At 70.2% G+C, this 54,933-nt stretch carries 52 protein-coding genes and 1 pseudogene (2 of these 53 running past the window's edge); 24 read left to right on the top strand and 29 right to left on the bottom strand.

Annotated features, from left to right (window positions below):
* A protein-coding gene (locus tag ACTWQF_RS02795; protein WP_443276680.1) for an ABC transporter family substrate-binding protein crosses the window boundary here: on the bottom strand, nt 1-453 show its beginning. Its footprint begins 1,920 nt before the window's first position; only the first 453 of its 2,373 coding nucleotides appear in the window; the start codon lies at nt 451-453; its stop codon lies off the left edge, out of view.
* 269 nt (nt 454-722) lie between these two features.
* Between ACTWQF_RS02795 and ACTWQF_RS02800 the strand changes: the two genes are divergently transcribed.
* The 7 genes from ACTWQF_RS02800 (at nt 723) to ACTWQF_RS02830 (ending at nt 7,915) form a co-directional block, all read left to right on the top strand.
* Entirely contained in the window at nt 723-1,316 is a 594-nt protein-coding gene (locus ACTWQF_RS02800) for a Uma2 family endonuclease (RefSeq protein ID WP_443276682.1), read from the top strand.
* 126 nt (nt 1,317-1,442) lie between these two features.
* The gene (locus ACTWQF_RS02805; RefSeq protein ID WP_443276684.1) at nt 1,443-1,730 is read left to right on the top strand and encodes a hypothetical protein; all 288 of its coding nucleotides are present in this window, start codon (nt 1,443-1,445) and stop codon (nt 1,728-1,730) included.
* An 82-nt stretch (nt 1,731-1,812) separates the two neighbouring features.
* Nucleotides 1,813-2,664, top strand: a complete 852-nt coding sequence (locus tag ACTWQF_RS02810; protein WP_443276686.1) for a hypothetical protein — start codon at nt 1,813-1,815, stop codon at nt 2,662-2,664.
* Nucleotides 2,665-2,680: 16 nt separating this feature from the next.
* Nucleotides 2,681-4,738 (top strand): fumarate reductase/succinate dehydrogenase flavoprotein subunit, encoded by a 2,058-nt coding sequence (locus ACTWQF_RS02815; RefSeq protein ID WP_443276688.1) that lies wholly within the window; start codon nt 2,681-2,683, stop codon nt 4,736-4,738.
* Between the two features lie 53 nt (nt 4,739-4,791).
* Nucleotides 4,792-5,595, top strand: coding sequence for a succinate dehydrogenase/fumarate reductase iron-sulfur subunit (locus ACTWQF_RS02820; protein WP_443277548.1), 804 nt, complete (start codon nt 4,792-4,794; stop codon nt 5,593-5,595).
* 177 nt (nt 5,596-5,772) lie between these two features.
* On the top strand, nt 5,773-7,215 hold the full coding sequence (locus ACTWQF_RS02825; RefSeq protein WP_443276690.1) for a sensor histidine kinase: 1,443 nt from the start codon (nt 5,773-5,775) through the stop codon (nt 7,213-7,215).
* Between the two features lie 13 nt (nt 7,216-7,228).
* Complete coding sequence (locus tag ACTWQF_RS02830; protein ID WP_443276692.1) at nt 7,229-7,915, top strand: response regulator; 687 nt, start codon at nt 7,229-7,231, stop codon at nt 7,913-7,915.
* Here ACTWQF_RS02830 and ACTWQF_RS02835 read toward each other — a convergent pair.
* The 9 genes from ACTWQF_RS02835 to ACTWQF_RS02875 all read right to left on the bottom strand — a co-directional run bounded on the left by ACTWQF_RS02835 (nt 7,912) and on the right by ACTWQF_RS02875 (nt 15,847).
* On the bottom strand, nt 7,912-8,748 hold the full coding sequence (locus ACTWQF_RS02835) for a phosphatase PAP2 family protein (RefSeq protein ID WP_443276694.1): 837 nt from the start codon (nt 8,746-8,748) through the stop codon (nt 7,912-7,914). The genes ACTWQF_RS02830 and ACTWQF_RS02835 overlap by 4 nt on opposite strands.
* Nucleotides 8,749-8,853: 105 nt before the next feature.
* Complete coding sequence (locus ACTWQF_RS02840) at nt 8,854-9,741, bottom strand: ABC transporter permease (RefSeq protein ID WP_443276696.1); 888 nt, start codon at nt 9,739-9,741, stop codon at nt 8,854-8,856.
* The gene (locus ACTWQF_RS02845; RefSeq protein ID WP_443276698.1) at nt 9,738-10,715 is read right to left on the bottom strand and encodes an ATP-binding cassette domain-containing protein; all 978 of its coding nucleotides are present in this window, start codon (nt 10,713-10,715) and stop codon (nt 9,738-9,740) included. The genes ACTWQF_RS02840 and ACTWQF_RS02845 overlap by 4 nt, the downstream gene beginning before the upstream one ends.
* A complete protein-coding gene (locus tag ACTWQF_RS02850) occupies nt 10,702-11,262 on the bottom strand; it encodes a lasso peptide biosynthesis B2 protein (RefSeq protein WP_443276700.1) in 561 nt (186 codons plus the stop codon). Before ACTWQF_RS02850 ends, ACTWQF_RS02845 begins: the two co-directional genes overlap by 14 nt.
* Nucleotides 11,259-11,519 (bottom strand): lasso peptide biosynthesis PqqD family chaperone, encoded by a 261-nt coding sequence (locus ACTWQF_RS02855; RefSeq protein WP_443276702.1) that lies wholly within the window; start codon nt 11,517-11,519, stop codon nt 11,259-11,261. The genes ACTWQF_RS02850 and ACTWQF_RS02855 overlap by 4 nt, the downstream gene beginning before the upstream one ends.
* Entirely contained in the window at nt 11,516-13,456 is a 1,941-nt protein-coding gene (locus ACTWQF_RS02860) for an asparagine synthase-related protein (protein ID WP_443276704.1), read from the bottom strand. Before ACTWQF_RS02860 ends, ACTWQF_RS02855 begins: the two co-directional genes overlap by 4 nt.
* Before the next feature lie 278 nt (nt 13,457-13,734).
* Nucleotides 13,735-13,860, bottom strand: a complete 126-nt coding sequence (locus ACTWQF_RS02865) for a lasso RiPP family leader peptide-containing protein (RefSeq protein ID WP_209238150.1) — start codon at nt 13,858-13,860, stop codon at nt 13,735-13,737.
* Between the two features lie 189 nt (nt 13,861-14,049).
* Nucleotides 14,050-14,916, bottom strand: a complete 867-nt coding sequence (locus ACTWQF_RS02870) for an ABC transporter permease (protein ID WP_443276706.1) — start codon at nt 14,914-14,916, stop codon at nt 14,050-14,052.
* The gene (locus ACTWQF_RS02875) at nt 14,903-15,847 is read right to left on the bottom strand and encodes an ATP-binding cassette domain-containing protein (RefSeq protein WP_443276708.1); all 945 of its coding nucleotides are present in this window, start codon (nt 15,845-15,847) and stop codon (nt 14,903-14,905) included. The genes ACTWQF_RS02870 and ACTWQF_RS02875 overlap by 14 nt, the downstream gene beginning before the upstream one ends.
* 167 nt (nt 15,848-16,014) lie before the next feature.
* Between ACTWQF_RS02875 and ACTWQF_RS02880 the strand changes: the two genes are divergently transcribed.
* Both ACTWQF_RS02880 and ACTWQF_RS02885 read left to right on the top strand, forming a co-directional pair.
* Nucleotides 16,015-17,376, top strand: coding sequence for a sensor histidine kinase (locus tag ACTWQF_RS02880; RefSeq protein ID WP_443276710.1), 1,362 nt, complete (start codon nt 16,015-16,017; stop codon nt 17,374-17,376).
* Nucleotides 17,373-18,059 (top strand): response regulator, encoded by a 687-nt coding sequence (locus tag ACTWQF_RS02885; protein WP_443276712.1) that lies wholly within the window; start codon nt 17,373-17,375, stop codon nt 18,057-18,059. The genes ACTWQF_RS02880 and ACTWQF_RS02885 overlap by 4 nt, the downstream gene beginning before the upstream one ends.
* 167 nt (nt 18,060-18,226) lie before the next feature.
* Here ACTWQF_RS02885 and ACTWQF_RS02890 read toward each other — a convergent pair whose 3' ends face one another.
* The 5 genes from ACTWQF_RS02890 to ACTWQF_RS02910 all read right to left on the bottom strand — a co-directional run bounded on the left by ACTWQF_RS02890 (nt 18,227) and on the right by ACTWQF_RS02910 (nt 25,414).
* Nucleotides 18,227-18,910, bottom strand: a complete 684-nt coding sequence (locus tag ACTWQF_RS02890; RefSeq protein WP_443276714.1) for a response regulator transcription factor — start codon at nt 18,908-18,910, stop codon at nt 18,227-18,229.
* A gap of 204 nt (nt 18,911-19,114) precedes the next feature.
* Nucleotides 19,115-21,163 (bottom strand): ATP-binding SpoIIE family protein phosphatase, encoded by a 2,049-nt coding sequence (locus ACTWQF_RS02895; protein ID WP_443276716.1) that lies wholly within the window; start codon nt 21,161-21,163, stop codon nt 19,115-19,117.
* A 304-nt stretch (nt 21,164-21,467) separates the two neighbouring features.
* Nucleotides 21,468-24,053 (bottom strand): SpoIIE family protein phosphatase, encoded by a 2,586-nt coding sequence (locus ACTWQF_RS02900; RefSeq protein ID WP_443276718.1) that lies wholly within the window; start codon nt 24,051-24,053, stop codon nt 21,468-21,470.
* A gap of 230 nt (nt 24,054-24,283) precedes the next feature.
* The gene (locus ACTWQF_RS02905; RefSeq protein WP_443276720.1) at nt 24,284-24,499 is read right to left on the bottom strand and encodes an SPOR domain-containing protein; all 216 of its coding nucleotides are present in this window, start codon (nt 24,497-24,499) and stop codon (nt 24,284-24,286) included.
* Nucleotides 24,500-24,661: 162 nt separating this feature from the next.
* Nucleotides 24,662-25,414 carry a GntR family transcriptional regulator gene (locus ACTWQF_RS02910; protein WP_443276722.1) on the bottom strand — a complete coding sequence of 251 codons (753 nt, stop codon included), beginning with the start codon at nt 25,412-25,414 and terminating at the stop codon, nt 24,662-24,664.
* Nucleotides 25,415-25,725: 311 nt separating this feature from the next.
* On the opposite strand from ACTWQF_RS02910, the gene ACTWQF_RS02915 reads away from it, so the two are divergent.
* On the top strand, nt 25,726-26,319 hold the full coding sequence (locus tag ACTWQF_RS02915) for a hypothetical protein (protein WP_443276724.1): 594 nt from the start codon (nt 25,726-25,728) through the stop codon (nt 26,317-26,319).
* A gap of 36 nt (nt 26,320-26,355) precedes the next feature.
* Here ACTWQF_RS02915 and ACTWQF_RS02920 read toward each other — a convergent pair whose 3' ends face one another.
* The 3 genes from ACTWQF_RS02920 to ACTWQF_RS02930 all read right to left on the bottom strand — a co-directional run bounded on the left by ACTWQF_RS02920 (nt 26,356) and on the right by ACTWQF_RS02930 (nt 29,143).
* Nucleotides 26,356-27,000, bottom strand: a complete 645-nt coding sequence (locus ACTWQF_RS02920; protein WP_443276726.1) for a dihydrofolate reductase family protein — start codon at nt 26,998-27,000, stop codon at nt 26,356-26,358.
* 158 nt (nt 27,001-27,158) lie between these two features.
* Nucleotides 27,159-27,794 carry a helix-turn-helix domain-containing protein gene (locus ACTWQF_RS02925; protein WP_443276728.1) on the bottom strand — a complete coding sequence of 212 codons (636 nt, stop codon included), beginning with the start codon at nt 27,792-27,794 and terminating at the stop codon, nt 27,159-27,161.
* 14 nt (nt 27,795-27,808) lie between these two features.
* Nucleotides 27,809-29,143, bottom strand: a complete 1,335-nt coding sequence (locus tag ACTWQF_RS02930; RefSeq protein ID WP_443276730.1) for an MFS transporter — start codon at nt 29,141-29,143, stop codon at nt 27,809-27,811.
* A 149-nt stretch (nt 29,144-29,292) separates the two neighbouring features.
* On the opposite strand from ACTWQF_RS02930, the gene ACTWQF_RS02935 reads away from it, so the two are divergent.
* A complete protein-coding gene (locus tag ACTWQF_RS02935; RefSeq protein ID WP_443276732.1) occupies nt 29,293-29,748 on the top strand; it encodes a VOC family protein in 456 nt (151 codons plus the stop codon).
* Between the two features lie 177 nt (nt 29,749-29,925).
* Here ACTWQF_RS02935 and tnpA read toward each other — a convergent pair whose 3' ends face one another.
* Entirely contained in the window at nt 29,926-30,342 is a 417-nt protein-coding gene (tnpA, locus tag ACTWQF_RS02940; RefSeq protein WP_443276734.1) for an IS200/IS605 family transposase, read from the bottom strand.
* A gap of 26 nt (nt 30,343-30,368) precedes the next feature.
* On the opposite strand from tnpA, the gene ACTWQF_RS02945 reads away from it, so the two are divergent.
* From ACTWQF_RS02945 to ACTWQF_RS02955, 3 genes are all read left to right on the top strand, one after another.
* Nucleotides 30,369-31,586 (top strand): RNA-guided endonuclease InsQ/TnpB family protein, encoded by a 1,218-nt coding sequence (locus ACTWQF_RS02945; RefSeq protein WP_443276736.1) that lies wholly within the window; start codon nt 30,369-30,371, stop codon nt 31,584-31,586.
* Nucleotides 31,587-31,614: 28 nt separating this feature from the next.
* Entirely contained in the window at nt 31,615-32,154 is a 540-nt protein-coding gene (locus tag ACTWQF_RS02950) for a hypothetical protein (RefSeq protein ID WP_443276737.1), read from the top strand.
* Between the two features lie 329 nt (nt 32,155-32,483).
* A complete protein-coding gene (locus tag ACTWQF_RS02955) occupies nt 32,484-33,089 on the top strand; it encodes a hypothetical protein (RefSeq protein ID WP_443276739.1) in 606 nt (201 codons plus the stop codon).
* 110 nt (nt 33,090-33,199) lie between these two features.
* Here ACTWQF_RS02955 and ACTWQF_RS02960 read toward each other — a convergent pair whose 3' ends face one another.
* The 3 genes from ACTWQF_RS02960 to ACTWQF_RS02970 all read right to left on the bottom strand — a co-directional run bounded on the left by ACTWQF_RS02960 (nt 33,200) and on the right by ACTWQF_RS02970 (nt 36,096).
* Nucleotides 33,200-34,105: an endonuclease/exonuclease/phosphatase family protein gene (locus tag ACTWQF_RS02960; protein ID WP_443276741.1), complete on the bottom strand. Its 906-nt coding sequence runs from the start codon at nt 34,103-34,105 to the stop codon at nt 33,200-33,202.
* Nucleotides 34,106-34,485: 380 nt separating this feature from the next.
* Complete coding sequence (locus ACTWQF_RS02965; protein WP_443276743.1) at nt 34,486-35,304, bottom strand: pectate lyase; 819 nt, start codon at nt 35,302-35,304, stop codon at nt 34,486-34,488.
* Between the two features lie 66 nt (nt 35,305-35,370).
* Nucleotides 35,371-36,096, bottom strand: a complete 726-nt coding sequence (locus ACTWQF_RS02970; RefSeq protein WP_443276745.1) for a GH12 family glycosyl hydrolase domain-containing protein — start codon at nt 36,094-36,096, stop codon at nt 35,371-35,373.
* Nucleotides 36,097-36,676: 580 nt separating this feature from the next.
* Here ACTWQF_RS02970 and ACTWQF_RS02975 point away from each other — a divergent pair.
* From ACTWQF_RS02975 to ACTWQF_RS02990, 4 genes are all read left to right on the top strand, one after another.
* Nucleotides 36,677-37,369 (top strand): ester cyclase, encoded by a 693-nt coding sequence (locus tag ACTWQF_RS02975; RefSeq protein ID WP_443276747.1) that lies wholly within the window; start codon nt 36,677-36,679, stop codon nt 37,367-37,369.
* Nucleotides 37,370-37,883: 514 nt separating this feature from the next.
* Nucleotides 37,884-38,435, top strand: a complete 552-nt coding sequence (locus tag ACTWQF_RS02980) for a DUF4232 domain-containing protein (RefSeq protein ID WP_443276749.1) — start codon at nt 37,884-37,886, stop codon at nt 38,433-38,435.
* Between the two features lie 184 nt (nt 38,436-38,619).
* Nucleotides 38,620-39,873, top strand: coding sequence for a glycosyltransferase family 4 protein (locus ACTWQF_RS02985; RefSeq protein WP_443276751.1), 1,254 nt, complete (start codon nt 38,620-38,622; stop codon nt 39,871-39,873).
* Nucleotides 39,870-40,883 carry a hypothetical protein gene (locus tag ACTWQF_RS02990; protein WP_443276753.1) on the top strand — a complete coding sequence of 338 codons (1,014 nt, stop codon included), beginning with the start codon at nt 39,870-39,872 and terminating at the stop codon, nt 40,881-40,883. Before ACTWQF_RS02985 ends, ACTWQF_RS02990 begins: the two co-directional genes overlap by 4 nt.
* A gap of 125 nt (nt 40,884-41,008) precedes the next feature.
* On the opposite strand, the gene srmL is transcribed toward ACTWQF_RS02990, so the two are convergent.
* Nucleotides 41,009-42,130, bottom strand: coding sequence for a PheS-related mystery ligase SrmL (gene srmL / locus ACTWQF_RS02995; protein ID WP_443276755.1), 1,122 nt, complete (start codon nt 42,128-42,130; stop codon nt 41,009-41,011).
* 441 nt (nt 42,131-42,571) lie between these two features.
* Between srmL and ACTWQF_RS03000 the strand changes: the two genes are divergently transcribed.
* Nucleotides 42,572-43,381: a hypothetical protein gene (locus ACTWQF_RS03000; RefSeq protein ID WP_443276757.1), complete on the top strand. Its 810-nt coding sequence runs from the start codon at nt 42,572-42,574 to the stop codon at nt 43,379-43,381.
* Nucleotides 43,382-43,572: 191 nt separating this feature from the next.
* On the opposite strand, the gene ACTWQF_RS03005 is transcribed toward ACTWQF_RS03000, so the two are convergent.
* Nucleotides 43,573-44,133 (bottom strand): dihydrofolate reductase family protein, encoded by a 561-nt coding sequence (locus tag ACTWQF_RS03005; RefSeq protein ID WP_443276759.1) that lies wholly within the window; start codon nt 44,131-44,133, stop codon nt 43,573-43,575.
* Between the two features lie 142 nt (nt 44,134-44,275).
* Between ACTWQF_RS03005 and ACTWQF_RS03010 the strand changes: the two genes are divergently transcribed.
* Nucleotides 44,276-44,977, top strand: coding sequence for a TetR/AcrR family transcriptional regulator (locus ACTWQF_RS03010; protein WP_443276761.1), 702 nt, complete (start codon nt 44,276-44,278; stop codon nt 44,975-44,977).
* A gap of 27 nt (nt 44,978-45,004) precedes the next feature.
* Here ACTWQF_RS03010 and ACTWQF_RS03015 read toward each other — a convergent pair whose 3' ends face one another.
* Nucleotides 45,005-45,139, bottom strand: a complete 135-nt coding sequence (locus tag ACTWQF_RS03015) for a multicopper oxidase domain-containing protein (protein WP_443276763.1) — start codon at nt 45,137-45,139, stop codon at nt 45,005-45,007.
* A gap of 393 nt (nt 45,140-45,532) precedes the next feature.
* On the opposite strand from ACTWQF_RS03015, the pseudogene ACTWQF_RS03020 reads away from it, so the two are divergent.
* A pseudogene (locus tag ACTWQF_RS03020) lies at nt 45,533-46,318 on the top strand (DNA/RNA helicase domain-containing protein); the annotation flags it as partial.
* 827 nt (nt 46,319-47,145) lie between these two features.
* On the opposite strand, the gene ACTWQF_RS03025 reads toward ACTWQF_RS03020, so the two are convergent.
* Both ACTWQF_RS03025 and ACTWQF_RS03030 read right to left on the bottom strand, forming a co-directional pair.
* Entirely contained in the window at nt 47,146-49,815 is a 2,670-nt protein-coding gene (locus ACTWQF_RS03025) for a hypothetical protein (protein ID WP_443276765.1), read from the bottom strand.
* Between the two features lie 89 nt (nt 49,816-49,904).
* Entirely contained in the window at nt 49,905-50,243 is a 339-nt protein-coding gene (locus tag ACTWQF_RS03030; RefSeq protein ID WP_443276767.1) for a trypco2 family protein, read from the bottom strand.
* A gap of 967 nt (nt 50,244-51,210) precedes the next feature.
* On the opposite strand from ACTWQF_RS03030, the gene ACTWQF_RS03035 reads away from it, so the two are divergent.
* A protein-coding gene (locus ACTWQF_RS03035) for an IS5 family transposase (RefSeq protein WP_443277550.1) occupies nt 51,211-52,010 on the top strand; the annotation gives its coding sequence in 2 pieces (ribosomal slippage) (nt 51,211-51,547 and nt 51,547-52,010; 801 coding nt in all).
* 198 nt (nt 52,011-52,208) lie between these two features.
* Here the strand turns inward: ACTWQF_RS03035 and ACTWQF_RS03040 are convergent.
* Together ACTWQF_RS03040 and ACTWQF_RS03045 are read right to left on the bottom strand one after the other, a co-directional pair.
* Nucleotides 52,209-52,727, bottom strand: coding sequence for a hypothetical protein (locus ACTWQF_RS03040; protein ID WP_443276769.1), 519 nt, complete (start codon nt 52,725-52,727; stop codon nt 52,209-52,211).
* Nucleotides 52,728-52,846: 119 nt separating this feature from the next.
* The gene (locus ACTWQF_RS03045; RefSeq protein WP_443276771.1) at nt 52,847-53,524 is read right to left on the bottom strand and encodes a response regulator transcription factor; all 678 of its coding nucleotides are present in this window, start codon (nt 53,522-53,524) and stop codon (nt 52,847-52,849) included.
* A gap of 315 nt (nt 53,525-53,839) precedes the next feature.
* Between ACTWQF_RS03045 and ACTWQF_RS03050 the strand changes: the two genes are divergently transcribed.
* Nucleotides 53,840-54,439: an NADPH-dependent FMN reductase gene (locus tag ACTWQF_RS03050; RefSeq protein ID WP_443276773.1), complete on the top strand. Its 600-nt coding sequence runs from the start codon at nt 53,840-53,842 to the stop codon at nt 54,437-54,439.
* Nucleotides 54,440-54,582: 143 nt separating this feature from the next.
* On the top strand, nt 54,583-54,933 hold the beginning of the coding sequence (locus tag ACTWQF_RS03055) for an MFS transporter (protein ID WP_443276775.1). The gene runs 1,254 nt beyond the window's last position; 351 of the gene's 1,605 nt are visible here — the first part of the coding sequence; its start codon is at nt 54,583-54,585; its stop codon lies beyond the right edge, outside the window.

The raw sequence follows: 54,933 nt of genomic DNA on the forward strand, positions 1-54,933 counted from the left end.
GGTCTGCCGCGGCTCGGTCTCCGTGACCTCGGCATCGCGTAGAAAGTTCTCGTCGGTCTGCGGCCGGCCGCGCTCGTCGAGGGTGAACAGCGTGGGCAGGGTGGCGGCGGCGACCCGCTTGGTGGCCTCGGCCGAGTCAGGCTGGAAGACGTTGAAAGTGGTGGGCGCCGCGTCCACCGCCCAGCGCACGGTGCCGCCGGAGGCGACCTGCTGCCGCTCGGTGGCGCGTACGTCGCCGCCGCTGTCCGCCGAGCCGCTGCCGGTGTTGGTCTCGGCGTCCTGCGAGTCCGAGCCGCCGCAGGCCGCCAGCGGCAGTGGCAGCAGCAGACCGGTGACGAGCGCCGCCGTCCAGCGCCGGCTCCGGCGGGGCCGGACGGTCGCGGCACGGCTGAGGGGCTCCCCTGGCTGTGGCGGCCTCGGGGGCCTTCGTGATTCGGCTGGGACGGCTCGCATGCTGAAACCTCCGGGGCTGGCCGCGCGTCCGCGTACATCCACTTTCGGCGGTTTTGGCGGCTCATCACATCTTTTCGCCCCACTGAAAGCGAGCCCACGCCTGAGACCGGGAAGACACGACGTACGGAGCACATATGCCACTCGTGCGGAGCAGCCCGCCGTGGGCTGCGGGGGCGCGCCCCTTGCCGTTGCGCACCCGCGCCACTCGTACGGGCCAACCAGCGCGGAAACCCCGCACATGACTTCGGGCGGGGCCACAGGATGCCCCCATGGATCGAAAGCTGGACACGGATCCCCTCGACTTGCTCAACGCAATCGATGACGCCTGCGGCGGGATGCTGTCCCAATACTTCGAGGGGCTGATCCTCCTGCCGCCCAACCCGGACTATCTGCACAGCGATGCGGCGCTCGATCTCGTCATCCAGCTGAGAGAAGCCGGTTTCCGCCATACGGGGCTACGCGTCGGCTTCCGTGCCGCCCACGGGGCCGGCACCCGAAGCCTTGTGGCCCCGGACTTCTTCGTGCTCCACCGCCGCCCCAACAAAGCCGACGAGGAATACCGCAAGGTGCACCACAGGTGGTATTCGGCCGACCTGCTGGCCTTGGTTGGCGAGGTCGCCTCCAGCAATCACGAGGTGTATTCCGGGCCCAAGTACCGGGCCTATGCCGCTGCCGGGGTCCCTGTCTACGTGCTGATCCACCGCAAGGAAGGCAGGGCGTACGCCTTCTCCGACCCGATTTCGCACGAGGGCGACGACGGCGAGGCGCGGTACAAGACAACGTCCGAGGTCAAGCTCGGGGACCCACTCCCCCTCCCCGCCCCCTACCCCGCCCTCGACACCTCCGCGCTGATCCGGGACTGAGCCGCCCGCGGGGTCACGTACGGGCGGAAAGGCGTGTCGCACCCTTCACAAGCGGGAGTGTGACGCGCAACACTCGCCACGCGCATCGACCACGCCAGCCGCCACCACCGCGGAGGTGGGCAAGCCATGTCTCTGCACGATGAACTGACAGCCGCTCAGCGCTGTCTGGACGATCTCGCACGCTGCGTCAGCCGACTCGAGGGTCACATCGGCACCGGCCTGGAGATCCGCCGGGTACGCAGCGACGCCGAGCATCTGAAGGAGTCGCTCTCCCTGCTGAGAGCAACCGCCCCGCGGCCGAGGACCGAGCCGCACGCCGAGATGGTGACCATCCCCGACCAGCCCTACGACCCGGGCTTGTGGACGGATGTCGACGACGAGGGGCTCGGAGCGCGCGACCGGCACGCACCGTGACTCGTTGGACAACGAGTCGTTGAAGGCAGGCCCTGGCTGCCCGGGCCTGCCCTGACCCCAGCCGTCTCATCCGGAGAAACCGTTGGCCACTGGCACCGAACCCCAACAGAGCACGGGGCCCCGACCCCCCGCGGGCCCCCAGCCCACCGGCGTGCACACCAGCACGCGCGCCGCCATCGCCGAACCACACCTGCGCAAGGACCGCTGGTGGCTCGCGCCCGCCGCGACAGCGCTCGGGCTGCTGGCATTCGTCGTCTACTCGACCTGGCGTGCGTTCGCGAACACGGACTACTACCACGCGCCGTACGTCTCGCCGTTCTACTCGCCCTGTCTGGCGGACAACTGCGCGACGATGAAGGACGGGCCCAACTGGGGCCTGTTCGGCGAGTGGTGGGGGCTGTCGCCCGCGCTGCTCATCCTGATCTTCCCGCTGGGCTTCCGGCTCACCTGCTACTACTACCGCAAGGCGTACTACCGCGGTTTCTGGGCCTCTCCGCCGGCCTGCGCAGTGGCCGAGCCGCACAAGAAGTACACCGGCGAGACCCGCTTCCCGCTGGTCCTGCAGAACATCCACCGCTACTTCTTCTACGCGGCGATGCTGGTCGCGGTAATCCTCACCTGGGACACCGTGCTCGGCTTCCGGGACGAGAAGTACGAGTGGGGCCATATGGGCCTGGGCACGCTGGTATTCCTCGCCAACATCGTGCTGATCTGGGCGTACACCCTCTCCTGCCACTCCTGCCGGCACATCGTCGGCGGCAGGCTGCGGCACTTCTCCAAGCACCCGGTGCGCTACCGGCTGTGGGGCTGGGTCGGAAAGCTCAACGAGCGGCACATGCTGCTCGCCTGGGCCTCGTTGCTCAGCGTGGCGCTGGCTGACTTCTACGTCTACCTGCTCGCCACTGGCACCATCACCGACCCGCAGCTCTTCTGAGAGGGACAACAGCGACATGGCACACGTCGAACGTCAGCAATGGGACGTCGTCATCGTCGGCGCGGGCGGCGCCGGACTGCGGGCCGCGATCGAGGCACGGGAGCAGGGCCTGCGTACCGCGGTGATCTGCAAGTCCCTCTTCGGCAAGGCCCACACGGTGATGGCCGAGGGCGGTATCGCCGCCAGCATGGGCAACGTCAACGAGGGCGACAACTGGCAGGTGCACTTCCGCGACACCATGCGCGGCGGCAAGTTCCTCAACCAGTGGCGGATGGCCGAGCTCCACGCCCGCGAGGCACCCGACCGGGTATGGGAGCTGGAGACCTGGGGCGCGCTGTTCGACCGGACACCGGACGGCCGGATCTCGCAGCGCAACTTCGGGGGCCACGAGTATCCGCGGCTCGCACACGTCGGCGACCGTACCGGCCTGGAGCTGATCCGTACGCTCCAGCAGAAGGTCGTCTCGCTCCAGCAGGAGGACTACAAGGAGAGCGGTGACTACGAGGCCCGTATCAAGGTCTTCCAGGAGTGCACCGTCACCCAGGTGTTGAAGGAGCCGAGCCCCAAGAACGGGGAGCCGGACCGGGTTTCCGGTGTCTTCTGCTATGAGCGGGAGAGCGGCCGGTTCTTCGTCATCGAGGCACCGGCGGTGGTGCTGGCGACCGGCGGCATCGGCAAGTCGTTCAAGGTGACCTCCAACTCCTGGGAGTACACCGGGGACGGGCACGCGCTGGCGCTGCTGGCCGGGGCCTCGCTGATCAATATGGAGTTCGTGCAGTTCCACCCCACGGGGATGGTCTGGCCGCCGTCGGTGAAGGGCATCCTGGTCACCGAGTCGGTGCGGGGTGACGGCGGTGTGCTGCGCAACTCCGAGGGCAAGCGGTTCATGTTCGACTACATCCCGGACGTCTTCAAGGACAAGTACGCCGAGTCCGAGCAGGAGGCCGACGGCTGGTACGAGGACCCCGACAAGCACCGCCGCCCGCCCGAGCTGCTGCCCCGCGACGAGGTGGCGCGCGCCATCAACGCCGAGGTCAAGGCGGGGCGCGGCTCTCCGCACGGCGGCGTCTTCCTGGACGTCTCCACCCGGATGCCCGCCGAGACGATCAAACGGCGGCTCCCGTCCATGCACCACCAGTTCCGCGAGCTGGCTGACGTCGACATCACCGCGGAGCCCATGGAGGTCGGACCCACCTGCCACTACGTGATGGGCGGCGTGGACGTCGACTCGGAGACCGCTGCGGCCCAGGGCGTGCCGGGGCTGTTCGCTGCGGGCGAGGTCGCCGGCGGTATGCACGGCTCCAACCGGCTGGGCGGCAACTCCCTCTCCGACCTGCTGGTCTTCGGCCGCCGGGCAGGGCTGTACGCCGCGGAGTACGCACGCGGCTGTGCCCAGGCGCACCCGCGGGTGGAGGACGAGCAGATCGACGCGGCGGCGGCCGAGGCGCTGCGCCCCTTCGGCGTCGGACCGGCGCCGGCGGACGAGGAGCCAGCCGAGGGGCCGGAGGAGCCGGCCGAGGGGCCGGAGGAGCCGGCCGAGGGGCCGGAGGAGCCGGCCGAGAATCCGTACGCGGTGCACCAGGACCTCCAGCGGGCCATGAACGACCTGGTGGGCATCATCCGCCGCGAGGAGGAGATGTCCGAGGCGCTGGAGCGCCTCGCCGAGCTGCGTGAACGCACCCGCCGCGCGAAGGTGGAGGGGCACCGGCAGTTCAACCCCGGCTGGCACCTCGCCATCGACCTGCGCAACATGCTGCTGGTCAGCGAGTGTGTGGCCCGCGCCGCGCTGAACCGTACGGAGTCGCGCGGCGGGCACACCCGCGACGACTACCCCGAGATGGACCGCGAGTGGCGCCGCGCCAACCTCGTCTGCACGCTCGCGTCCGCCTCCCCGGAACCGGCGGTTCCGGCGGCCGAGGCAGGCGCGACCGGCGCCGAGGCCGAGGCGGGCCGCGCCGGGCGGATCGCGCTGCGGCGCCGCGAGATGCCGCCGATCCGCAAGGACCTCCTTGAGCTGTTCGAGAAGGAGGAGTTGATCAAGTACCTGACCGACGAGGAGCTGACGAGCGAGTGACTACGGAAGCGCATCACGGCGCGGGCCCCGGAACCGAGGGCATCGGCGGCGCGGTGAGCGGCGGCGCCCCGGACACGACGCGGCCGGAGACGAGCTACGACGCGCACTTCAAGGTCTGGCGCGGCGATGTGGACGGCGGCGGCCTGGAGGACTTCACGGTCGAGGTGAACGAGGGCGAGGTCGTCCTCGACATCATCCACCGCCTCCAGGCGACCCAGGCCCCCGACCTCGCGGTCCGCTGGAACTGCAAGGCGGGCAAGTGCGGTTCCTGCAGCGCGGAGATCAACGGGCGGCCCCGGCTGCTGTGCATGACCCGGATGTCGGTCTTCGACCGCGCCGAGACCATCACGGTCACCCCGCTGCGAGCCTTCCCGGTGGTCCGGGATCTGGTGACCGACGTCGGCTTCAACTACGACAAGGCACGCCAGGTTCCCGCCTTCGTACCGCCGCAGGACCTCGGGCCCGGCGAGTACCGGATGCAGCAGGAGGACATCGGGCGCTCGCAGGAGTTCCGCAAGTGCATCGAGTGCTTCCTGTGCCAGGACACCTGCCATGTGGTGCGGGACCACGAGGAGAACAAGACGGCCTTCGCCGGGCCACGGTTCCTGATGCGGGTCGCCGAGCTGGACATGCACCCGCTGGACGCCGCCGAGGACGCCGGTCTGGACCGCAGGACCACGGCGCAGGACGACCACGGGCTCGGCTACTGCAACATCACCAAGTGCTGTACGGAGGTCTGCCCGGAGGGCATCAAGATCACGGACAACGCCCTGATCCCGCTCAAGGAACGGGCCGCTGACCGGAAGTACGACCCGCTCGTCTGGCTCGGTAACAAGATCCGCCGCCGGACGACGTGAAAACGGAGCCCTCCGTGAAAGCGGCGCAGGGCACGGAGACGCCGTAAGGACGGGAAACGGTGTAGGGCGCGAAAGCGGCGTAAGGACAGGAAAGCGGCGTAAGGGCCGTCTCGCGGCCGGTGGCCATTCGACTTTCGGCAGTGTCACCGGCCGCCCCGGCCCCTTACCGTCACCCCTGTGACCGACGTACGCAGGGAGATCACCACTCACGCCCTCACCGCGGCCGCGGGGCTGGCGGCGCTCCTCGGAGTGGTCGCCGGGCCGTGGTGGATCGCGGCGGCCGCGGGCTGTGCGTTCCTCGCGGGCCGGCGCCCGGGTGGGGGCCTGATACCCGGACTGTTCCTCGCCGGGGCCCTCGCCGCGAGCATGGCGGCGGCCCTCGCGCACCCGGCCTGGCTGACGGCGGGTACGCGGTTCGTGGCGGTGGCGCTCACCGCCGGGATGCTCTCATGGTGCGCGGGCCGTTTCTGGCGGCAGTACCAGGAGCTGGCCCGCGCAGGCTGGGAGCGGGCCGAACAGCTGGCGCGGGAACGCGAGCTGGTCGCCGACCAGGCGCGGCTGCGCGAACGGTCCCGTATCGCACAGGACATGCACGATGCGCTCGGCCATGAGCTGAGCCTGCTCGCCCTCTCCGCCGGCGCCCTCAAGCTGGCCGACGGCCTGGGCACTGCGCACCGCAAGGCCGCCGAGGACATCAGAAGCCGCGCCGAGACGGCGGTGGACCGGCTCGGCGAAGTCATCGGCGTGCTGCGGGAGACGGCGGAGGGCGCCCCCACCCGCCCGCAGGACACCAGCATCCAGCGCCTGGTCGAGGAGGCGTCGGCCGCCGGACTGTCCGTCACGGCACGGATCGAGGGCGAGCCGGACGACGACGCGCACAGCCCGCCGCTGCATTCGCTGCGGGCCGCACACCGCGTCGTCCAGGAGGCCCTGACGAACGCCGCCAAACACGCATCGGGTGCCGACGTCACGGTCGATGTGGCCTATGAGACGGACGGGATACGGGTGGCGGTGCAGAACGGTCCCGCCGACGCCGTACCGCGCACCGCGGAGGAGGTCCGGCCGCGTGTCGGCGGGCGTGGGCTGATCGGGCTCGACGAGCGGGTCCGGCTGGCAGGCGGCACGTTCGGCTGCGGACCGACGCCGGACGGCGGCTTCACCGTACGGGCCATGCTCCCGCTCACCGGGACACCACAGCCGTCGTCCACCTCGGCCGCCTCGGCCGCGCCGTATGCCGGGCCGGTGGTGGAGCGGCAGCACGCCCGCCGCAGGCTGGGCCGTACGGCACTCACCGCCGTCACCGCCTGCCTGTCCCTGGGGGCCCTGTTGGGCGGGGCGCTGACCTGGTGGGACATGCTGGTGACCGAGCGGGCGGTGCTGTCGGCCGAGGACTTCGGTCGGCTGCGGGCCGGGCAGCAGCGGGCGCGGATCGCCCCGTATCTGCCCGACGAGCAGATCCGGCACCGGCCCGCCGCCGCCCCACCCCCGCCGCAGAGAGCCGGAACCACGTGCGAGTACTACGCGATGACCGCCAACCCCTTCGACGACCGCTCCGGCGACGCGTACCGACTCTGCTTCCGCGCGGGCACGCTGGTCTCCGCCGAGGCGCTGCGCGCATGAGGGGCTTCGAGCGATGACCGCACCGACGATCCGCGTACTGATCGCCGACGACGAGCCCATGGTGCGTACGGGCGTCCGCACCATCCTGAGCACTGATCCCGCCATCGAGGTCGTCGCCGAGGCGGGGGACGGACACGAGGCCGTCGAACTGGCGCGCCGGCACCGGCCCGATGTGGCCGTGCTCGACATCCGGATGCCCAAGGCCGACGGCATCGAGACGCTGGCCACGCTGGGCCGGACCGTACCGGGCACCCGCGCGGTGATCCTGACGACCTTCGGCGAGGACGACTACATCCTCCAGGCGCTGAGCGGCGGCGCCGCCGGTTTCCTGGTCAAGGCCGGAGAGCCGGAGGAACTGCTGGTGGGCGTACGGGCTGTGGCCGACGGAGCCGCCTATCTCTCCCCGAAGGTGGCGGCCCGAGTCATCGCCCATCTCGCGGCGACCGACGCCGGTTCGACGGCCGGACGCCGCACCTCCGCCCGCGCCCGGGTGGACGCGCTGACGGTCCGCGAGCGGGAGGTCCTCTCCCATCTGGGCGCCGGGCTGTCCAACGCGCAGATCGCGCGGCGCCTGCGGGTGGTGGAGGGCACGGTGAAGGCCCATGTCAGCGCCGTCCTGGCAGGCTTGGGCGTGGACAACCGTGCGGCGGCGGCCGTGGTGGCCCACGAAGCGGGGTTGGTGCCGCCCCGCGCGGTTTAGGGCTTGCCCGGCGGGTCTTGCTCCGGCCCTCCCGCTGTTCCGGCAAGGGGGTGCCCCTGTGCGAAGCGCGCGGACTGCGGGTGGGTCGTGGCTGGTGGGGGCACCTCCCGGCCGGAGGCTGGGGGAGCAGTTCCCCGCGCCCCTTCGGGGCGCGGCCCACATGTCGGGTACGCAAGGACCGCCGCGCCCGCGCACGCGGCACCCAGCAGGGCGCCCGCCAGCACATCGTGCGGGTAGTGCACTCCCACCAGCACCCGCAGCAGCGCCGCGGCGCCGGCCAGTGGCAACGTGACGGCCGCGAGGCGGGGCAGCGTGAGGGCAAGTCCCACGGCCAGCGCGGCGGCCAGCGTGGCGTGGTTGCTCGGGAACGACCAGTCGCCAGGCGGCGGACACTCCGCCACGGGGTCGATCCCGGCCAGCGCCCGGCACGGCCGTTCCTCGTCCACCACCAGCTTCAGCGCCTCGCTCACCGCGTAGGCCACGACGGTGCCGACGCCCGTCAGCGCCGCTCCCACCAGCCGTGGGTCCTTCGCCCGTCCGCCGCGCCAGCCACGCCATCCCACCCAGAGCAGCAGCAGGCCGAGGGCGACCAGGGTGCCCTCCGTGGCCAGTTCGAAGAGCCCGCCCAGCCAGCCGGGGCCGTCCTCGGCTGCCTCGCTCAGCTCCCGGTAGAGGGACGCCGAGGTCCCGTCCGTGATGCGTACAGGGGCTTCCCTGCCGAGCCCGCCCGGCCAGACCGCCAGGACTCCCGCACCGCCGGCCAACAGCACCGCCACCGCACCGAGCGGCCCGCGCGCAGCCGACCGCCGTCGTATTCCTCGTTCCGTGGACATGGCACGGAAGTTACGGGCCCCGCGACCACGGGCCCCGGCCCGAAAGTCGGCCCGGGGGTTGGTCGTTCGTCAGGGTTGACGGGTTGACGTACTGCCGCCCGTGGTTCACCCGCGGCGGGCGAAGCGCCGGGCAGCCGCGTAGAGCGTCAGGGCGGCCAGCGCGGTGATGAAGCAGACCTCCAGGGCGACCGGCGGGGTCCAGCCCGCTATCTGCGGCGAGCCCGCGTAGCCACCCATGTCGAGTTCGCCGGGCAGGGTGCGGCGCACCGCATCGACGGCGTAGGTCAGAGGGTTGAGGTGGACGACGATGCCCAGCCAGCGGGGCAGCCCGCTGGGCGAGAACATCGCGCCGGACAGGAACATCAGCGGCATCAGGGCCAGGCCCATCAGGACCTGGAAGGTCTGGATGCGCTGGATCGTGACGGCTGCCAGCATGCCGCCCGCGGTGAACAGCAGGGCAATGACAGCGACTTCGAGCAGGGCGACCAGCAGCAGCGGGTGGTAGGCGATGCCGACGGTGCCGGAGATGGCGAGCACCAGCCCGCCGTAGACGGCCCCGCAGGTGGCGCCGCCCAGCGACAGGCCCAGCAGCAGGCTGACCCGGTGCACCGGCGCGACCATCGCCTGACGCAGCATGCCGCTCTGCCGGTCCATCACCACGGACAGGCCGACGGCCAGCGCGGGCGCCTGCGTCGCCATCACCAGGACGCCGGGGAAGAGGAAGCTGCGGAACTGCGCGAAGGCGTCCCCTGCCGTGGTGCCCATCGACTCCAGCCCGGTGCCCATGACCAGCAGGAACATCACGGGCGTCACCAGCCCCATGACGATCTGCACCTTGGTGCGCAGCAGCCGCACCATCTCGCGGTGCCACAGCACCCGGACCGCCCGCAGCTCGCGGGCGAGACGCGCGCGCCCTGCCCCTGCCTCCCCTGCCGTCGGCAGCCCCGGCGGTACGGCCCCGGTCCCCTGCGGTACTGCCTGTACGGCGCTCATCGCCGCCTCCCCACGTCGTCGACGGTCAGCGGACCGCTGCGTTCGGCACGGATGGTGCGCCCGGTGTGGTGCAGGAACACATCGTCGAGCGAGGGTGGCGTCACGGTCGCCGACAGCACCGGAATGCCCGCCTCCGCACAGAACTTCGGTACGAACGCCGCACCGTCCGCGACGCTCAGCCGCACCCCGTCCAGGCCGGACGACGCCTCGATACCGAAGCGCTCCCGTACGACGCGTACCGCCTCCACGTCGTCACGGGTACGCAGCAGCACCGTGTCGCTGGCCACCTCCGCCTTCAGCTCGGCGGGGCTGCCCTCCACCTCGACCTGGCCGTTGTCCATGATGGCGAGCCGGTCGCAGTGCTCGGCCTCCTCCAGGTGGTGCGTGGTCAGGAAGAGAGTGATGCCGCGCTCCTCCCGCAGCCGGTGCAGGTGCTCCCAGATGACAGAGCGGGTCTGCGGGTCCAGGCCGGTGGTCGGCTCGTCCAGGAAGAGCACCTGCGGGGCCGTCAGCAGCCCCCTCGCGATCTCCAGCCGGCGCCGCATGCCGCCGGAGAACTCCCGCACCGGGCGGCCTCGGCACTCGGTCAGACCCACCAGGTCGAGCATCGCCGCCACCGTACGGCGGCCCTCCCGCCAGGGGATGCCGAACAGCTCCGCGTGGAAGCGCAGCGCCTCCTGCGCCGTCAGGTCCAGATCGAGCGTCGTCTCCTGGAAGACGAGCCCGAGGCGTTCGCGTACCGCGTGCGGCTCGGCCACCACATCGTGCCCGGCGACGAAGGCCCGCCCCACTGTGGGGCGCAGCAAGGTGCACAGCATGCTGATCGTCGTCGTCTTGCCCGCACCGTTCGGCCCGAGGAAGCCGAACGTCACCCCGCGGGGCACGGCCAGGTCGAGCCCGACCACCGCGGGGATGTCGCCATAGGTCTTGCCCAGGTCCTCGGTCCGGACCGCCAACTCGTCAGCCGTGGCCATGGCGTGCTCCCTCCTCCGTGCGGGGTGGGTTCTCGGTGCGGACCGGCTGCTCGGTGCGGAACGGCTGCTCCGCGGGGGCGGGCTTCTCCGCGGGGAGCGGCCTTCCCGCGCGGAGCGGCTTCCTCTCGCGGGCCGGCCGGGCGCGTACGGCGATCACCGTGCGGAAGGCGCCGATCGCCTGGCCTTCCCCGACCGGTTCGCCGTCCGCCTCGATCCAGGCGTGCGCCCCGAACGGCCTGGTACGGAACCCCGAGCACCAGTCCGGCCACTCGCCGTGCAGGCGGCACAACAGCGCTGCGGCAACGGTGCGTTGCAGACAGCCGAGCCCGGCGCAGCGCACGCTCACGGAGATGGCGGCCTGCCGTGCGTACAGTGCGCGGTCCCGTCCGGCCGGCCGGGCGCCGCGGCTGAGCACCGTCAGGACCCGGCGCAGCCGGCCGGGCTTCAACTTCACCAGCAGCCGTGCAGCGCCGACCGCCAGTCGCGCCTCCAGCTGCCGGTGCGGTGCCAGCCGCACCGCGCGCTCCCCCACTCCTGGCAGGCTCATCGCGCCACCAGCAGTCCGGCGGTCTTGAGCGCGTCGACCAGTCCGCGCACATCCGCGGTGGCCCGCTCCAGGAACTGAGGGCTGGCGGCGCTCAGCTGCTCGGCCGCCTGCTGTGGTGTGCTGCCCTCCAGGAGCATCCGCAGCGCGGTGGCACCCGAGCCGTTCAGCCGCCAGAAGCGGCCGTCCTTCTCGTTGAGCAGCACCACTCCGGATTCGGTCTCGGTCAGGATGACCTCGCGAGGCAGGGCGAGCGTCATGATGCCTCCTTCAGCGGAGTCGTCGGCAGTGGTGAGGTGTGCGGCAACTTGAGTTGGCTGTTCGGCAACTTGGGGCGGGCGTGCGGCAGCTCGGGGCGGGTGTGCGGGGATCGCAGCCACGCCTCGACGGCGACGGTGTTCTCCAAGTGCGCTGCGTAGCGGCCCTCGTCGGACGGGCTGAGCAGCGCCGTACGCAGTACGTCGGCGTCCGCGAGGCCCCGCGCGGCCAGCCGCAGCCCGGCACACATCGCGACTGCCGCCTCTTTCCCGCGCGCCAGGCCCTCGTACAGCTCGGCGCTGAACTCGCCCTTGTCGGTGCGGTCGAGGATGTCCTGCGGGACGATGCCGCGCATGGCCGCCGTCAGCAGCGGCTTGAAGCGACCGGAGGGCATCCGCTCGGAGAGCCGTACGGACAGCGCCGCCTCGATCACCTGGTCGTCGAGGAACGGCGCTTCCCAGGCGATGCCGTATCGCGCCATGGCCCGCGCGGTCTGCCGGATGGTGGTGCCCTCGAAGGCCAGGTACTCCAGCACTTGGTGCCCGAACCGGTCGCCGTCCAGCGGCGGCGTGCCCGCACGGGCGTCGGCCAGCAGCGCCCCGCGCACCAGATCGACGGCCTCGGGCGTGCTCCATGCGGGCATCCGCAGCTCCCCCGTCCAGCCGAAGCCGACCTGCCAGCGCTGCGGCGGCGGACTGGTCAGCTGCCCGGCGAGGTCGCGCAGCGCTTCAGGAAAGCCCGAGCGGTCGGCGAGCCCGCGCACTGTCGCCGACAGCGGCCAGCGGTTGAGCAGCTGTCGGCGGCGGATCTGCGGGAGGGCGGCGCGGGGCTCGGTACGGAGCATGGCCCACAGGCCGTTGGGCAGCGGGCCGAACAGTTCATCGCCGCCGAGCCCCATCAGATGCAGCCGGGAGCCGGCCTCGGCCGCCGTACGGGACAGCGCCCGCAGATGAGGGCCGCCCCAGCGCCAGTTGAGCGGGCCCTCGCCGCCGTCGGGTTCGTCCGTGCCGCCGTCCACCGCGTCGGCAACGAGGCCGAAGTGCCGCGCTGAGTGGTCATGTCCCAGATCGGTGTGCTGCACGGTGGGGCCGAAGTGCGCGGCGGCCAGCCGGGCCCAGCGGTGGTCGGGGTTACGCGGGTCGAGCGGAACCGCGTGGTAGGTGCGGGTGGGCGCTGCCACAGCGTCCGCGACGAAGCACAGCGAGGTGGAATCCAGCCCACCCGACAGATCCGCGCTGAGCATCCCCGCCGACTCCGCCCGTACCCGCACGCCCTCACGGAGAGCCTCCCGCAGCGCTGCCGCGGCCTGCGGCAGCGGGGCCTCCGGCGCGGGCCGGTGCCACCAGCGCCGCTCACGCGCGGTGCCGTCCGGCGCGAGCTCCAGCCAGTGCCCCGGAGTGACCGCCTCGATCCCGCGCCACACCGACCGGCGGGACAGCGGCCAGGGCACATACGGCGTCAGCAGCCGGGCTGCCAGTACGGCCTCGTCACACGGCGCCTCGGCGAGGGCGGCGAGCGGCGCGGGACCGCTCGCGGCCACCGTCACGCCCGCGACCCGGACGGTGAAGATCTGCCGCGCGGTCGAGAGCGCCCCCTGCGCCCGCACCCGCCCCTCGAAGCTCGCCACCAGATGGCAGCAGCCCGCCGTCGAGCGGGCCGCGCCGTCGAGCCCGGACAGCGATCCGGCCCGGTCCAGCACGCGCCGCAGCCGGTCGGCCGCGGGCCGGGTGTGACCGAACAACGCCAGCCGACGCGCCCCGCAGGCCACGACCCGGACCGCATCCCCGGCGCCGCTGTCCTTGTCCCCAGCCCTGTCCCACCAGCCGAGCAGCCAGGGCCGACCGGAGTCGTGCGGGATCACGGTGGCCGCGCCGAGCGCCGGAGTACGGGCAACGAGATCCTCTGCGGCCGGATGGTCGGGAAGAATGAGAAAGTCCATGTCCAGCACGTCTCCTGATTGCGTGGCGACAGGCGGGCGGCATCTGTGTGCGGCCCTCGTCCCGCCTCGATGCCTACGAGACGGCTTGGCCTGGCGGCCGGAAAGGGCAGGGCGGGGGCAGGGGCAGGGCAGGGCAAGGCCAGGCCAGGAATGGCAGAGCAACAGCCAGGGGGCCATTGCGACGGCGAGGAAGGGCTGTGGCCGGGAAGGTCAGTGGCCGGGAAGGTCGCTTCCCGGCCACTCACTTACGCCGGCTCAGCCGTGCGGCTGTGCGAGCCTCAGATGCACCACAGCGCGCGGCCGCAGCCGAGGAAGTCCGGGCAGTCGCCCGACGGCAGGCACTGCGTCAGTTCCTCGAAGTCGCCGAGCTCGGTCAGCGCCGGGGGCTCGTAGGTGTGCTCCATGGGATCCTCCGTGAGAGTCATCGGTCGGTTGGGCGATGTCGGCCGATGCACCGCCGTAACCCGTGAACACCACCGAAGGTAAATCCCCTTGTGTCCCTGCGACTTGGGACAGTGGTCCCTATTATGTCCCGTTGTTCCGGCTTCCCCCATAACCCGTTGGTCCGGCCCCCTCTGCCCCTGCGGCAGCCTTCAGACCTCCCTGCGCCGGAAGGCGAGCCAGCCGATGAGCAGGGCCAGCGCCGTCCAGCCGACGACGACGAGTATGCCGCCCCAGGGGCCGAGGGACGGGTCTGCGTCGGCGCCCACCTTGAGCGCCTGGATGCCTGCTTTGTCGGGCAGGTAGCGCGCCGCGTCCTTCAGCCCGGGAACGGCCTGGCTGAGCGGCGAGACGGCGAACAGGAAGACATACATCGCCCCCAGCGCGAACGCCGTGGAGCGCACCGCCGTCGCCACTCCGAACGCCAGCAACGCGATCAGCGTCAGATACACCGTGCCCAGCACCATGCCCCGCACCACGCCGGGCTCGTCCATCGAGACGCCGTACTCACCGAGCCCCACCTGGTCGAGGAGCCAGGACAGCACCACCGTGACCGCCGCCAGGGGCAGCGTCACGGCGGTGCACACGGCGGCCTTCGCCAGATACAGCCGCCCACGCCGGGGCACCGCCGCGAGGGAGACCCGGATCATGCCGCTGCCGAACTCGCCGGTGATCAGCAGCACTCCGAAGGCGACGAGCCCCAGCTGCGTGTACCAGACGATGTTGAAGCCGGAATCCAACGCGTTGAAGTCCGGCAGCACCCTGCCGTTGTCGGCCTCCAGCGCCTTGCGGACCGAGATGCCGGAGATCAGCGAGAGGCCGATGCTGACTGCGAAGGTGGCCACCAGCACGGCGAGGGTGGAGCGCAGCGTACGGGCCTTCGTCCACTCGGCGCGGATCGCCCCCAGCATCGCCCTCCCGCGCACGGCCGGGAGCGCGGAGACCCCGGAGGAGCGCGAGGTATCACCCGAGCCGGCGGAGCCCGAGGATGCGGCGGCGGTGGCCTCAGAGGACGCCATGACCGGCACCTCCCCGCAGGCCTGCGCCGCTGCCGGCCGTGAACTGCGTTTCGCGTGCGGTCATCTCCAAGAACGCCTCCTCCAGCGAGGTCGACTCCCCCGCCAGCTCGTCGAATCCGATGTCATGGGCGCGGGCCAGCTTCGCCACGTCGCGGCTCTCCAGCCCCGTCACCCGCAAGGTGCCGTGCGGCTCGGGCTCTGCCTCGGCACCGGCTTCCCGCAGCAGCCCGCGCAGCCGCTCGGGCTCATGGCTGCGGATACGGACCACGCTGCGGCAGTGCTCGGCGGTGAAGTCGGCCAGGCTGGTGTCGGCCAGCAGCCGGCCACGCCCGATGATGACCAGATGGTCGGCGGTGACGGCCATCTCGTTCATCAGGTGGCTGGAAAGCAGCACCGTGTACCCGGCGGCGGCCCGCTCCTTGAGCAGGTTGCGGAGCCAGTGCACGCCCTCCGGGTCGAGCCCGTTGACCGGCTCGTCCAGCAGCAGCACGTCCGGGTCACCCAACAGCGCGGCGGCGATGCCCAGCCGTTGGGCCATACCGAGCGAGAAGCCGCCCGAGCTGCGTCCCGCCACGTCGGAGAGGCCGACCATGTCGAGCACCTCACGCACGCGGGACTGCGGGATGCGATGGGTACGGGCCAGCCACAGCAGGTGGTGGTAGGCGCTGCGGGTGCGCTGGGTGGACTTGGCCTCCAGCAAGCCCCCGACGCGCAGCAGCGGATCGGTCAGCTCCCGGTAGGGCTTGCCGAACAGCAGGGCCTGGCCCGCGTCCGGCTCGCCCAGACCGAGCAGCAGCCGCAGCGTGGTCGACTTGCCCGCGCCGTTGGGACCGAGGAAGCCGGTGACTCTTCCCGGCCGCACCACGAAGCTCAGGTCGTCGACGGCCCGCGTGGGGCCGTAGGACTTGGTCAAATGCTGGACTTCAATCACGCATCGAGCATGGCTCCGCGCCCGGCCCGCACACATCGGACCGGGCTCCGAAGTTTCCGCCGGGACCGGGGGTGGACGGGACCGGGTTCGCACAGCTCGCTTCCTACCGTGGTCTGACCGACCGTGGTCGGACGTGCGGAAGGCAGGTCGCGGGCTACGGTGTGCGAGTGGCCGGTGACTCCGGGGAGAGCAAGGAAGTACAGCGTCGTAGCTGGGTGCAGGTCAGCCTGACCCGGCGACAACTCATGGCATGGGACGGTGCTGCGGCGCTGGCCTTCGCCCTGCTCTACGCCGTGCTGCCCCCCGTGCAGCACGGAGCCCCGGCCCCCGCCGCGCTCCAGTTGCCGCTGCTCCTCGCGATGAGCCTGCCGCTGGCCGTGCGCCGCGTGTGGCCGCGCACCGTACTGCTGGTCGTCGTCGCGGCATCGGCGGCAGCCGCGGTGCTGGACGTGCTCCTGGAGCCGTTCCTGGCGGTGGCGTACGCGCTGTACGCGGTGGCCGTGACCACCACCTGGGCGGGCCGTGCGGTGCGGTGGGTCGTCGTCGGCGGCAGTGCGCTGATCCTGCTCCTGCTTGTCGCCGGTGGCACTCCGTCCGCCACCTTCGGCGCGGGGCTGCCCGCCTGGCTCTCCGGTCTCATCGTCTGCGGGCTGACCTGGGCCTCCGGGCAGGCCATCCGGGAGCGGCGCGCCTATGCCGAGCGGGCGGCCCGGCAGTTGGCGCTCAACGCGGTGGCGCAGGAGCGGCTACGGATCGCACGCGAGTTGCACGATGTGGTCGCGCACCACGTCGGGGTGATCGCCGTGAAGGCGGGCGTCGCGCGCCATGTGGCGGCGGTGGCGCCCGAGGAGGCGACCGAGGCGCTGCGGGTCATCGACCAGGAGAGCCGTACGGCGCTCCAGGAGATGCGGGGCATCCTGGGCCTGTTGCGCAACGAACCCAACGGCGAGGAGGAGCCGCGCCACCCGGACCGCAGTCTGGCCCACGAGGCGGACATCCACGCACTGGTGCGCCGGGCGGGCGAGGCCGGCGTGGAGGTGGAGCTGAGCGCCGTGGGACTCGGCAGACTGCCGGACGGGGTGGCGCGGGCCGGGCACCGGGTGGTGCAGGAGGCACTGACGAACGTCATCAAGCACGCCGCTCCGTGCTACTGCCGACTAGCCCTGGTCGCCGGGCTCGACGAGCTGCGGCTGGAGGTCATCGACGACGGCGGTCACTGGGCGAGTCACGGCAGAAAGGGCGCGGTTCACCGGATGGCGCCCGGGGCCGCTCGCGGCACACGCCCGGGGACGGACGAGGCGGCCCCGCCCGGGGCCGGATCCGGTGCGGGGCAGGAGGCAGGGCACGGGCTGATCGGAATGCGGGAGCGAGTGGCGATGTACGGCGGCGAGCTGACGGCGGCTCCGCTGCCGGGAGGGGGTTTCGCGGTGCGTGCCCGTATACCGCTGCGCGCGCGGCAGCTCTCGCCGGAGGACGCCGCACGCGAGGCGGCGCAGGACACGACTCAGGAGGCGTCACAGTCGAGATGAGTAATCTCCCCGATCCGGTCAGGGTGCTGATCGCCGACGACCAGGAGCTGCTGCGCGAGAGCTTCCGCGTGCTGGTGAACGCCGAACCCGGTCTTGAGGTCGTAGGGCTGGCCGAGGACGGTGACGCGGCGGTCCGGATGGCGGTGAGCGAGCGCCCGGACGTGGTCCTGATGGACGTACGGATGCCCGGTCTCGACGGGATCGAGGCGACGCGGCTGATCCGTGCGCACCCGGACGCCGAGGGGGTGCGGGTGCTGGTGCTGACCATGTTCGACATGGACTCGTATGTGTTCGCCGCGCTGCGGTCCGGGGCCAGCGGCTTCCTCCTCAAGGACGTCGCCCCGGCCGATCTGGTGCGCGCCATCCGTACGGTGGCCGCAGGGCAGGGACTGCTGGCTCCGAGCGTGACGTCCCGGCTGATCGAGGAGTTCTGCCGCCAGCCGCAGAGCGTACCGGCCGTCTCCGACAGCCTTGTTCCGCTGACGGGCCGCGAGCGTGAGGTGCTGCTGCTGGTGACCAGAGGGTTGTCGAACACGGAGATCGCCGCCGAGCTGCATGTGTCCATGGCCACGGTGAAGACGTACATCGGACGGCTGCTCGACAAGCTCGGTGCCCGGGACCGAGTCCAGCTGGTGATCACCGGGTACGAGCACGGCCTCGTCACGCCGTCCAAGGGGAAATGAACCGGCGTACGGACATGGAAGTGCAAGTAATTCCGGGGCCCCGGCCCCACGGACAGCCTCTCGAATACATTCTCACTGTCCGTGAATTCCTGGGGAAAGATCCCCACCGGAGCCCACCTCCACGCCGGATTTCGCGTCGGATTCACCGCCGGATTCCGCGCCGGAATTCAGACCTCCGCCGCTTTCTGCTCCACCCCTATCCCCGCGGCCCGCGCCCGCATCATGGCGGCGTTCCGGTCGGGGACTTCCAGCTTTCTGAAGAGGCCGGTGATGTGGTTGCGTACGGTCTTCTCCGCGAGCACGAGGCGACGGGCGATGCGCTTGTTCTCCCAGCCGAGCGCCAGCAGCTCCAGGATGTCCCGCTCCCGTTCGGTCAGCGTCGGGAAGGCCAGCCGACTGGGCAGCTGGGGCAGCAGCCCCAGCCCGCCGCGCAGCCCCTCGGCCACCCCGGCCCCGAAGGCGGCGCCGCCCTCGGCGAGCAGATGTACGGATCTGAGCAGCGTACGAGCGCTCACGCTCTTCATCACATACCCCATGGCGCCGGAGCGGATCACCGAGACGACGGCCGCCGTACTGCCGTCGTCGGAGGCCACCAGCACCCGCGCCGCCGGGCCCGCGCGCTGCCGCACCGGCTGGGCTTCGAGCGTCGGCGACCGCTGCGCCTCGGAGGTCAGCAGCCGCACCGTACGGGCCAGCCGGGCCGGGCTCGGGCCGCCGACGAGCACCACCTCCGCCTGCCCCACGAGTTCCCCGAGCGGGGGTGGTGTCCGTCCGGCGCGCCGCTCCGGAATTCCCTGTTCCGCCACGATGGCGATCGTGCCGTCGGATTCCGCCGCCGCTCTGACGCCCATGCGATACAACGGGTCGTCGTCAAGGATTATGAGCCGCACACCCATGCAGCACCCCCCGTTTCAAGAATCACTGATCCCCGAGCGGAAAGCTTATCGGGGCAGGGACCCAGAAAAAAGGGGCATCCAGACGTATGTGAGGGTTCCATGCAACGCCCCGGAAAAGGGCGCTGCATTTCGGCCACTTTCTCGAACCAAGTGCGTCACTCAGAACAATTTCAGCAACGCCTCGGTCGGATCCGGAGCGGCCCTGCCCTCTTCAGGGCGGGGCAACTGGAACCAGACGGCCTTCCCCGAGGGCACCCGGCGGCTCCCCCAGCCCGTACTGAGCAGATCCACCAGTTGCAGACCACGGCCGCCCTCGTCGGTGTCCCGGGCCCGGCGCCTGCGCGGCTGGACCTGGCCCGCGTCCCACACCTCGCACACCAGCGTGCGCTCCAGCAGCAGCCGCAGCCGGATGTTGCCCTCTCCGTACCGCAGCGCGTTGGTGACCAGCTCGCTCACCAGCAGCTCCGTGGTGTCGCTCAGCGCGTCCAGGCCCCAGGCGGCGAGCTGCTCACACGTCAGTTCGCGCGCCCGCGCCACCGAACGCGGCTCGGGGGGCAGCGTCCAGTCGCCGGCGTGTTCGGGGTCGAGGCCCTGCACCCGGGCGACGAGCAGCGCGATGTCGTCCTCTCCGTGATGGACGTTGAGGGTGCGCAGCACCCTGTCCGCGGTGTCCTCCAGCGGCTCTGTGGCGTCGGTGAGCGCCGAGCGGAACCGGTCGAGCCCCTCGTCGAGCGGATGGTCGCGGGACTCGACCAGGCCGTCGGTGTAGAGGGAGAGCATCGCGCCCTCCGGCAGCTCGATCTCGATCTCCTCGAACGGCTCCCCGCCCACCCCCAGGGGCACGCCCTTGGGGACCTCGAGCAGCAGCGCGGGCTCCCCCGGCTCGACCATTATGGGCGGCAGATGCCCGGCGTTGGCGAACGTGCAGCGCCGCGAGACAGGGTCGTAGACAGCGTAGATGCAGGTGGCCAGATACACCTCGGACAGATCGGTGTCGCTGCCCCGTTGTCCCCGCTGCGGGTGCTGTCTGCGGGGGTCGCCGAGGCCGCGCGCGATCTCGTCCAGCGCGCCCAGCACTTCGGCCGGCTCCATGTCGGTGAGGGCCAGCGTGCGTACGGCGGTGCGCAGTTCGCCCATGGCGACGGCCGCGCGCAGCCCGCGCCCCATCACGTCGCCGACGACGATGGCGGTGCGGTGGCCCGGCAGTTCGATGACGTCGAACCAGTCGCCGCCCACCTCGGTTGCCGGGTTACCCGGCAGATAGCGGCAGGCGATCTCCAGCCCGGCCGCCTCCGGGTCGCCCGGCGGCAGCAGGCTGCGCTGGAGGATGAGGGCGCGCTCGTGCTCCCTGCGGTAGAGCCGGGCGTTGTCGATACAGACCGCGGCGCGGGCCGCCAGCTCCGCGGCGAGCGCCCCGTCCCGTTCGCCGAACGGCTCGCTGCCCTTGGCCCGCGAGAACTGCGCGAGCCCCAGCACCCGGTCCCGGGCGACCATGGGCACGGCGAGCGTCGACTGCACGACGGCTCCGAACTGCGCCGGGACGGTGCCGTCCTGGCTCGTGATGTTCTGCACCCGGCCGGTGCGCAGCGCAATCGCGAACGGGGAGTGCTCGGCGTAGCAGTGCGTGGAGCCGACCTCGGCCGGCTGGCCCGGCTGCGCAGCGGCGGCGGCGGGAACGCCGTTGACACGGGCGCGAGCGGCACCGCCCTGCCCAAGGGGGCCTCCCTGCGTACCGGCACCGTCCTGCGCTGCGTCACGCGGGCCGACCACCGTCTCGCCGGTGCGGGCCTCCTCGTCCGGAAGTCCGTAGCCGTAGGGGGTGTTCGAGACGGCGCTCGCGAAGGCCACCCGGCGCAGCTCGCCGCGCGGCGAGCCGATCGGTCCCCGGCGGCGCCGGGGCAGCTCGCTGGCCAGCCGCACCTCCGGCCCCTCACGCCGTACGGTGTCCGCCTCGTGGAAACCGGCATGCTCGGTGTCCCCGGGGACCGACGGCCCGACAGGGCGGGGCTCGTCCCCGGCCAGCACACTTTCGTAAAGGTCGACGGAGGCCAGGTCGCAGAACTGGGGCACCGCCACGTCCAGCAGTTCGCGGGCCGTGGTCTCCAGATCCAGTGAGTTGCCGATCCGCGCGCCCGCGGCGTTCAGCAGGGCCAGGGCACGACGTACGTCGTCCTGCTTACCGGCCGCCTCCACTGGGATATCGCTCAATGCCGCCCCTTCCACTGCCGGTGCTCGCCTCCGGTCCGAGCAGTGTGGCAGCCCGGAGAGTCATCCGGAGCCCGCTCTTCCCGATCGCCACAAGTCTTCCTCGTCACGACGAGGCAACATGCGCATGCCCCTGTTGTTCACGGGGGTCACCCCCTGACTCCTAACCAGGGAATGCCGCGTCGAACCCCAAGAGTGTGCACCGGCCCCGGACCGGTCCACTTGCTCATATCACGCCACCCCACGCCACCGAAGCCCCTCGGTCGACATCCGCTTCGGATGCGCTCGAGGCTCACTGCATGTCCGCTCAGGGCAGAGGCAGTTCGAACCAGACCGTCTTGCCCTCCGGACCGTGCCGGGTACCCCAGCGGCGGGCCTCAGTCGCCACCATCTGAATTCCCCGGCCGCCTTCCTGCTCCTCGGTGACGACGCGTTCGCGCGGCGGATCCGTCAGCGGGTCCGACACCTCCACGATCAGCACCCCTCCGTGCCCCGCGGGGTCCCGGCCGGTGTCGCGTACCATCCGCACCCCGATCGGACCGTGCGCGTACCGCAGTGCGTTGGTGACCAGTTCACTCACCAGCAGCACACCGGTGTCCTCCAGCTCCCTGAGCCCCCACTCGCGCAGTGTCTTACGAACGGCCTCCCGAGCCCGGCGCACGGCATAGCTCCCGGTGGTGAACGACCAGGAGGCGGCGGTGTGCCCCGGCAGCCCGCCGAGCCGGGCCATCAGCAGCGCCACGTCGTCGCCGGTGCTGAGGTGGCCGTTGACGCTGCTGCCGTGCCGGCGCAGCGAGTCGATGAGAACGTCGCAGGCGTTCTCGATGCCCCCGCACCCGGTCTCGTCGACGGGGCCCGACGAGACGTACCCTCCCGCGCCGTTCCAGGTGAACCCCTCTTCCGGCGCCGCCCGGTGGCGGTCAGGACCGGCGAGCAGCGCGCAGACCCGGTCGATGCCCTCGGTGATGTCCTCGCCCCTGCTCTCCACGAGCCCGTCGGTGTAGAGGACGAGCACGCTGCCCTGCTCGATCTCCACCTCGGCCAGCTGGTACGCCTCGCCCTGCGCTGCCCCGACGACGCCCAGCGGGGTCCCCGAGGGGATCTCGACGGGCCGGGCGCGGCATCCGCCGTCGCCCTCGTGCGTGACGAGCAGCGGTGGCACATGCCCGGCGCTGGCCATGGTGAGCACCCCGCACCGCCTGCCCGCCGAGGTGGGCGCCGGCTCGTAGACGGCGTACAGACAGGTCGCCATCAGCGGGTCGTCGGGCCCGTGGGACAAGTCGTCGCCAACGGTGCTGACGCGGGCGAGCAGTTCGTCCGGCGGCAGATCGAGTCCCGCAAGGGTACGGACCGCGGTACGCAGCCGTCCCATGGTGACCGCCGAGTGCAGCCCGTGGCCCATCACATCGCCGACCACGAAGGCGACCCGGCCGCCCGGCAGCGCGATGACGTCGAACCAGTCGCCGCCGACTTCCGTACCGCTGCTGCCCGGAACGTAGCGGTAGGCGATGCTGACCCCAGTCGGCTCGGGGATGTGCTGCGGCAGCAGACTGCGCTGGAGCATCAGCGCGCCCTCGCGCTCCCGCGCGTACAGCCTGGCGTTGTCGAGGAAAGTCCCGGCGCGGTCGGCCAGTTCCATGGCGAGCGCCCGGTCCTCGGCCACATACGGCTCGTCCCCGTGCGCCCGGCTCACCAGCAGCAGACCGAGCACGGTGCCGCGCGCCCGCAGCGGCACGGCCATCAACGAGTGCACCCCCAGCTCGAACGTGGCCTCGACCTTGGGATCGCCCGGCCGGGTCGCGCGCAGGATTTCCTCGGGAGTGGTGGCGACTTGGGGCGCGCCGGTGTCCAGCGCCCTGCCGAGCAGCGATTCACGCTCGTAGATGATCTCGCCGCCGAGCCGCAGCAGCCGCTCCACCCGCTCACCGGCCTCCCGGGCGGCGAACCCGTACAGATTCAGCGGTGTCCCGACCGGAATGACGGGCTCGGGCAGATCGCCCCCGATGGCGACCTCGCGCCGCAGCATGACCCCCGCGTAGTCGGCGAACCTCGGTACCAGCACATCGGCGAGCGCCTGCGAGATGGCGCGGACATCGAGCAGATCGCCCAGTGCTACCCCGACCTGGTCCAGCAGCGCGAGCCGTTGCCGGGCCACCTCCGCCTTGTTGAGCGCCTCCAGCCGCTCGGTGATGTCCATGACGGTGCAGCTGACGCCGAGCACCTTCCCGCTGCGGTCCGTGATCCGGGAGTACGAGACGGAGCGCGCACTCCGGCCGTCCGGTGTGGTGGTCACCAGGTCCACGACGGAGCGCCCGGTCTCCAGTACGCGGGACTGGATCTGCATCACCTCCTCAGCCATCTCGGCGGGGAGCAGCTCGGCGACCGTGCGACCGAGGAGGTCGGTGCGGGTGCCGCCGTTCAGCCGTACGAGGGCGTCGTTGAAGCGGACGAAGCGCTTCTCGGTGTCGAAGACCGCAATCCCCAGCGGCGAGGAGGCGAACAGCGCGTCCAGCGCCGCCAGATCGTGTTCGACGGCGCGGAGCCGGCTGGTCTCCATGATGTTCGCCAGGACGAACGGACGCTGGTCGGCGTCCCGCAGCAGCGAGCCGCGCCCCTCGACCTCGACGACGTGTCCCGCCCGGTGGCGGGTGTGCAGGATGCCGCGCCAGCTCCCGGCACGGCCGAGGCTGCTACGGCGTGCGCGGCGCTCGGCGTGGTCGCCCTCCAGGAACTCCTCGATCGGACGCCCGACGGTCTCTTCGGCGGACCAGCCCAGGATCTCCTCGGTCGTCGGGCTCCACATCAGGATCGTGCCGTGGCCGTCCAGCATGACGATCCCGACGCGGAGGGTGTCCAGGAGCGAGGTCGCCTCGTCGGCGGGTTCGGTGCTCACACGGCCCACGCCCCCGGTCGGGATCTGGATACGTCCAAGATGGACCAATTATCCATATACCCGACACGAGGCGCGATCGCGCACATGCGGAGCGTCGCCCCCGCTGGGGGCAGGAGACCGGAAACGGCACGCCGCGAACAAGAAAGGGAAGACCGGAGGCAGGACGGGACGAGAGGGGCCCAGGGCGGGACGACCGGCGTCGGGAAGGACACGGCGGCGGCCGGGCGGTGTCAGGTGCGGCTGTCGTCCACGTGCTCCCCGTGCGCCGCAAGACGATCGCGGTGCTCCACCATGTAGCCCTCGCCCTGTTCGCTCAGCCGTTCGGCGAGACGCTGCGCCTCGGCCCGGGTGGCGTAACTGCCGACGCGGTAGCGGTTGCCGTGGCAGTCCTGGCGGAGGAGCTGCCAGGGCAGCACCGCGTCACTGTCGCCGCTCGCACTTCGCATATGCCGGAGCTTACGCCCGGCCTTCACTCACCGCATTCGGCTTTGCACATGGGGCCAACTTTTTCGGCCACGTGTTCGCTCTCCCGCCGAGTGGGCCGGCGCTCGCGCGGAGCCGGGTGAACGCTCGGGCGCGGACCGGGAAATCGCTTCTCCGCCGGTCGGCTACTTCACCGGAAGGTGGTACGCCAGCTTGAAGCGGTCGGCGGGCACCACCACGTCCGCTGTCTCCACCGGGCGCTTGCCCGCGAAGTACGTACGCGCGATGACCAGCACCGCATGACCCGGGACGCCGCCCAGCGCCGTCATCTCCTCGGCGCGACCGGGGCGGGAGCCGACCTCCTCGGCGACGTTGTCCACCACCAGGTCGATCGCGGCCATCCGCTCCACCACCCCGCGGCCGCCCAGCGGGCCCTCCTCCGGGAGCATCACCGGCGTCCGCCCCGTCACCGCCAGCGGCTCCCAGGAGGTGGAGAGCATCACCGGAGCGCCGTCGACGTGGAAGACATAGCGGGTCCGCATCACCCGGTCCCCCCGCTCGATGAACAGCCGCTCGGCGATGTCGGCGGAGGCGTCCTCCTGCTCGCTCTGCGACTCCCAGGTGCCCTGCACCCGCTCGTCGGACTGCTCCTGACGGAAAGGGGTGACTTCACCGAGCGAGCGGTAACCCGTGCGCGAGACCCGGCGGGCGGCCGGCAGCTCGCGTACGTACGTGCCGGAACCGGAGCGCCCCTCGACCAGCCCTTCCGCCATCAGCACCTTGCGCGCCTCCAGGGCGACCGTGTCGGAGACTCCGTACTCCTCGCGGATGCGGGCCTGCGAGGGGAGGCGGGCGTGCGGCGGCAGGGAGCCGTCCGCGATCTTCTTGCGGAGATCCGAGGCCACACGCAGATACGCGGGCTGCTCACCGAATGGCACGTGGGCCCTCCCGTTTCGGCCAGCTGCTGAGTGAAGCCGACTGGTGCTGAGTGGTGCTGACGGTCAGCAACAGCTTGGCAACAGAGGGTCGTTGACCGCAACGATCGGCCAAAGTTTCACCCGATGTGATGAGCGCCTGCTCAGACCCCACACATCCCGCTTGTCCGCCCGCGCTCGACAGAGTGTCTGCCGGCGCGGGGTGAGCGCGGGGCGGGGTGAGGGGCCGCCCGCTAGAGTTCCGCGTCACAGGCCACTTGGGCCACATCAACATCACCATGGCACAGCCAACACGGCCCCCGGGAGAGCGCCCGATGACGTTCCGGCAGCACATGAGGCAGATGACGGCGAGCGCCCTGGCGGAATTCCCCCATGGGCTCGAATCCGGCATCTACACCGTCACGTTCCGGATCGACGCCGTCGATCAGGACTGCCGGTTCCACTACCTGGCCCTCGGCTACAACACGGAGGACGAGGTGGCCCGGCTGCTCGCGGAGCCAAGCGCACCGGAGCCATGGGAGGCCCGCTGGAACTACGCCTACTTCCCGCCCTCGGGGCTGGAGGGCATCCGCATCATCGGGAACCACGAAGAACACGACCCGCGCGGCGCCGAGTTGCACCGTCAGGAGGCACGCGCGGACGGCCTCTGGTACGAGGAGGACGATCCGGAACACATACAGGACGAACGGGCGGAGATCCTCTGTCCCCGGTTCCATGAGCTGTGCGTCGACCTGGCGCGGCGGCTCCATGCCGACGGCGACCTCGTACGCGCCCTGGGACGGCCTGTGCCTGTGGTGCTCTACAACATGTTCGACCCGGACGCGATGTTCGCCCTCACCCGGGCCGCCAACCCGCCGGAGCTGGTGGCCGACTTCCTCAGCGCGGACCCGGGAGAGCCGGGGTCCTGACCTGCGTCAAGCCGTCACGTCCCGGCCCTCCGGCCTTCAGGGGCGGGTGAAAGTCAGATGCGTCACCCCCGACGGCGTGCTCACGGATTCGATGGCGAACCGCTCCTCCAGCCCTTCCAGCCCGTCCCACAGCCGGACGCCGCGCCCCAGCAGGATCGGCACGACGGCCACGTGCAGATGGTCGATCAGATCGGCTTCCAGGAAGGCGCGGACCGTGGTCGGCCCGCCGCCGATCCGCACGTCCAGCCCGTCCGCCGCCTCCCGCGCCTGCCGCAACGCCTCCTGCGGCGTGGCGTCGAGGAAGTGGAACGTGGTGCCGCCCGCCATCTCGATCGACGGTCTGGGGTGGTGCGTCAGCACGAACACCGGCGTATGGAAGGGCGGATTGTCGCCCCACCAGCCCTGCCAGGTGTGGTCCTCCCAGGGGCCGCGCTGCGGGCCGAACTTGTGCCGCCCCATGATCTCGGCGCCGATGCCCGCCTCCGTCGTACCGGCGACGGCGTCGTCCACGCCGGTGCTGCCGCCGCGCGCGCCCTGCATCCGGCGGAACGTACGGGTCTGGATGAACCACTCGTGCAGCCGTTCACCCGCGTGCCCGAACGGAGCCTCCAAGCTCTGCCCCTCACCGGTGGCGAAACCGTCGATCGAGACGGCGAAGTTGTGAACCCGTACCCGAGACATCGCTGACCTCCAGCCGGTAGGTGTTGCCCGTCAACAGTGCGGACCGCCGCCCCCGCGAGCCCCCCGACCGCGCGGGAGCGACGCGCCGACATGCCTCAGAGTATGGAGCCCACCACTGACAACGGCCGCGCCGCGCGGCACGGGCCGGGCCAGGCCGCTCAGCCCTCCCCTGCCCGCATCGCGAACAGCACCATGGTCGCGCTGACCCGCACGGCGCCCTCCGTGCCCGGCGGGAGGGCGTGCCGGTGGAGGTCCTCCCCCAACTCCCTGGCGTGCTCGCATACCCGGGTCCACACCTCGGGCTCCAGCCACACCTCGGCATCCGTCATCGCGCCCTGTACCGCGGTGTCCCGCTGCGCCGTACGCCGTCGCAGTTCCTCGCCCAGCGCACCCGCCAGGGCGAGATACGAGTCGACGCCCTGCGGGACGCCTCGTCCCAGGAGTTCGCCGCTGTCGGGATCGTGCCGGTACCGCTTGGCGGTCCCGCCGCGTACGGCGACCTCGCCGGCGGCTTCGACGAGCCCGGCCGAGTGCAGTCTGCGCAGGTGGTAGCTGACGTTGGCCTGGGACTGGCCGAGCACCCGCGCCGCCTCGGCCGCGCTGTACGCCTGCCCGGTCAGCAAGGAGAGCAGTTGCAGCCGCAGCGGATGGGCCAGCACCCGCAGATCCGCCACGGAGGCGGCGGAAGCACGGGGGCCCGGGTCGCCGGTGCCGGAAGCACCGGCGCGGGCGACATCGGAACCGGAACCGGAGGCAGCGGAGTCGGACGGGCCGGTGGAGCGGGGTTCGGACACCCGGCCAGTCTGCCTCACACCCCCGCGCCTTCCGCAGCTCCCCGGCCCGGCACCGGCTCGCCCGTCGTCAGCCCTCGCACCTGCCTGCTGCACAGGGAACCCACCGTCACCAGCGCGACGAGCGCGACCCCGCACAGCAGCGTCGTACGCACCCCGAAGCGTTCCGCCAGCGGCCCGGCAGCCATCTCACCCAGCGGGAGGGCGAGGAAGGAGCCGAGCGCGTCGTAGGAGTAGACGCGGGCCAACTTCTCCTGCGGAACGTTCTCCTGGAGCGAGAGGTCCCAGGCGACGCCGAACTGCTCGATGGCGATGCCGTTCACGAACATCGCCGCCAGCAGGAGCGCCACATCGGCCGACTGTGCGAGGGCGAGCAGCGGCAGCGCGTCCAGTGCCACGACGGCGACACCGATCCGCAGTGCGTGCCGCGAACGCGACCGTGCCACCAGCAGCCCGCCGACCAGCGCACCGGCCATCTGCGTCCCCAGGACGAAGCCCCAGGCGGTACGGCCGAACGTCGCGTCGGCGACCGTCGGCCCCAGCACCTGAATGCCGCCTGCCGCGACGGCGTTCACCACGAAGAACTGGAGTACCACCACCCACACCCAGGTGCGGGACACGAACTCCGTCCAGCCCTCGCGCAGTTCCCGCCAGGGGCGCACCGGGTCGGCGGGGGTGGCCTTCTGCGCACCGGCATCGCGGCCCGTGGGCTCGCGGCGTGCGAGTTCACGCCCGGCGAGCCGGTAGGCGAACGCGGCGCCCACGAACGCCAATCCGTTGAGCACCATCCCCCAGCCCGGCCCCGCGACGGCGGCCAGCAGTCCGCCCAGCGAAGTTCCGGCGATCATCCCGGTGTTGACGCCCATCCGGGAGAGCGCGTTGGCGGGGCGCAGCTCGCCGGGCGGCACGGTGAGCGGAACCAGCGCTGCGGAGGCCGGTATGGAGACGGCCGCCACGGCGCCCTGCACCACGCTGAGCACCAGCAGCACGCCGACCGGCGCCCGGTCCAGCAGCACCGCGAGCCCGACCCCGCTCTGCACCAGCGCCGCGGAGAGGGCGGCGCCCTGGAGTACGAGTGCCCGCGGCAGCCGGTCGGCCAGCAAGCCGCCGAACAGCAACAGCACCACATTGCTGACCGACCGGGCCCCGACGACGAGCCCCACGTCCACCGCGGAGCCGCCCAGGTCGAGGACGGCGAACGCGAGGACGACCGGCGCCATGGAGTTGCCGAAGAACGTGAGTGCCCGGCCCAGCGCGAGCTCGCGGAAGCCGCGTCGGCGCAGGATGCCGCGGAGCGCGGCACGGCCGGTGCTTCCGGCCCGGTCGGGGCGAGGGGAGGCGGGAGAGGTCATGTCGTGAGTGTGCGACACAGACCGGCTACCGTCAAACACTTCTTTGGGGGTATGGGAAGCCCGAGGAAACCCGTCCTGCACCGAAAGACGGAGACCGGCTCAGCCCTGTGCCCGAGGAGCAGCGCCCTCGCCCGTGCCACCGTGGCCCCATGAGCAGCAGCCCTCTTCCCCACACCTGGCCGGAGCACCTGTCCGTGGGCGCGGTCCGCTTCGCACGGCCGACCGCCCGCTTCGAGGCCGTACGCGCCTTCTACTGCGACGACCTCGGCCTTCCCGTCCTCGCCGAGTGGCGCGACCACGCGGGCTACGACGGGGTCGTACTGGGCCTGCCCGGAACCCCCGTCCACATGGAGCTCACCCAGCACGGCGACCCGCCCCGCATCCCGGCCGCGCATCCCGAGAACCAACTGGTCCTCTATCTGACGGACCAGGCAGCGCACGACCGCGCAGTCGCCCATCTCGACTCCCGCGGCCACCGCCCCGTCCCCGCGGCCAACCCCTACTGGCCCGACCACGGAGCCACCCTTTTCCAGGACCCCGACGGCTGGCTGGTCGTCCTGGCGCCCTGGGTCTTCGGCCGCGACCCGGCGCCGCAGCAGCCGTGATCGCACCTGCGCGAAGCAGCGGGCCCTCGCCCGGCCACGGGCGGGCCGAGTGGATTGTCGGACCTCCCTGCTACCGGGTCTAATCGCAGTGCACCGGGCTTTAGCCCGGTGGTGAAGCGATTCTGAGAAGTGCTCTGACTCGCACTGTGCGCATTGGTCTGCACTGTTGACCTCAGCTCAGGCGGGCCGGTTCTGCTGCTCGATGTACTGCTTCACGATCGACAGTGGAGCCCCGCCGACTGACCCGGCGAAGTAGGAGCCGGACCATAGGCGCTGTGCCCGCCAGTAGTGCCGGACCAGTTCCGGATACTCCTGGCGGAGCCTGCGGGAACTGACGCCCTTGAGGCTGTTGACCAGCTTGGACAGGGCAACTTTCGGTGGGAAGTTCACGAGCAGGTGGACGTGGTTGTTCTCGCCGTTGAACTCGACCAGCTCGCATTCGAAGTCCTCGCAGACGGCCCGCATGATCTCCTCCATGCGCGTCAGGTGGGCGTCCTTGAAGACCTTGTGCCGGTACTTCGTCACAAAAACCAAGTGTGCATGAAGGATGAAAGCGCAGTGTCTGCCAGTACGGATGTCCTGATACTCGGCCATAAACCAACTGTAGTAGGGTCGTCAGTATGCAGTTGAGGTACAGCTTCCGTCTGTACCCGAATGGTCCTCAGTGCTCGGCGCTGGCAAGGACGTTCGGGTGTGCGCGGGTGGTCTACAACGATGCGCTTCGCGCCCGTGAGACCGCCCGCGCCGCAGGCGAGGTGTTCCCGAAGACCGGTGACCTGTCCAAACTGCTGATCACCGAGGCCAAGCTCACCGAAGAGCGCGCGTGGCTCGGCGAGGTGTCCGCTGTCGTGCTCCAGCAGTCCCTGCGGGACCTGGACGCCGCGTACCGGAACTTCTTCGATGGACTCAAGGGCAGGCGCCCGCGCATGGGCGCACCCCGGTTCAAATCCCGCAAGGACAACCGGCAGGCCGTACGATTCACCGCCAACGCCCGCTGGAAGATCACCACCGGCGGGGACCTGTCCTTGCCGAAGATCGGGGATGTGCGGGTGAAGTGGTCCCGCACCCTTCCCTCGGTCCCGTCCACTGTGACCGTGATCAAGGACGCGGCCGGAAGGTACTTCGCGAGCTTTGTTGTGGAGACCGAGCCCGTCACGCTGGCCGAGACTGACAGGGTCGTCGGCATCGACCTGGGGTTGGGTCACTTCGCTGTCCAGTCCGACGGTACGAAGATCGACGCTCCTCGCTTCCTGCGCCGGGCTGAGAAGAAGCTCAAGCGCGCACAGCAGGCCCTCAGCCGTAAGGCGAAGGGCTCGAACAACCGGAATAAGGCCAGGGGCAAGGTCGCCCGCGCTCACGCGCAGGTCGCCGACGCACGGCGCGAGTTCCACCACCAGCTCTCCACCCGGCTGATCCGCGATAACCAAGCGGTCGCAGTGGAAGACCTGGCGGTGAAGGGGCTCGCCCGTACGCGCCTGGCCAAGTCCGTGCACGACGCCGGATGGTCCGCGTTCGTGGCGATGTTGGAGTACAAGGCCGCGAAGTTCGGCCGCAGCTTCCACCGCATCGGACGGTTCGAGCCGACCTCTCAGGTCTGCTCCGTGTGCGGCGTCAAGGACGGCCCCAAGCCCCTCCACATCCGCGTGTGGGAATGCGGGGCTTGCGGGGCCGACCTCGACCGGGACATCAACGCGGCGGTCAACGTCGCCAAGGCCGCCGGACTGGCGGTGACAGCCTGTCGAGCGCAGGTAAGACCAGTACTCGTACCGGCCCAGCGCGGTGAAGCAGGAACCCACCGAGACGGTCAGCCGACCGTGGTAGGAATCCACGGCCTTTAGGCCGGGGAGCGGAAGTCAAGTTCCGGATATGAGCGCCTCGGACGATCTCCTGCACCGGATCGAGAACGACCCTGCCGTCGCGGAGCTGCTGGTATGGCCCGGCGACTTCGACATCGAACGCCGCGATCCCGTGGAGGACCTTCGGCTGCCGACCGGTATGCCGCTGTATCCGATAGCCGGGTGCGGCGCGGGAGGCACCTACTTCCTGTGCGGCGAGCCGGGGGCCGGGCGGCGGCCTGTGCTGTACGCGGACTCCGAGGGTCAGGCCACGCTCATGGCCGAGGATCTCGTCGAGGCCGTCAGGCTGATCGCCCACTGCCCGTACTGGAGGGATCTGGGCGCAGGCTTCCCTGAGCACGAGCTCGAGGAGCAAATGCGCGAGGACCACCCCGACTTCGATGAACACCGGGACCAGTTGCTGAAAGCCCTGGCTCTGGAGCCGCTGTCCACCGAGGAGGCCGTCACCCGACTGCGGGCCACCGCTGCACGCACGTCCCCTGACTTCGCCCCCAAATCGACGGCGAACGACCGCATGCCTTACGGGCTGCTCTTCGAGCGCGGCCAGTAGCGCCTTCTCACCTGCGGTGGCCTCGCGGGAACGAGAGTCCGGCGGGCTCGGGCAGGCTTCGGGCTTCCTCCCGTTCCCGCCGGAGAAGCAGCGCACCCGGCGAAAGGGAGCAGGCACGGCGCGGGTACGTCGAGGCGGTGCAACGGCATTCGTTCAGCACTCGGCCGGCGCTGCCGCCGTCCTCGGCCGGAACTCCGCACACGAGCGGTTCTGGGACGGTGTGCACCGCATGTCCGCGGCTCGTGCGTGAAGTCGTCGTGGACGCCAGGGCCGGAAGGTTGGCACTGAGTGCGATTGTTGGGAGTCGAGGCCCATGGAACTCTCGGGTCATGCGGATAGTAACCGGGGCCTTGGCGGGGGTTTTGACGGCGCTTCTGGTCGGGGCTTGCTCGTCGAGCGAGGACAAGAAGCCCGAATCGGAGCCGCCCTCCAGGCCGAAGACAAGCCCACCCACCAGCTCGCCGACCGCAGACGAGCCGGTGCGGTACAAGGATGCCTCGCTCACGCTGGGCGGCAGACCGGCTGATACGGCCGACCGCTGCGCCTTCAGCTTCGCCTCACTCGACGGTCGGTCTCCCAGGATCGTCGAGGGCGGTTTCGAGCTGCGATACACCAATCCGGACCTGTCAGTTGCTCCGTGCGGGAGCAAGGGCGGAGAAGCGGAGCTGAAATTCCTCGACCCCCACGACAGCGTGAATATGGCCTACCGGGTCTCCGGGCAACAGGACAGGCGCAGCTGCAACGCCGTGATGAAGAGCGGTGAGAAACCCGAAATCAACTCCCCCGTCCCCTTCTCCGAACTCGAGGTCGGGCAGCAGTTCTGCCTCACCCACCCCTACGGCCAAGGGGCGCCTGCCGAGCTGCTGCGCGTACGACACATCTCGCCGAAGGAGGGCAAAGTGACCTTCGTCGTGACTGCTTGGGGAAAGAACTAGCTGGTCCGGCGGATCCTTGGGGGGCGTGCCCCGAAGGGGCAGCGGGGAACTGCTGCCCTGGGGGTACCTCCCGGCCGGAGGCTGGGGGACTCCGGCCGGGAGGTGCCCCCTCAGCCCAGTGTGATCCGGGCGGCGACCGGCAAATGGTCGCTGCCGGTGGCGGGCAGGGTGCGAATGTGGCCGACCGTCGCCGAGCGGGCCATGACCTGGTCGATCCGGGCCAGCGGGAAGGCGGCGGGGAAGCTGAAGGCGAAGCCCCGTTCCGCCACGTTCATCCGTGAGGTCAGCGGGGCCAGCCCGCGGTCGTCGACCGTGCTGTTGAGGTCGCCCAGCAGCACCACCCTCTTCAGCCTCTCGGCCGCGACCGCCTTGCCCAGCAGGTCGGCGCTCTGGTCGCGCCAGGAGGACGCCAGGCCGCTCGCCCGGACGCGGACCGAGGGCAGGTGTGCGACGTACGCCGCGATCTCGCCGTGCGGCGCGTGGACCACGGTCCGCAGTCCGCGACTCCAGTCCGCCGCGACCCCCGGAGGCTTGATCTCCAACAGCCGGGTACCGCGCAGCGGATGCTTCGACCAGAGGCCGACGGTTCCTCGGACCGCGTGGTACGGGTATTCCGGGGCGAGGGTCCTCTCGTAGACCGGCAGCGCCGAGGGAACCAGCTCCTCCAGCGCGATGAGATCGGGCTCGGCGTCCGCAAGAGTGCGGGCCGTGCCCGCCGGGTCGGTGTTCTCGTCGCTGACGTTGTGCTGCACCACGGCCAGGTCGTGCGCGCCGGGCTTCGCCCCGGGCAGGAGCAGCCCGCCGAAGAGGTACATCCAGGCGGCCACCGGCAGCAGCAGCGCCACCAGCGCGGTCGCCGCACGGCGCAGCAACGCCGGAACGAGCAGCACGACGACCATCAGGCCGACCCATGGCAGGAACGCTTCCAGCAAACTGCCCGCATGCCCCACGGAGTTGGGCACGGCCCGGTGCAAGGCCAGCAGCCCGGCTGTCAGCACAGCGAGCGCGGCGAGCACCCGCCCCCGTGTCCACGCCGACCGGCTACCGGCGTCCCACTTGGAGTCTTCGTCTTCACCCGGAGCCCGCTGCCCCGGCCGGCGCCGCACCCACCGGAACACTGCCGGCTTCCCCGTCAACACTGCCGGCTTCCCCGTCGACGGTGCACCGCTGTCCGCCCGCTCCACCATGGCTTCCCATCCGTTCGGCCTCGTCCCCAGGACGATCCGCCAGGGTGGATCAGTTGCTGTTCACCGCAAGCACACGCCGGGTCCTCGGCCCATGTGGAGAGAACGGGTGCGGCAGCCGGCCCCGAACGACGGTGGACGGGGCCCCGCGTTGCGCGAGGCCCCGCCGTCCTGCTGCCCGGTCGTGCCAGGGGCCTGGGACCGCGTACCGGTCAGTCGTACGAGATGTCCGACTCGGAGTACAGGCAGGTCTTGCCGTCAGGCCCGCTGCCGATCTCGTCCGGCTCGTCGCCGGTGTCGTTGCCCTGGTAGCGGATGCAGGGCTCGATCTTCTTGTCGGAGTCGCCGTGGATGCGGATCTTGCGCAGGGTGGCGGTGTCGCCGTAGTTGGCGTTGACGCCGGCGACGGACTTGCCGGGCGCCGTGATGTCCACGTCCTCGACGGTGATGGAACGCTTGTGCTGGGTGTCGCAGTTGCCGCAGGAGCGCACCAGCTTGCCGAAGTCGGAGACCTGGAAGCCGGACACCTTCAGCGAGCCCGCGCCGTTGAACTGGAAGACCTTGTCGTCGGCCTTGCGCGCGCCGCCGCCGGTGACCGTGTAGGTGGCGGAGGAGGACTCGCCCTTGAAGGAGGCCGCGTCCTCGCCGACGTCCTCCCACCACACGTTCTCCAGGGTGCAGCTGCCCATACAGTGCACGCCGTCGGCGGCGGGCTTGCCCAGCACGACGTTTTTCAGTACCGCGCCGTCCTCGAGCTTGAAGATCGGGTCCTGGCCCTCCTCCTGGTCGCCACCGCCGAGGTCGCCCTCGCCGTAGAAGCGCTGCATCTTGCCGTCGTACTCACCGGAGACCGGGATCGTCTCGGAGACCGGCTTCTCACCCTGCGGGTCGGGCCACTCCGGGGCGGCGGCGGCCCCGGCCGAGGTGACCGAGGTGCCGAACAGGGCGCCCCCGGTCAGCGCCACGGCGGCGAACGCCCCGGTGAGGGTGGCGCGGCGGCTCAGCCGGCGTCGGTGCAGTGCGGTTCTCATCGTCGGGTCTCTTTCCGTGAGGGGTGGTGTGGGGGGTGATGGTGTGAGGGGGTGATACGCGCGGGATCAGCGGCTGGTGACGCCGAATTGGCGGGTCATGAAGTCGAGTCCGCCGGGCGACGAGGTGATCTCGTATCCGAACTGGACGTCGCCGATGGTCTCGTCGCCCCACCAGCCCTTGTCGTCCTTCAGCCAGCGGAGGATCGGCAGGATGTCGACGGTGCCCTCCGACGAGTCGGAGGTGCGCACGAACGAGAAGACCTGGTTGGCGCCGTTGTCGCCCTTGTAGACCTGCCAGGTGTGCCCGCCGAGGGAGACCGTGCCCTGCGGTGAGCCGATGGGACCGACCGCGCCGTGTTGGTTGACCCACAGCATGACCTCGTAGTCGTGATCGCTGTCCCAGATGTCGTACGAGGTGTTGTAGGCACCCGCCTCCGGGACGTTCACCTGGTAGCTGCTGTTGAGCGAGGAGAGCTCACCGATGCGTTTGCCGACGACCTTCTTGGCGTTCGGGTAGGACTTGATGCCGCCGGTGGCCGGGTGGTCCGCGTGCACCCGCCAGTCCGACGCCGAGTTCGCCTCGATGGTCTGTGAACCGGCGCCCTCTCCCCAGATGTTGTTGTAGAGGGTGTAACCGTCGGACGTCTGCCAGCTGCCCCAGCGGTCCGAGGAGGACCAGGTGGCGGCGTGCGCCGGTGCCGCGGCAAAACCGAGCAACGCGGCGAACGCAGCCGAAGAGGCCAAGAGGAGGGTGCCGCGTCTGCTGTACCTGTGCCGTCTCTGCCGTGCCATGTGGGGGGTGTTCCTTCCTTCTCCGTACGGGCGTTCCCTTGCCCCGCGGCTCCGCCGCTCCGCGGGTTCACGGTGATCTCCGTCCACCGGATCACCGGCCAGCACCGAGTGCTGTCTGCTCTGTTGTTGCCGCCGGTCCGCGGAAGGTTGCCGCCCGGGCGTACAAACTTCTCCCGGCGCCGTCGCCAGTCGCGGAGGCAGCTCTACTGCAGGGGACACCGGGCGGGTGGAGGCGCCCGCCGGAGGGGCCGGCACCTGCCGGAGGGCCGGCACTGCCACGGGGCGGGATGCCCTCAGCGATGACGATGAGACGGCGCCCCGTCACTGCCGCGCTCGCGGGCTATCGCGGCCCACACCGGGAATGTCGTTGCCTGCTACAACGACCCGGTCGGCCGCGTTGTCACGCCCCCGCTGACCGCGCCGTACGGACATGATCCGCGGCGTCGCCGACGCCGAGCCACAGGAGGACCGGGCGCCCGTCGTGGCGGCGGGAGTGACCCGAAGGCTGGGGCGAAAGTACGGGTATAGCCTGGAATTACATGGTTGTTCACATGCGTCACTCTCAGCAAGGGAGGGACTGATGACCTTCGTCCAGTTCATCGACTGCAAGACCAGCAACGTCGACCGGCTCAACCAACTGATGGACAGCTGGGTCGAGGCAACCGAGGGTAAGCGGACCGCCACGCACTCGATCGTCGGCCGGGACCGCTCGGACTCCACCCACCTCGTCGAGATCGTGGAGTTCCCCTCCTACGAGGAGGCGATGAAGAACTCGAACCTGCCCGAGACCGACCGCATCTTCCAGGAACTGATCGCCGCCTGCGACGAGATGCCCACCTTCACGGACCTCGACGTCGTACGGGACGTCCAGCTCAACAAGGACGTCGTCCACCGCTTCGTCGACGAGGTCATGAACGCCAAGAACTTCGAGCTCGCCAATGAGCTGTGCACCGACAACTACCGGGAGCACGACCCCGCCCTCTCCTCCTACGACCTGGACTTCGCCCAGGCCATCCGGGAGAGCCGCGAGATCATGGACGCCTTCAACCCCCGGCTGACGCTGGAGAGCATGATCGCCGAGGGCGACCTGGTGACCTGCCGGATCACCTTCCAGGGCCGGCACACCGGCACCTACCAGGGGCTGGAGCCCACCGACCGGAACATCGCCGGAACCGGGCACGCCACGTTCCGCTGCCAGGGCGGCAAGATCGCCGAGAGCTGGTGGAACTGGGACAACTTCGGGCTGCTACGGCAAGTGGGCGCCCTGGACTGAGGCCGCGGACCGGGCCGGGCCGGGCAGCGCATCAACCGCCCGCAGCCCGGCGCCGGCGCTGCGGGCGGCCTGCGGCGGCCTGCGGCACGAGCGCACGACCGCTCCGCGCATGTGCGCTTCCTGAGCGGCGGACTGAGGGGCCTTGCCGCGGTGCACCGGAATCGCGACGAACAACGCGATGATCACAGGCGGCTGGTCGTCGCCCGTGCAGACCCCGCCGCTCAGCGCCGCTGGCGGATGACTGCCGCGCGCTTCCCCTGCGCCTGTTGGAAAGGCCCAACGCGGTACGCAGGGTGCTTGGCGCGGCCACCCGGTACCGTCCCGCGACGCAGACGGCCGTGGACCGGCACCGACCGGCCACGGTGCCGGCGCCTCATGGGCGCGGGCCTCGGGCAACTCCTCCATCTTGATGACGGGCATCAGAAACTTGCCGTATGTCGTGAACTTTCCACGCGGGGTCGTCATCGAACTTCACGTACAGACCACCGCAACAGCAGTAAATGGGGGGAACCCGATGCGTTCACGACTTGCCACCCGCTCCACCCGACTCGTTCTGGCCGCCGCCGCGGCGACAGCCCTCACCACCGCTGCCGCCGCCACCGCCAGCGCCGATGCCGGCAGCAAAGGGAGCGAGATCGGCGCCGTCCAGAAGAACGGCGCGGAGCGGACCTGCGCCACCGGTGACCTGACCTTCTCGGTCAGCGAGGAGACGCAGGCCGGCGGCTACTTCCTCGTCACCGCCGAGGCCAAGCCCGGCGTCACCTGCTACCTGGAGGGCACCATCCCCTCCGCTTCGTTCGGATCCGGCACCGGCAAGGCATCTCCCGCCGAACACGGCGTCACCGACCCCGTCAAGCTCTCCGGCTCCACCGCCGCCTACGCCGGCATCAGCCCCAAGAGCACCAACAACGATGACGGCGAGGAGTCCGGCCGGCTCGCGATCGCCGTCGCCGGCGACAAGACCAACCCCGTCACCCTCAAGCTCCCCGAGACCACTCTGGTTGACGAGCCCATCACCACCAACTGGCACGCCGACCCCGCTGACGCGGTCCCCTACGCCAGCTGACACCGCCGCGCCGGACAGCTCAGCGCTTCAGGGCGCCCCGGCCCAGGGGGGATCAGCGTGCCGGGACGAAGCCGCCGAACACGGGCGCACCCACCGGGACGACGATGCGGCACTTTCTCCCTCCCGTTCGGGCCGTGACCGACATGGGCCGCTCTGAGATCAACACCTAGGGATTTGAGGAACTATGCACCTCTCGTTTCTGATCTTCAGCGCGTACGGAATGGGCGGAACAGTCCGCACCACCTTCAATCTGGCGCAGGCGCTCGCCGAGCAGCACGAGGTCGAGGTCGTGTCGGTCTTCCGGTACCGGGACAGGCCGTTCTTCGAGCCGGGCAACGGCGTACGGCTGACGTCGCTGGTCGACATGCGTCGGCACAGTCCGACCTATGACGGCGGTGATCCCGAACACGCCCGCCCTGCACGGGTCTTCCCCGCTGCCGACGGCCAGTTCTCCCAGCACAGCGCGTTGACGGACCGCCGGATCGGTGAATATCTGAGCAGCACCGAGGCGGACGTCGTCGTAGGCACCCGGCCCGGACTCAACGTGCATGTGGCCCGGCAGACGCGCCGTGGCCCCGTGCGGCTGGGACAGGAGCACCTCACGCTTGCCACGCACTCCGCGCGGCTGAAGCTGCTGCTGCGCCGCACCTATCCCCGGCTGGACGCGGTCACCACGGTGACCGAAGCCGACGCCCGCGACTACCGCAGTACCCTGCGGCTGCCCGGCGTGCGCGTCGAAGGGCTCCCCAACAGCGTGCCCAAGCCGCAGGTCAGTCCCGCGGACGGCAGCGGCAAGTGGGTCGTCGCCGCGGGCCGGCTCGCCCCCGCCAAGCGCTACGACGTGCTGATACGTGCCTTCGCCGAGGTCGTACGCGAACGTCCCGACTGGGGCCTGCGCATCTACGGCCACGGCCGCGAGCGCGACAAGTTGAGGAATCTCATCGACGAACTCGGCCTCTACAACCACGTCTTCCTGATGGGCTCGGCGCATCCCATCGAGGCCGAATGGGCGAAGGGAGCGATCTGCGCGGTCACGTCGAGCCTCGAATCCTTCGGCATGACCATTGTCGAGGCGATGCGGTGCGGCCTCCCGGTCGTGGCAACCGACTGCCCGCACGGGCCAGGAGAGATCATCCGCGACGGCAAGGACGGACTCCTGGTTCCGACAGGTGATGTGAGCGCGATTTCCGGTGCGCTGCTCCGCCTCATCAACGATGAGGCACTCCGTGTGCGGATGGGAAGGGCCGCGCTCACCGCGTCGGCGCGCTTCGACCCCGCGCACGTGGCCGCCCGTTACGAGGACCTGCTGACCTCACTGGTGAACCGCCGGGCCGGCACGCTTCACCGAGCACGCGGCACCCTCGTCGGCGGAGCGTACGCAGCCCGGGAGACAGTCCGGCTGGGAGTGGGAAAAGCCCTGGAAGGAGCGCGGAGATGACTTTGCATGCCCTCGACACGTCACCACGCGGCACAGCGGTGGCAGTCCCGCCAAGTGGCGGTTCTCCCTCCGGTCGCAGATCCCACCGCCCGCGCGCGGATTGCACGGCCGACAGCGCCGGGGGTCTCACCTTCGACGTACGGCTCTCCGAGGAGACCGCCAAGGAAGCCGTGGCTACCGATGCGCCGGGGCATGCGGCCGTGCTCCTGCGCCTGCGCCACCATCACGGCCCGGACGCCTCCCTCAGGCTGCCGCTCACCCGTGCAGCGGCAGGCGGCGGCAGGTTGCGCGCCACGCTCCCCAGCACCGTGCGGCTTCGGGAGGGGCGCTGGGACGCGTACCTCGCCCTGGCCGACGAAGAGCCGCAGCGCTTGCTGCCCGGGGTGCACGACCTGCGTTCCATCGTTGACGGCGTACCGTTCGACGCGCACGCGGGGCTTGCCGTCCGGATCCCCTACACCACCAAGCACGGCCACCTCACCGTTCGTGCGTGGCTCCGCCGACCGCACGCGGAGGCAGGGGCGTTGCGCGTCGAGGACAGCGCGATAGTGCTGGAAGGCAGGCTCTACGGTGCCCAGCTCTCCGCCACCGCATGCCTGGAGGCACACCCCCGCGACTCGGCGGCGTTACCCGTACGCGCGCCGGTGCGAGTGGAGTGTGAGGAACGCTCCAGGCGGACGACCGCACCCGAGTACGGCGCCGACGGACGACGTCCGGAGCGCGGGTTCGCCGCCGAACTGCCCTTCAGCGCCCTGCTGCCCGGGCACCGTGTGTGGGACCTGTGGCTGCGCCCTTCTGCCGAGGAGGAGCCAGTTCGTCTCGCTCGGATACTCGACGACGTCCCGGACAAGAAGCGAATCTTCAGCTACCCCTCGCGGCGAGTGGCGACCCCCGGCGTTGCGGTCCACTTGGTGAGGCCGTATTACACGGTCAACAACAACCTCTCGGTCCGCGTGAGTTACGAAGGCCCGGTGCAGGAGGACGCCGCCGAACCGGCTTCGGCCGCTTGATGCACGCACACCTCGGGCAGCTCCTCTGCCCCGAAACGGGCAATCGTCCAGTCCAGCCGCCCGAGGATGAGTGACTCGCCAACAAGCCGGCGCCTTCCGCGGGGCGGCGCCGGCCTCGGCTCTCATCAGCCGGTCGTCGCCCACTGGTGGGCGCTGCCCTGATGGACGGCGGCGTAGATACGGTCGCGCAGCAGGTTGGCGTCGTGGTCGGTCAAGGTGCGGTTCAGGTGCCGCAGGACCACCTTGAGGAGGACGTTCTTCTGGTCCGGGCGGGCTCCGAGCCGCCGCAGGGCCTGCGGCGGGAGTTCCGCGCACGGCGTCTCCGTGAGGATCTCGACCGTCTCCACGCAGTCGGCGTCCGCTCCCAAGGCGTCGCGGACCCGGTCGCCGAGGTCTTCGGCCAGGTCGTCGCGGTCGACTGCGACGGAAAGGTCCCGGCGGACGGCGGGCATGGCGGAGACGGGCCGGTAGGGGGCCAGGTCGGTCAGCTGGGCAGCCACGGACGGTTCGGCCGAGCGCAGGATACGGATGTCCGGGATGCCCTTGAGCAGCATCAGCATCCGGTCGAGCCCCATGCCGAGCGCGAGGCCGCTCCACGCGCCGTCGAGCCCGGCCCGCTCGAGCACCTGCGGATGCGCCAGGCCGCATTCCGCCACCTCGATCCATTCGCCGTCGCGGTCCACGTCCACCTGACGGCCGGAGAGCGTGTAGGGGTGGACGCGTTCCTCGCTGCGGTGCTTCGCCCCGGGGAGGAGCCCTGCAACGAGGGTCGTGACCATCTCGTCCAGGTCGGCCGTCGTCACAGGCGCCGGGCGGCGGGTGATGCGCCACAGGTCGAGCTGATGGGGAGTGCCGGTGTGCAGACGGTCGATGCTGTCGCGGCGGTAGACCAGTCCGGGGCAGACCAGGAGCACGTCGTCGGCCGGGTCCGCGGCCAGCGCCCGCAGCGCGGCCGGGATCAGCGCGCTGGAGTGGCTGCGCAGCATGCGCTGGTCGTCGACGTATCGGGTGTAGCGGCTGTCGCGGGTGATGTCGTCGGGGCGGTAACCGAGGTTGTCGTAGTTGTCCTCGACGGTGACGATGCGCTCTCCACGCCACGTGCGGACCTCGCAACCCCAGCGGTCCGCCAGCGCGTCGACGGCGCGGTCAAGGACGAGTTGGAGAGCGTGCGGACCGGCAGCAGGGTCGGTGAGATCCCGGATGGACAGGTCACGGGCGAGCTGTTCGGCGGAAAGGTGAGCGGGCATGTCGGCCTCCTGGCCAAGAGCAGGGACGGGGTTTCGCAAACCCCCCAGCCCCTGGGCCTGACCGCTCGATGGGGTCAGCCGACTCAGCTCTGGAGACGTGGCGAAGTCCGACCCCCGCGGCGCCCTTCGGGGGCCAGGGGGCCGGTAAATCGGCGAACGATCGCTACGACGGCCACACAAAGACCATAGCTGGCCCCCCTGCGCCGGGCCCAGCCCGTTCCACCAGCAGACACCAGGCCGCCGCCCTGCCGCCCGGCACCTCGGCGGGCACCTGGACGGCCCTCGTCCTCGCGGTCGCCAGCACTGCGGTCTACGCCGTCGCGGGACCGCGACGGTAGCGGGTCCGACAAGCCGATCCGGCCGACATCCGCCTGCGCAGTGAGCGTCGGCGACAGGCCAGGGCCGCGCTGTGGTCCGGAGGAGACGGCCTAAAGTGGCGCAATGCCCCTGCCTGCGGACCGGACCGCTCTGGACCTGCTCGATGCGCACCTGGAGGCGCTCTGGGACGGAACGGACCTCCCGCTCCCGCAGGGGCCGGTCAGCCTTGCGGCGGAAGGAGGGGGCGAGCTCGTCCACTGGGCCCTCGACCAGCTCCGGTGCATTCCCTGTGAGCCGAATGACGCGTTTGGCCGCCAAGTGGGCAGTCTGCTGTGGGAGTTCCGCTACCGCCGCTGTCCCTGGAACGCGGCAGCGCTGCGGCTCCTGGATGACACGTACACCTTCGCGGCTACCGGCCCTCGGCGGTACGAGGAGTGGGCGCGCGACGTCCGCGCCGTGCTGCACCGGTCGGTCCCCGACCCCCGGGGCTGGGTCCGACTGGACTGGGACCGCACCAACGCCACCCGCCGCACGGTGCCCGCCTACCCCTTCGATCCCCCGGAATCATCACAGTTGCCCGGACGCCTGTACTCCCTGGAGGCGGAGGCGGCGGTCGCCGCGCTCGCCATCATGGCCGAGGAATGGCAGTCGGAGCCCGCCCCCGTCCGCTCCCGCCCGGACCGGGACGCCGTCCTGGCGGATGCCCGAACCCTGCTCGACCGGTACGGGCCCACCGCGCGCTACTGGACCAACGCGACGACCGCCGCCTCTGATCCGGCTCCGGACTTCCTCGCCGCGGGCCTCCAGGGCACTGAATCCCATGGCTTCCTCACCTCCGAGTACCTCAACGGCCTCGACTTTCTCGAGGACCTGGGCCTGATCGCGGTGAGCGACGACGAGGTGGGCGTCTTCTGGTCGTTCGGGGCGTACTGACGACGTTCACACAAGGCACCTGGTGACCGTCCACCACCGCCTCGGTTGCAACACCCCAGTTCAGGAGCAGCGATGGACTTCGAGATCCGGCGGGACCGGGCCCCTCAAGGGCCTCAAAGGGGCCTGGAAGGCTGAGCCAGGAAGGAGGGCGTCGAAGCGTTCGTGGTCGCCCTACGCCGTGAACAGGTGGGTCAGGCGCGGGTGTAGCGGAGCAGCACGACCTTGGAGTCGAAGGTCCGAGCCTCGGCGAGACGGAGATCGAACCGCTCGGGGTCGTGGAACGTCGGCTGTCCGCCGCCGAGGACCACCGGGTGGACGGAGATCTGGTACTCGTCGATCAGGCCGTGCTCGGTGAGGAAGGCGGCCAGCGTGGTGCCGCCGAAGAGCACCAGGTTGGTGCCCGACGCCTTGAGCTTGGCGATCTCGTCGGCGACGTCGTCCTTGATGATCCGGGTGTTCCAGTCGGCCTTCTCCAGGGTGCGGGAGACAACGTACTTGGGGAACTCCCGCCAGACCGGCGCGAACCGCAGGTCGTGCGGGTCGTCGGACAGCTCCTCGGCCCGGGGCCAGAAGCCGGACATCATGTCCCACACCTTACGGCCGTAGAGGAAGGCATCCGCGAACCTGTTGAGTTCCTGCCCGTGTTCGGAGAGTTCGGACTCCATGATCGGCCAGTCGAACTCGCCGTTGGGCCCCTCGATGTAACCGTCAACGGACTGGGCGACGAAGTGGATCAGCTTGCCAGTGGACATGGGTCTCCTTGTGCATGCGTGCGCGTGTGCAGGTGCAGGCGGACGCCGTTGTGGGGGCGGTTGGCCGATCGTAAACTGTTTCCCTGCGACGCTGTGTACCTTAGACACAGTTTTTCAAGCCGACAAGGGAGAGGGAGACTTGATGGGTGCGGACGACGATCCGAACGCGCTGGCCGAGCTGTTGTGGGGACGTCGTGAGCAGGCGAGAAGGGGCCCCAAGCCCGCGCTCGACCTCACCCGCATCGCTCGCACGGCGGTGGCGCTGGCCGACGCCGAGGGGCTGGAGGCCGTGGCCATGCAGCGGGTCGCCGCCGAGCTCGGCTTCACGAAGATGGCCCTGTACCGCTACGTGGGCGGGAAGTCCGAGCTGACCGCCATCATGATCGAAGCTGCCGTCGGCGACCCGCCCGACCTCGGCCCGGTGACCGGCTGGCGGCCCCGACTGGAGGAGTACGCCCGGCACTTGTCGGCTGCGTGGGAGCGCCACCCCTGGCTTCCTGCCATCACCGCGGGCGACCGCGTCATGGGCCCCAAGGAGACCGGCTGGAGCGAGAGCGCCCTCACCGCCCTGGACGGCACGCCGCTCAGCCTGCGCGAGCGGATGGATGCGATCGTCCTGATCTCCGGGCACATCCGCGCCACGCACCGGGCTGCCGTCGCGGGCACACAGACCTGGACGTCAGGCCAGTCCCGGCCTGTCATGCAGGACCTCATCCACCGCCATGCCGACCGCTTCCCCCGGCTCACGGAAGCCGACGCGGAGCCGTCCTTCACCACGACGCGCGAGTTCGGGCTCCAGGCCATTCTGGACGGCCTGGCAAAGGTCATCAGCGGGCGCGAGTGAGCTGCGCACCGTGCCGAGTGCGCGGCCTCAGTGGTGGCCATGGCCGCCGCTCCCTGTCCTGCCCGGCCTTCCCGGCTTCTCGCCGGGCTCGACCACCACGAACTGGCCCATCAGCCCCTGGTCTTCGTGGTACAGGATGTGGCAGTGGTACATGTACGGCATGCATGTCCCGGTCGCTGTGGTGGCGGAAGCGCATGGCGAGCCACCGCAGTCGAGCATCGGTGCGGGTCCGTACGCCGTGTGCCGCCGCGCACACGCGGCCGGGGCCCGGGGGCGGCCAGCCGCGGAACAGCGGCTACGGGGCCGACTGCGACCCCGGGGCGCCGCTTCGAGGGGGCGCGGAAACCGCGGTCAACGGGGGCTCATGACGGCGGATTCCGGGGAAACGACCATCCATCCCAACACCCATAACTGACGTCCCGTCAAGCTCAACCAGTGCTGTATCCAGCGACCGTACGGATAACGACGGGTGATGACAGGTGACGAGCTATCAGCTTCACCAGCGACAAACCAGCGACCGGAACCCCGCCGGGCTGGGCCGAAAAACGGTCCCCCCTCCTCGACGCGGCACGCGTTCCGGTCTTCCTGCTTGACGAGCACCAGGTCGTTCGGCCCGGCGAAATGGGCACGGTCGCGGAGATCAAGGCGGCCGCCGCGAAGAAGGTGCTCCACTGTCGGGTGGTGCCGCTGGGCAGCCAGTTCCGGTGCGGCGGCAGCGATGCGTATCTGCGCTGGGTGGTAAGGCTATTGGGGCTTGAGCCGGGCGGCCCCGTGGCATGGGAACCCGACGGCAAGATGCAACTCATGGTCGCGGACAGCCCTCAGGAGTTGGAGGCATTCCTCGACATCCGCCGCTCGCAGGGATACAGCGCACGCATGTCCGCAGGCTACTGCTGGAAGTGGACGAAGAAGGTGCCACCCGGGCAGGCACTGCCCGCGGACGTCGTCATCGGGGAGTGGGAACGGCCCTGGAACGTCTTCGGTGACCGGTCCGTCGGGGGCGCGCCTCCAGCCGCGCTGTGGGCAACCGATCCGGCCGGTTTCGGGCAAGTGGGCTGCGTCTACACGGCGCAGGGTTTCGAGTACGACTGGAGCGGTGTCATCATAGGTCCCGACCTGGTGTGGCGAGGCGACCGCTGGGTCACCGATCGTTCAGCGTCCAAGGATCCGGTCTTCAAGAAGTCCACCCCGGACGCGGATGTGGACCGACTGATCCGCAACACGTACAAGGTGCTGCTGACGCGAGGAATGATCGGCACGGCGGTGTACTCGACCGATGCCGAAACACGCCAGAGGCTCCGCACCCTGACTGGCGCGACCTCGAGCTTCGCGGCCGCGTAACTCACTGAGTCAGCCACGCATAACAGGGCGGTACACCGATCCGTAGCGCGTCCGTAGCGCGTTCACATCGACCAGGTCGACCGATACGCACGCCTTCTTGCAGAGGTAGCCGTAGGTGGATACGGATCGCCAGATCCCGCCGATTCAGGACGAGCAGGCCCTGAATACACCCTGGTCCGCAGCAGATGCGGCGACAGACGACGACCAGGTCGAAGCCTGGACCTTCTGGCGATACGGTCAACACCCGCCATGACACCCCCTGGCGGGGCGGAATGCCCTCGGGCCAGGCTCCATTCCCAGCCAAGGCGACTCAGACGCCCCACCTGCGCCTCTGCACGGTTGGTGAGCAATCGGTCGGGGTGGACTCCTCCAAGGGCTGGGGCGCGGTCTCGGTAAGCGCGGGTACGTGACGTTCTGCAGTTATCCGTGCGCGCTACACATTGAACCGGAACGTCGACGAAGCCGCAGTCACCTGCGAAAACGCGCCGCTACGGGACAGTAACCAGCGCAGAACCAGCAACGGTGAACGGATAGTGTGCGCAAGGCGATGTATCGCAGACCCGACCAGTTGTGCGGCGGGGCGGGCAGCGCCTGCCGATCCAGCCGTTTGCACGCCTTCGGTCGAGCCCTCGAAGGCCAGGCAGCGGGCTGGTGCGACGGCGAAGCGGGCCAAGGCGAGAGAGAACAGACCGGGTCCGGTTTGCGCCGAGGCGCGTCATCACCGGTGACGACGTCGGTGAACAGAGGGCGTAGCCCGGTCGCGTCGAGGCCGGCGAAGATGGCAGTCGCCGGGCTCGACACTCTGCTTCGGCCGTCGTGCGGCTGGGTCATCGAAGTCCCGCCAGCGGGTCCCTGGTCCCCAGACGTCCGAAGCGGTTCTGGATCTCGAGCCCTCTCGCAAACGCCGCCCACCCCTCTCTGTCCTTGCCCAGGTCATCTTCGAGCATGATGCCCAGATCCATCAGGACGCGGGCCAGGCTGGATGCGTAGGCCCGGTTGGCCTGTGCCAGGCGGAGATAGCCGTCGACGGCTGCTCGGCTCGCGACTTCGGCCTCGCTGTAACGCTCCAGTCTTTGCAGGACGACGGACAGGCGGAAGTGGGCCTGGGCGAGGTATGACTCGTCGGCCGACCGGTCGGTGCGCACGCACTGTTGTTCCACGGCAACCGCCTCTTCCGCGACGGTCAGGGCCTCCTCGTAGCGGCCTGCCTCGCAGAGCAACTGCCCCCAGTTGTACAGGGCTGTACCCAGGCCGCGTTCGGCCTCGGCGTTGTCATGTGCCCGTATCAGGCGTCGCTCCAGGACGACGGCCCGCTCGATGACCGTGAGCGCGTCTTCCCTCCGGCCCAAGTCCCTGAGGCGGACGGCCAGTTCGTTGAGTGCCAAGGCGTAGGCGGTGGCATTGCCCGCGGGGTCCGTTGCGGCCGGTTTGCGGTAGGCGGCGGCGAGGCGGTAGTGGAGAAGCAGGTCGAGCGGAGCGAGCGGCTTCGGCGGCGGGTAGGGAAACGCCGCTGTCGCGGCTCTGAGGAAACGCAGACTCGGGGGTGCGCTCTTGAGGGCTGCCTCCAGGGCACTCAGGACGTGCCCCGCTTCGTCGGAGGCGGGCCTACTGCCATCTCCGAGCGTGCCGATGGCGCGGGACAGGACGAGGACGGCGCGCAGACGTTGATCGTCGGTGGCGTCGGGCCACAGGGCCGTCAGCGTGCCGTCGTCGGGGTCGGCAAGGTGGGAGACGGCGTGGTGCTCGGCTACTCGGTCGGGGTGCAGCGAGCCCCAGTAGTGGCCCGGTGGTGGCGGATACAGCGTCCGTAGCCACTCGGCGACGTCCGTGGCCCGGGTGGGCGGCAGGCCGGGCACGTTCCGGGTCACCGTGAGGGCTTCGGTGCGGGTGGTGGCCCCGAACAGCACCGCCCCGGCCACCGCGCGCCGCAGCGTGGTGGCACGCAGATCGTCGAGCCGGAACATCGGCGAGGCGGCTATGCCTTCCCAGTACCGCGTCTCGTGGTCGAGGAGAAGCTCCTCCACCGGTTGGTCGGGGCTCCTGCCCACGGGAGCGGGGCCGCTTTCCAGCAGGGCTACTAGGGCGGCCATCTGCGTTTCCAGAACGGAGTGGGAGCGGGCATGGCCGTGCGACGGCACCTTGGGCGGCCTGACGGTCTCGGCCAGCGCCCGCCAGTCCGTCTGCGGCAACCCGGCGACGTGCCCAAGGAGCTTGGCCAGGTCTCGCGCGGCAGCGGTGAAGGCCACGGCGTGCGCTGTGGGACCGGCCCTCGACGGCAGCAGGGGCTTGAGCGCCAGAGTGGGGGCCGTACGCAGGATGGCCCGGGTGTCGGGCCCGGCACCCAGTGGCTGGGTCTTCCACTCGCCCTCGGCTCTGGAGATCAGCAGCAGACGGACTCGGTGACGGGTTGTGCGTTGGTGCTCGATCAGGCGGCGGATCAGGTGGGGCAGCGTCTCGGCGTAGTCGACGACGAGGAAAAAGGGTGAGGAGGTATCCAGAACGCTCCAGTCCGGCCCGGGACCGTCGGGGCAGTCGGGAAGGTCCACGCGCAGTTGGGCGGCAACCCAGCCCTCCTGGCGCAAGTTCGTGATCAGTTGGCGGGCCAGGCGGGTCTTGCCCTGGCCTCCTGGGCCGGCGAGCACGCGCACCGCGAAGGCGTCCGGGTCGGTCCGGCACCAGTCGAGGAGCGCACGGAGTTCCTTTTCCCGGCCGTGAAAACGGACGGCTTCGGCGTCGGCGCGCAGCACCATCGCCGGCGAGCACAGGTCGCGGGCGCAGGCGGCGGGTGCGAGGAGGTGATCGGGTTCGACGGGTTCGAGCACCGGGGCCCAGCCGGTGTGCCGGGCGACAAGCTCGCAAAAGACCGGATCGCCGAGCAGGTCGCGGGTCCTCGTGGCCGTCAGTCTGCTGCCCACCTGTGCTCGGCGGTCCTGGGCAACCACGCCGACCAGCAGGTCACCGCACAGCAGGGCGGCACCCGAGAATCCGGACCATCCGCTCACCCCTGCCCCCCGAGGCGGCGTGAAGGCCGGGAGGGGCTGGGCGCTCAGCACCTCATAGCGGTGGGCGAGACGACCGCTGCCGGGGTGGATGTCGCCGCTGAGCTGTTCGTCCAGGCGGCGGCCTGCGTCCTTCTGCATTCGGGGGTAACCGCAGATGGTCACGGGATGAGGGCGGACGCCGATAAGTTGGCCCCAGCGTTGTGGCGGGCGAGTACGCAGGTCCCGCATGGATTCGGGGGGCCGCCATGGGCTGGTGGCCGCTATCTCGATGAGGGAGGCATCGATGGTGGCGTCTCGGCGGTGCCACACAGGGGTGGCCGGGACGCGCTCACCGCCCGCCTCCGGGCGGCGCACCGTCACCGGGCCGCCGCCCGGCCCGGCGTCTGCCCTGAAGACGTGTCCCGTGGTAAGCACGAGCCGCGGTGCGACCAGGTAGCCGGTGGCGAACGACATGGTGTCGGGTCGCAACGGGGTACGGACCCCGACCTGTACCACACGGTCAAACTCCACGTGGCCCCGTGACCGTTGCTCGGGCACGTGCCCGGTCCGACTCGCAGCGCACCTGTCGGACTGCGAAGCGCGCGCTACGCGTCATCCTCGTCGCTGTCATCATCGCTGACGTCGATGGCGCCGCCATCGGACAGATGCGGTCTCATCGGCACCGTCAGGGTATGGGTGGCGGTACGTGTGCTCTCGCGCTTGCCTCCCATGCCGACCACGCTGAACCGCAGGCCGCCGTCGGCGCCACTGGTCTGCGCGAGCTCCAGACCGAGTTCGAGGGTGATCTCGCCCAGGGTGAAGCGCAGTCCGCCGTCCCCGTTCATGTCGATCCGCTGCTGGGCCTCAGCAATCTGATCCCGCAGCAGCGTGATCGCGTCCGCCAGATCCAGCGCTTGTCCCGCCGCACGCCCGTCACCCGTCATTCCTCGACGCCCCTCCCACCAGTGATCCGCAGTCTTCCACTTACCCGAACTGCCCCACCGGCCACACTTCTTGGGGGTCAGCGGCACGGCAAGGTCGCGCTCGCTCAGAGGTGGAGCGGGGTAGCAATGTCGCGGTGGTCGTCAGACCGGGGTCCGAGCGAAGAGCCTGGCTGTGCAGCAGGCGCCATGGCCGGTTTCCTGGTGGACGTGTACCGCGCCTCAATTCTCCGACTGACCGTCAGGTCAAGTCAGCGCATATCCAGCAACCGGAAACCCCGACCGGATTCAACTGTCCCGCCGCATAGCGCTGACCTGCACAAACGCAAGCCCCGCGCCCAGACCACCCCCGCTTGATGTTCCAGCAGAATTCCACCACATCCGCACGCGAGAAACCCCCTGACCTGCATCAAAGCAAGTAAAAGGGCCTCTGCTCGAACCACTCACACATTGAACCGGAACGTCAAGCACGCGGCTGCCACCTGCGAAAACGGCAACTTGAGCACGCACATCCAGCACCGATCCAGCACGGTGGCCCCCCGGGGCTGCGGTCCCGCTCCATGCGAGCCATACCTCGCGCCCAGGCGACAACGCTTTCAGGGGCGATGAGGATTGGGTGATGGGTCAACCGGTGCGGCTCTTACTCAGGACGAGCCTACGGGCAAACAACCGCCGCAGTCACCCTTCTATGGCTATGGCCTGCTCGCATCAGTCTTCGCGGCGGCTCCTGCAACGCCATCACCGCATGCTCCGTGGATCTGGGGTGCGGTGGTGCTGATCGGCGTGATCGTGCTGGTGGCGCAGCAAACGACCTTAAGGCGCGCTGCCTGATCCTGCGCCGACTTCTGGGGCGCCCAGTGCACACGGGCGCCCCAGCCTCTTAGAGCTCCTAACGCGACATGTGTAGCCGTGACTTCCAGACGTTCATGCCGGTTGCTTGGGTGTGGGTAAACGAAACCCTCAACCCTGGGTGGTTGACGATGAGTTGTGGTCCCGAATTGAATCGCTGTTGCCGACACCGCCAGGGGGAGAACGACGGCCCGGCCGGAAGAAGGTGCTGGAGGACCGCAAGGTGCTGTGCGGCATCCTGTTCGTTCTCTACACCGGTATCCAGTGGGAATGGCTGCCACAGGAGCTCGGCTTCGGCTCGGGCATGACGTGCTGGCGACGCCTGCGGGACTGGGACAACGCCGGTGTCTGGCAGCGCCTGCACGAGGTACTGCTGGACGAGCTGCGGGCTGCTGACCGCCTGGACCTGTCGCGGGCGGTGATCGACAGTTCCCACATCCGGGCGCTCAAGGGTGGCCCAAAACCGGACGGAACCCGGTCGATCGTGGCCGGCCGGGCTCCAAACACCATGTGATCTGCGATGCCACAGGCATCCCGCTGGCCGTGACCCTGACCGGCGGCAACCGCAACGACATCACCCAACTCATGCCCCTGCTGAGAGCGATCCCGCCGATCCGCGGCAAACGCGGACGACCCCGCCGACGCCCCCTGGAGGTCTACGCCGACCGGGGCTATGACCACGACTGCTACCGGCGGCAAGTCTGGGCCCAAGGCATCAGACCCGTCATCGCCCGGCGCGGGACCGCCCATGGCTCGGGGCTGGGAACCAGGCGATGGGTCATCGAGCAGACCATCGCCCTGCTGCACTGGTTCGGCCGTCTGCGCATCCGCTGGGAGACCCGCGACGACATCCACGAAGCTTTCCTGAAACTCGCCTGCTCACTGGTCTGCTGGCGCCGCCTGCGAACCCCGTTGCGTTAGGAGCTCTTACACTGGCCCGGTTCTGCTTGACCGGGAAGAGGCCGAAGGCGCTGCGGCGGTGCAGGTAGCGGGCGTGGTCGGCGACGGTGTGCAGGGCGTCGGCGGTCACGACGGCGCCGGTGATGTCGGCGAGCAGATCGAGGGCGGCGGTGAAATGGGTCTCGTGGGGCTTGTGGCGCATCTCGCGCTGGGCGAGCATCACGCCAGGGTCGACCTGGTAGACGCCGAGCAGGTGCAGCTGCAGGCCCGCCTCGTCGCGGGCGCCTCGGACCGTCTTGCCGTCCGCGGCCGACTGCGGGACCGGGAGGTTCCCGGCGATGCCGCGAGCGAGTCGTGGGTGTGGGCCTGCACGAAGCAGCCGGTGGCGGCGTCCAGCGCATCACCGTGCGCCCGCGCCAGTGCCCGGGTGAGGGTGGTGGGCACCGGCAGTCGGGCCGGGGCGCCGCCGGGGACTTCCAGGGCGGCGAGAATGCCGCCGCCCTGGCCGCCGCCCAGCGCAGAACGCCGCGCTCCGAGCGCACTCCGCACAGCATGGCGAAGGCGACCAGCCCAGCAGCAACGGCCAGGCGTGACCAGGTGCGGGGCGCGCAGGTCGGGTACCTCCCGGAGGGCCTCCAGCAGCGAGGGGAGATGTTCGGCTGTGCACAACTCCGGGGCTGGACAGCAGAGTTCGGTGACGGTTTGACGGAAGGCGGGCAGGGTGAGCGAGGAGGGCATCCGGGCGCGACCTTCGTGATCTTGCGAGTGGAATCACATGATCATCGAGGGTCGCGTCCCTCGTCGTTCACTCGCCCCCAGTCCAAGATCCGAGCACTCATCACGCCTGGGGCGCGCGCTCACTGCCCGGCGAAGATGAACCCCACGCCCCTGACCGTACGGATCCAGGCGCTGGAGCCCAGCTTGCGCCGGAGGATGCTCACATGGGTGTCGATCGTACGGCTGACCGTCGATCCGGCGGGGTAGTTGCGCATCGGGTCACCCCAGATGTCCGCCATCAGCCGCCTGCGCGACACCACGACGCCCGGGTTGCTGGCGAGGTAGTGCAGCAGCTCGAACTCCTTACGGCTGGTTTCGATCAGGCGGTCTCCAAGCAGCACCTCGCGCGTGGCGGCGTTGATGCGCAACGCGCCGTGCTCGATCAGCTTCGTCCGCTCCGCGATGCCACCGACGCGTCTCATGACGGCTTCCATACGGGCCACGAGCTCCCGGAATCCGTAGGGCTTGTCCAGGCAGTCGTCCGAGCCGGCCTGGAGGCCGAGCACCCTGACGAGCTCAGAGCGCTCCTTGGTGAACGAGATGATCGGTGTGTCCGAGATGGCGCGGATGCTGCGGCACACCTCCAGGCCGGCGATGTCCGGGAGTTGCAGATCGAGCAGGACCAAGTCCGTTTCGCTGTACGCCTTCAGCGCCTGAGCCCCCGTGTGTGCCGTGACAACGCCGTACCCCTGCTGCCGCAGCCCCCGCGGCAGGCAGTCCGAGACGCGGCTCTCGTCGCCGACGAGCAGTACGTGCATGCGCGCTCCCCATCCGTGTCGGTGCCGCCTCCTGGCACCGAACGCAGCCAGTACAAGACCGCACGCCCGCAACCGTAACAAGCCCCTGCAACTGCATCGCCGGAGCCCGACACGACAGCGGCTGCCGTCTCAAAGATGCAGTGCCGCCGCTGTGACGCGCCCCGGCAAAACAGGACGAACGGATGGCGCTTTACAAGCCTTCGTTAACTGGCTTGCCCGGACCAAGTGCTGTTGCCAACAGTGGAGACCAGGTGAATGCCCTGGTCATCCCGTTCCGCAGCGCACCTTCGCCATCCCAGAAACAGGAGGATCTTCATGTCCGATGCGCCCATCCGCCTCGCAGTGATCACCGGCAGCACCCGGGACGGCCGGTTCGGTCCGACAGTGGCCGACTGGTTCGCGGACCAGGCCCGGCAGCACGGAGGCGTGCACGTCGAGCCGGTCGATCTCGTCGACTACCCACTGCCCACCGTCCTGCCAGACATCATGGTTGGGGCGGAGCCGACCGCCGCCACCCAGGAGGTCCTGGACCGGCTCGCCGCCAAGCTCGCGGCCGCCGATGCCTTCGTGGTGGTCACTGCCGAGTACAACCACTCCGTGCCGGCGTCGCTGAAGAATGTCATCGACTGGTTCCTCGACGAGTGGAAGGCCAAGCCGGTCGGGCTGGTCTCCTACGGCGGCATGGGCGGCGGCCTGCGGGCTGCTGAACACCTCCGGCAGATCTTCGCGGAGGTGCACGCGGTCACGGTGCGCGACATGATCAGCTTCCACAACGCCTGGGGCGCCTTCGAGGAGGGCGGCAAGCGGGTGAGCCCCGAGGGCAGCGACGCCGCGGCCAAGAGCCTGCTCGATCAGCTGGTCTGGTTCGGCAACGCGCTGCGCGACGCGCGGGCCAAGGTCCCCTACACGGGCTGAACTCACCACCTGCCGCGCACACCGGAGCGGCGCCGGGGCGGTGCGGATGCCCAGGACAGAGGTGTCCGGTCCGTTGCACGAACCCTCATTGCACCCCGTGTGACCCGGTCGGCCGGGCCCGTACCCACAGAAGGAGAGAGCCCATGGCTGAACAAGCGCCACTCCGCGCCGGACGACGGGAGTGGCTCGGCCTGGCCGTACTCGCGCTGCCCACGCTTTTGCTCGCGCTGACGATGACATCGCTGAACCTGGCCATCCCGCACCTCAGCGCGGACCTGAATCCCAGCAGCACGCAACTGCTGTGGATCATCGACATCTACGGGTTCCTGATAGCCGGCACTCTGATCACCATGGGCTCGCTGGGAGACCGCTTCGGGCGGCGCAGGCTGCTGCTGATCGGATCGGTCTTCTTCGCCGCGGCATCCGTGGTGGGCGCGTTCTCCACCAGCCCGGGCATGCTGATCGTGATGCGGGCGGTGCTGGGGCTCTCCGGG

Source organism: Streptomyces sp. 8N114 (assembly GCF_052245835.1).
GTDB lineage: Bacteria > Actinomycetota > Actinomycetes > Streptomycetales > Streptomycetaceae > Streptomyces.

What these genes read in the sequence shown, in the direction of transcription:
- ACTWQF_RS03010 (WP_443276761.1), top strand. Translation starts at nt 44,276, where the DNA reads ATGGGTGCGGACGACGATCCGAACGCGCTGGCCGAGCTGTTGTGGGGA.
- ACTWQF_RS02990 (WP_443276753.1), top strand. Translation starts at nt 39,870, where the DNA reads ATGACTTTGCATGCCCTCGACACGTCACCACGCGGCACAGCGGTGGCA.
- tnpA (WP_443276734.1), bottom strand. Translation starts at nt 30,342, where the DNA reads ATGGCCGAGTATCAGGACATCCGTACTGGCAGACACTGCGCTTTCATC.
- ACTWQF_RS02975 (WP_443276747.1), top strand. Translation starts at nt 36,677, where the DNA reads ATGACCTTCGTCCAGTTCATCGACTGCAAGACCAGCAACGTCGACCGG.
- ACTWQF_RS02980 (WP_443276749.1), top strand. Translation starts at nt 37,884, where the DNA reads ATGCGTTCACGACTTGCCACCCGCTCCACCCGACTCGTTCTGGCCGCC.
- ACTWQF_RS02860 (WP_443276704.1), bottom strand. Translation starts at nt 13,456, where the DNA reads ATGGACTTTCTCATTCTTCCCGACCATCCGGCCGCAGAGGATCTCGTT.
- ACTWQF_RS02920 (WP_443276726.1), bottom strand. Translation starts at nt 27,000, where the DNA reads ATGTCTCGGGTACGGGTTCACAACTTCGCCGTCTCGATCGACGGTTTC.
- ACTWQF_RS02800 (WP_443276682.1), top strand. Translation starts at nt 723, where the DNA reads ATGGATCGAAAGCTGGACACGGATCCCCTCGACTTGCTCAACGCAATC.
- ACTWQF_RS02855 (WP_443276702.1), bottom strand. Translation starts at nt 11,519, where the DNA reads ATGACGCTCGCCCTGCCTCGCGAGGTCATCCTGACCGAGACCGAATCC.
- ACTWQF_RS03015 (WP_443276763.1), bottom strand. Translation starts at nt 45,139, where the DNA reads ATGCCGTACATGTACCACTGCCACATCCTGTACCACGAAGACCAGGGG.
- ACTWQF_RS02955 (WP_443276739.1), top strand. Translation starts at nt 32,484, where the DNA reads ATGCGGATAGTAACCGGGGCCTTGGCGGGGGTTTTGACGGCGCTTCTG.
- ACTWQF_RS02885 (WP_443276712.1), top strand. Translation starts at nt 17,373, where the DNA reads ATGAGTAATCTCCCCGATCCGGTCAGGGTGCTGATCGCCGACGACCAG.
- ACTWQF_RS02845 (WP_443276698.1), bottom strand. Translation starts at nt 10,715, where the DNA reads ATGGCCACGGCTGACGAGTTGGCGGTCCGGACCGAGGACCTGGGCAAG.
- ACTWQF_RS02830 (WP_443276692.1), top strand. Translation starts at nt 7,229, where the DNA reads ATGACCGCACCGACGATCCGCGTACTGATCGCCGACGACGAGCCCATG.
- ACTWQF_RS03005 (WP_443276759.1), bottom strand. Translation starts at nt 44,133, where the DNA reads ATGTCCACTGGCAAGCTGATCCACTTCGTCGCCCAGTCCGTTGACGGT.
- ACTWQF_RS02945 (WP_443276736.1), top strand. Translation starts at nt 30,369, where the DNA reads ATGCAGTTGAGGTACAGCTTCCGTCTGTACCCGAATGGTCCTCAGTGC.
- ACTWQF_RS03045 (WP_443276771.1), bottom strand. Translation starts at nt 53,524, where the DNA reads ATGCACGTACTGCTCGTCGGCGACGAGAGCCGCGTCTCGGACTGCCTG.
- ACTWQF_RS03050 (WP_443276773.1), top strand. Translation starts at nt 53,840, where the DNA reads ATGTCCGATGCGCCCATCCGCCTCGCAGTGATCACCGGCAGCACCCGG.
- ACTWQF_RS02950 (WP_443276737.1), top strand. Translation starts at nt 31,615, where the DNA reads ATGAGCGCCTCGGACGATCTCCTGCACCGGATCGAGAACGACCCTGCC.
- ACTWQF_RS02850 (WP_443276700.1), bottom strand. Translation starts at nt 11,262, where the DNA reads ATGAGCCTGCCAGGAGTGGGGGAGCGCGCGGTGCGGCTGGCACCGCAC.
- ACTWQF_RS02870 (WP_443276706.1), bottom strand. Translation starts at nt 14,916, where the DNA reads ATGGCGTCCTCTGAGGCCACCGCCGCCGCATCCTCGGGCTCCGCCGGC.
- ACTWQF_RS02965 (WP_443276743.1), bottom strand. Translation starts at nt 35,304, where the DNA reads ATGAGAACCGCACTGCACCGACGCCGGCTGAGCCGCCGCGCCACCCTC.
- ACTWQF_RS02840 (WP_443276696.1), bottom strand. Translation starts at nt 9,741, where the DNA reads ATGAGCGCCGTACAGGCAGTACCGCAGGGGACCGGGGCCGTACCGCCG.
- ACTWQF_RS03030 (WP_443276767.1), bottom strand. Translation starts at nt 50,243, where the DNA reads ATGACGGGTGACGGGCGTGCGGCGGGACAAGCGCTGGATCTGGCGGAC.
- ACTWQF_RS03000 (WP_443276757.1), top strand. Translation starts at nt 42,572, where the DNA reads ATGCCCCTGCCTGCGGACCGGACCGCTCTGGACCTGCTCGATGCGCAC.
- ACTWQF_RS03040 (WP_443276769.1), bottom strand. Translation starts at nt 52,727, where the DNA reads ATGCCCTCCTCGCTCACCCTGCCCGCCTTCCGTCAAACCGTCACCGAA.
- ACTWQF_RS02865 (WP_209238150.1), bottom strand. Translation starts at nt 13,860, where the DNA reads ATGGAGCACACCTACGAGCCCCCGGCGCTGACCGAGCTCGGCGACTTC.
- srmL (WP_443276755.1), bottom strand. Translation starts at nt 42,130, where the DNA reads ATGCCCGCTCACCTTTCCGCCGAACAGCTCGCCCGTGACCTGTCCATC.
- ACTWQF_RS02915 (WP_443276724.1), top strand. Translation starts at nt 25,726, where the DNA reads ATGACGTTCCGGCAGCACATGAGGCAGATGACGGCGAGCGCCCTGGCG.
- ACTWQF_RS02970 (WP_443276745.1), bottom strand. Translation starts at nt 36,096, where the DNA reads ATGGCACGGCAGAGACGGCACAGGTACAGCAGACGCGGCACCCTCCTC.
- ACTWQF_RS02985 (WP_443276751.1), top strand. Translation starts at nt 38,620, where the DNA reads ATGCACCTCTCGTTTCTGATCTTCAGCGCGTACGGAATGGGCGGAACA.
- ACTWQF_RS02935 (WP_443276732.1), top strand. Translation starts at nt 29,293, where the DNA reads ATGAGCAGCAGCCCTCTTCCCCACACCTGGCCGGAGCACCTGTCCGTG.
- ACTWQF_RS02930 (WP_443276730.1), bottom strand. Translation starts at nt 29,143, where the DNA reads ATGACCTCTCCCGCCTCCCCTCGCCCCGACCGGGCCGGAAGCACCGGC.
- ACTWQF_RS02890 (WP_443276714.1), bottom strand. Translation starts at nt 18,910, where the DNA reads ATGGGCGTCAGAGCGGCGGCGGAATCCGACGGCACGATCGCCATCGTG.
- ACTWQF_RS02805 (WP_443276684.1), top strand. Translation starts at nt 1,443, where the DNA reads ATGTCTCTGCACGATGAACTGACAGCCGCTCAGCGCTGTCTGGACGAT.
- ACTWQF_RS02815 (WP_443276688.1), top strand. Translation starts at nt 2,681, where the DNA reads ATGGCACACGTCGAACGTCAGCAATGGGACGTCGTCATCGTCGGCGCG.
- ACTWQF_RS02835 (WP_443276694.1), bottom strand. Translation starts at nt 8,748, where the DNA reads ATGTCCACGGAACGAGGAATACGACGGCGGTCGGCTGCGCGCGGGCCG.
- ACTWQF_RS02905 (WP_443276720.1), bottom strand. Translation starts at nt 24,499, where the DNA reads ATGCGAAGTGCGAGCGGCGACAGTGACGCGGTGCTGCCCTGGCAGCTC.